The sequence below is a fragment of the Hymenobacter segetis genome, from assembly GCF_038448715.1.
Taxonomy (GTDB): domain Bacteria; phylum Bacteroidota; class Bacteroidia; order Cytophagales; family Hymenobacteraceae; genus Hymenobacter; species Hymenobacter segetis.
Genome location: NZ_JBCEVZ010000003.1, coordinates 1 through 57,671, shown reverse-complemented (window position 1 = coordinate 57,671; position 57,671 = coordinate 1). Strand labels below are relative to the sequence as shown.

Genomic DNA, 57,671 nt, shown 5'->3' with positions numbered 1-57,671 from the left:
GGCAACTTCCGACATGCGGGGCGAGGCAGCGGCAGAGTCTTCTTCCGTCACGGGGCGGCCCAGGTTAAAGCCCGCCAGCCCGGCCGTGACAACCAGAGCACGGTCCGAGCCAGCCAGGGTTTCGCCGAGTGCCTCGATGGCGTGCCGGTCGGTCTGGCCGGCGGCCTCATATTCGATAAAATTGTGATTATAAGCCAGGTGGATAACGCCATCCGAGGCGGCAGCGCCGCGCCGCAGGCTGTCGAGGTCGTCGAGCGAACCCCGATGTACTTCGGCACCTGCGGCAATTAGCTTCTCGGCCGATTCGTTGGAGCGGGCTAGGCCGAGCACATGATGGCCCGCGCCAAGTAATTCCTGAACAATGGCGGTGCCGATGAAGCCCGACGCGCCGGTTATGAAAACACGCATGTGAAGGTCCTTTTTAATTGGTGATTGATGACACCACAAAGGTCCAGTGCGTAGGTAGTGGCGGTATTGCGCGGGTCAAACCGTTTGCTGAATAAATCAAACAATCAGCTTAGCTACGGAAGTCACCCGGCGTCAACCCGGCCTGGCGCTTGAAGAAGTTGCAGAAGTGCGCCACATCGGCGAATCCCAGACTGTCGGCGATTTCGGAAATGTTCCAGTTCGTTTGCTTCAGCAGGATTTTGGCCTCCTGCGCTACGCGGCTTCCAATCAACGCGGTGGTGGTGTGGCCGGTGGTTTCCTTGAGCACCCGGTTGAGGTGGTTGACGTGCACGGCCAGTTGGGCGGCGTAGTCGGTGGCGGTGCGCAGACGCAGGCGCTGTTGCGGCGATTCCAGGGGAAACTGCCGCTCCAGCAAATCGGCAAACTGGGCCATTAAGCGGGCCGAGGCATTGTGGGTGGGGGCCGATAGCTGGGCCGGCTGGAGCTTTTGCACGTAGTGAATCACCTCCATCAGGTAGGCGCGCAGCAGGTCGTATTTGTAGGCATATTCGGAGGATATTTCCTTCTCCATCTTCTGAAAAATGTCCCCAATTGCCGCAAATTCAGTATCTGTTACTTGCACTACCGGGAAAGCACCGGGCTGGTAAAACGGTAGTTCCTCTAGTGCCATCCGGCCCTTGGTGGGCTGCAGAAACTCCTCGGTAAAGATGCAGAAATGGCCGGTCTGGTCCTGGTCGTGCGGCAGCCAGCGGTAGGGCACTCGCGAGGAGGCAAACCACAGGGCACCTGCCTCCACTTCCACCACTTTGTCGGCATACTCGATGCGGCTGCGGCCCCGCATCAGGCTGATTTTGTAGAAGGCGCGGCGGTCGAAGGTCATGGGCGGCCGGTCGCGGTTGGCGAGCATTAGGTCGGCCACGTTGAAGACGTTGAACTGGCCGACTTCGCGGGGAGTCTCCGATAGCAACAGCGTCTCGGCTGCCTCGGGAGCTAGTTTGGAGTACAGTTCGGAAAGCGGGCGGGATGGCATGGCAAAGGGGCTGTAGAAATCAAAGGTAAGCCACCTCTCAAAGAACGTCATGCTGAACTTGTCGAAGCATCTCTACCGCAATGCTAAACCTGTCGATTGGGTTTACTAGTGCGGTAAAGATGCTTCGACAAGCTCAGCATGACGTTTTGATGCTCCTCCTACTTTCTAAAAAGCCGCTGCAAATTCCTAAGCGAATTCCTCTAGCTTCACCTTACCCAAAATGGGCCGGTGCTGCCAGTAATCCTCACCCAATTTGCCGCTGTTAGTGCTGGCGTAAATGTCTACGACTTCGTCGGCCCGGTTAGCGGGCACACCGTTCTTCACCATGTTATTCCGCATCTGCTCATCGGTGAAAGCCACCCATTGCAGGTCGGGCTGGCCAATGGCGGTGCCGAAGGCGTGGGCGACTTCGGCGGCAGTGCGCTCGTCGCTGGCTACGTAGCGCACGTCTGTGCCGGCCGTAGCGGCGGGTTTGATTAGCTCCTCTGCCGCCGCAGCGGCAATATCCCGAGGGTGCACAAAGGCCACTTTGATATCGCCCGCATAATTAGCGCCCATCATCCCCGCGCCTTTTATCATCCCAATTGATGTATAGAAATTGGTGTAAAAAGAAGTCGGCCGCAGGTGCGTAAGCGTGACGCCGGGCACTTCGCGCAAAACAACCTCCACATCGTGCGTACCGAGGATGCCGCCAGTGCCCTCCGCCAGGTGCGCGCCCCAGCTACTGAGCTGCACCACGCGCCGCACGCCCGCTCGCTGAATGGCCTGGGCATAATTGCGGCCGATTTGCTGGTGGTAGGCCCGCGAATCGGCCACGGCAAAATGCGGCGGCACCATCAGGTACAAGGCATCGGCACCTGTGAAAGTGGCCGTCAGGAAATCTACGTCTTCCACTTTGCCAAAGGCGGCGGCAGCTCCTAATGCTTCAATTTCCGCCTGCTTGTCCGGCTTGCTGCTGATAACCGTAACGGCGTGGCCCTGCTGCACCAGCGCGGTGGCCAGGGGTTTGCTGATGTTCCCGAGGGAACCTGTGATGATGATTTTCATAAGGCAAAGCTCCGTCCGGCTTCGGCCTTGCAAAAGGGCGAAACGGCGGGGAAATTGGGCCAAAGTGCGGCAAGCGTCAGGCCCAGCGCTGCCGGTAAGCTGCCGGCGAAACCCCAATGCCTTTCCGGAAAAACCGGCCAAACGTGGATTGGTCGGCAAAGTGGAGGGTATCCGCGATTTGGGCGATGGTCAGGGCGGGGTTTTGCAGTAGCACATTGGCTTCCAGCAGCACGGCCTCGGCCAGCCATTCCACGGCGCGGCGGCCGGTGGCTTCCTTCACGGTTTCGGCCAGGTGCTTGGGGGTGATGCAAAGCTTGTCGGCATAAAAGGACAGGCTTCGCTCGGTGGCATAATGCGTGCTGACCAGCTTTTTAAATGCAGCGGCAATTAACTGGCTTCTGGTCTGGGTGACAGTCGCCGAAACGTGCTGGGCACTGTATATGGGCGCAATTTCGTGCAGCAAAATCTGGATGAGGCTGCGCAGGATTTCCTCGCGGTAGGCGTGCGGTGCGTCGTATTTATGCTCAATAGACTGTAGCAGCGCGGCGATATTATCGGCCTGAGAGGACGTTAATTGAAAAACATGGCGGGCATCTCCCTCAAAAAACGAAAAGGCATCCGGGTTCAGGCTGCAATTAGCCGAAATGAATTCTCGGGTAAAAAAGACACTCAGCCCCTCAAAATCGGCCGACATAAAAGGCCACTGTTTGATAACGTAGGGCGATAATACCATCAGCGAATCAGGCTCGATATCGTAGGTTTCGAGGTTGACTTTCAGGCGAGCATGGCCGCGTAGGCATAGGCCGATTTTGTAGTAATTGCTGCGATATGGCAGGTCGATGGGCAGATGAGACAGCGCTGAGTTCGGCCCTAAAAAGAACACCGCCGCCGGCTTTTCGTCGGCTTCGGTGAGGGTATTTAGTTGATAGAGGAGGATGGCAGCGGTCATAGCACTCAATATAAGCGCCGCTAGCCGGCGGCGGGCCTCCGAACCAAAACCCCACTCCCGCGTCAGGAGTTTACATAACCCCGCCCCGCCACCGGGCGTACTTCCTCCGCAAACTACCGCGCCATGACCGAACTCCAACGCCTGCTCCTCGCCTACGACCGGCACCGCGCCGCGGCCCGCCCCTGCGCCCTGGCCACGGTGGTCGAGGTGCTGGGCTCGGCCTACCGCCGCCCCGGGGCCCGCATGCTGGTGACCGAAGACGGCGAGCTGACCGGGGCCATCAGCGGCGGCTGCCTGGAGGGCGATGCCCGCCAGCGCGCACGCCAAGCCATTTTTCGGGGCCAGCCCGCGCTGGTGACGTACGACACGCGGGATGAGGACGACCCGCGCCACGGCCTCGGTCCCGGCTGCCAGGGCGTGGTCCGCATCCTGCTGGAGCCGCTGGATTTTGCGGCGGCTGATAACCCGGTGGAGCTGCTGCGCGGCTTCGCCCAACACCCCGAGCCGGCGGTGTTGGCGACCATATTTGAAACCGATTCCTCGGGGCTGAAAGCAGCCGTGGGGCAGCGAGTGTTACTCTCGGCCTCCGGGGCGCTGCGGGGCACTCCCCTACTAGCCGCCCCGCTGGCGGAGGCCGCGCAAACTGCGTTAGTAGAAAGCAAATCGCAGATTCTGGAAATCGAAACCGATGCCGGCCCGGTGCGGGCACTGCTGGAGGTGCTCACGCCACCGCTGCGCCTCGTGGTGTATGGCGCGGGCAATGATGCGCAGCCGCTGGTGCATCTGGCTGCCTCGCTCGGTTGGCACATCACGGTGCTGGATGGCCGGCCTAATCTGGCCACTGCTGCTCGTTTTCCGGAGGCGGTGGAAGTACGAATCTTGCCCGTCCGGGAATTGGAAATGCTTGCCCCTGATGCGGATGCGTACCACGTATTGCTCAGTCACAACTACGCCTATGATTTGGCTGCGCTGCAAACGCTGCTGCCCTCGGCGGCCCCATATATTGGCCTGCTGGGGCCCCGGGCCAAAGCCGGGCGGCTGCTGAATGAAGACGAATTGAATTTGTCCGAAGCAGAAATTTTAGATGCGCTGCAAAACCGCCTGCACAGTCCCATTGGCCTGAGCCTGGGCGGCGAAACCCCGGAGGAAATCGCACTGGCCATTGTGGCCGAAATTCAGGCCGTGAAGAACAAACGGCAGCCCCAGCACCTGCGCGACACGACGGTGGCCATTCACACTGATTCGCCCCAAGTGAGCCTCCAGCCAACTGCCGAAGCAGTATAAGCTTCGCTTCGGACATAGTCGGGCTGTTCTGGCAGTGCACAAGTTGAAGCTTATGCTACAAGCCTCATGGGGCCGGCACGCGGTAGCTCAGCGCCAGCCGGAATGCCAAGCCTTTTTCTATCGGCGAACTCAGCGGCGTAGGGGCCTTGCCCAATCCAATATAGTCGATGGTGGCGGGCCATTGGTCGTCCCTGGCATACACTTCCATGCGCCGTGTTACGGCATAGGCAGCAGTGGCTCGTATTGCCAAATGCGCACTCAAATAAGTTTCGGCAAACAAGCCGTAATGCCCCTGCTGATATTGAAAATACTGGTCGTTGTTCAGCAAACGGTAGGCGGTGTTGATGCCATTCAGGTTGAACCCGACATTGACTCGCGGCGTGGCGGCGTAGCTGGCCGTGAAGGTGGTGGGCAGGTCGCCAAACAGCCGCCAGCGCTGCCCCAGCTGCCAGTCGAGGCCCAGCAGCAGCACGTACTGCGGCCCGTAGAACTGCTGCCGGTAGCCCACCGTGAGACGGTAGGCCCGGTGGGGGCTGCTGCGGTAGGCGGCCCGTAGCACGCCGCCCCAGGTCACATCAGCCCCGCGCACCTCGCGCAAATCCGAATTCAGAGCGGGCAGCGCGAGGGCCGTGAGCTCAGTGCGGGGTGACAGGCGCTGGCGGTAGCCCAGCACTGGCGTGATGCCGTACACGTTGTGTACTTCAAAGCCGGGTCGATTGCCGCTGAAACGCAAGGTTTCCAGATTCAGGCCAGCCAATATTGCGTGTGATGTATCCGCCGCCACGGCAAGAGGCACGATGATGTTGGCCCGAAAAACGTCGCCTCGGAATGTGGCTTCGCTGCTGTTTTTCTGCTTTAGAGGCAGCACTTCGTAGTTCAGGCCAATACCCTCGGCGTATCCCTGCGCGCGGCTGAGGGCAGGAACGAATAGGCAAGCGCTGAACAGCAGTGCCGGCAGCAGCCGGGCAGGTAGAGGTAGATGCACGAAATAATTTTGGCAGAATTCAGCGGCAAATAAAAGCGCAATTATCCAATAGCCAGCGCTCTACTTTTGCAGTTCGGCTTTTTGCCAATTCAACCGACTACTCACGCTGTTCCGCATGGCGCATTTGCTGCTCATTCATTGCCCCGACGAGCCGGGCCTGGTTTATATAATCACGGGTGTGCTGTTCAAGCACGGCCTCAACATCATCCGCAACGGCGAATTTGTGGAGCGCGATGGCAACCACTTTTTCATGCGCACCGAAATGGCCGGCGCGTTCGACCCGGAGGCACTCCAAGTCGATTTGCGCACGGGCCTGCCCCCGTCGGCCGTTATCCGCCTCACCACCAACCAGCCCAAAAACATTGTGCTGATGGCCACCAAGGAGCATCACTGCCTCAGCGAGCTACTGGTACGCCACGAGTTCGGCGAGCTCAATGCCCGCGTGCTGGCCGTCATCAGCAACTATGAGGTGCTCGGCGACCTCACCCGCAAGTTCAACCTGCCCTTCCACTATCTGCCCCACGCCGACCGCTCCCGCGAAACCCACGAGGCCGAAGTACTGGCCGTGCTGGCCCAATACCAGCCCGATTTTGTGGTGCTGGCCAAATATATGCGCATCCTAACCTCCGAGTTCGTGGCGCATTATTCCAATCGGCTCATCAACATTCACCACTCCTTCCTACCAGCCTTCGTAGGGGCCAGCCCCTACGCGCAGGCCTACGCCCGGGGCGTAAAAATAATCGGGGCCACCGCGCATTTCGTGAACGAGCAGCTCGACCAGGGCCCCATCATCGCCCAAAACGTTATTCCCATCGACCATACCCAGAGCGCCCACGAAATGGCCCAGGCCGGCCGCGATGTGGAGAAAATCGTGCTCGCCCGCTCACTCAAAATGGTGTTCGACGAGCAGGTGTTCGTGCACGGCAACAAAACCGTGATTTTTGACTGATTTAGCAATTGACCAGACAAGAAAACGGGCTCCCCACTTGCGTGGGGAGCCCGTTTTCTTGTCTAAATTCTACGGTGTTATTCGCCGCGACGGCGGCCGCCACCATGACCGTTGCCGTAGCCCCGACCCCCGCCATAGCCGCCACCGTAGTGGTTGCCTTCGTAGTGCGGGCGGTTATACCCGCCACGCGGCACCACAATTACGGGTCGAGGATTGTAATAATAGGGCCGCGCATAGCCGTAATACGGCCGTGGGGCAGGCGGATAATAGCCGTATTCCGGCCCCACGGAAGCCACGCAACCACTCAACAATAGCAGGCAGAGGCTCAACGAAAAAATCACTGATTTAACTTTCATGATATGGCAGCGCGTCGAAACGCGTCGGGTTACAAGTGAATGCTGTTCTACGTTTCTAAACAAAATGTGGACCAGATTTAGTGCCTGCATACCATAGTAAGAGCCTTATTTAAGCCTCAGTCGGCAATACCGTTTCGCCGGAATACAGCCGGGCTTTGCCGGGCAGGGTTTTGTGGCGCTCCTTGCCCAACGCGGCGCTGGGCTCGGGTACCCAGTGGTGGCGGCCGCCGGCCTTTTCGTCGTTGAATTCGGTGGGCGCGGTGCCGGCTTCGGTGCGCTCTTTCCAGGTGAGGTGCTGGGTGCCGTCGTCGGTGCGGTCCATCGTAATGCAGTCCTCTACGGGGCATACGAGCGAGCACAGGTTGCAGCCTACGCAGTTTTCCTCGATGATTTCGGGCACCCGCGTATCAGCGTTGAGCTTGATGGCTTGATGGGCCCCATCCTCGCAGGCCGTGTAGCACAGCTGGCAGCCAATGCACTTGTCCTTGTGGATGTTGGCCGTCACCTTGTACTTCATGTTCAGGTCTTCCCAGTGCAGCACGTTGGGCAGGGCCTTGCCCACCATGTCGTAAATGGTGTTGAAGCCCTTCTCAACCATGTACTGCTCCAGCCCCGAAGTCATTTCGCGGATGATGCCGAAGCCAAAGTGCATGGCCGCCGTGCACACCTGCACGCTGCTGGCTCCCAGCAGAATGTGCTCCACCGCGTCGCGCCAGTTCTCAATTCCACCAATGCCCGAAATGGGTAGTTTGATGTCGGGATGCTGGGCGCAGTTTTTCACCATGTTCAGGGCAATGGGCTTCACGGCCGGGCCGCAGTAGCCGCCGTTGCTGCCCTTGCCGTCCACAATGGGGTACGGCGCAAACTGGTCCAAATCAACCCCCACGATGCTCTGAATCGTGTTGATGAGCGAAATGGCATCGGCACCGCCGCGCCGGGCGGCCATAGCTGGCTCCGTGATGTCGGAGATATTCGGGGTGAGCTTCACGATGACGGGCTTTTTGGCCACTTCCATCACCCATTCCACAATCATCTGGAGCACCTTGGGCTCCTGCCCTACCGCCGAACCCATGCCGCGCTCGCACATGCCGTGCGGGCAGCCGAAATTGAGCTCGAAGCCGTCCGCACCAGCGTCCTGGCTCTGGCGCACGATGTCGTGCCACTCCTGGCGCGTCTGCACCATGAGCGAGGCGATAACGGCATGGTTGGGGAAACGCTTTTTCACTTCCTCAATCTCGCGCAGGTTGTCGGCCAGCGGGCGGTCCGAAATCAACTCGATATTGTTGAAACCAACGAGGCGCTTGTCGCGGTAGTTCACGCCGCCGTAGCGGCTCGACACGTTGACGACGGGCACGCCCAGTGTTTTCCACACCGCGCCGCCCCAGCCAGCGTCGAAGGCTTTCATTATTTGATAGCCGGAATTGGTGGGCGGGGCCGAAGCCAGCCAAAACGGGTTCGGCGATTTAATGCCGGCGAAATTTATTGAGATGTCAGGCATAATGTAGCGCGGACTTTTAGTCCGCGATTGAATACGAAATGAGGGAAATGGGCTCAACTCGCGGACTGAAAGTCCGCGCTACTTGCTCAAATAGGCATGAATACCGCGTGCCGTCAGCTTTGCTTCAGCTGCCGCGTTCACCACTTCGGCCCCGCCATTCCAGGCATCGCCAGAAGCGAAGTATTTGGGATTGCCGGTCTGCCCGGTGTGAGCATTAGCGATAATTCGGCCTTTGCCATCCAGCTTCAGGCCCGGAATCAAACTCAGGAATTCCGTCTGCTTGGCCTGGCCAGTGGCTTTAATCACCATGTCGCAGTCTTCCACAAACTCAGAGCCGGCAATTTCCCGCACCTTACCATCCTTGGTTTCGGTGCGAATGAATTTCACGCCTGCTACATAGCCGTTGCCGGTAATTTCCACCGGCGCTACGTTGAATAAGCCTTTCACTCCTACCCCTTTGGCCAAGTCGTACTCGAACTCGTAAGCGCCCATTTCATCCTTAGCTCGGCGATAGGCCAGAATTACATTTTCCGCCCCGAGGCGCGAAGATTCGGAAGCCGCATCCATAGCGGTATTGCCGCCGCCCAGCACAATTACCTTGCGGCCCACCGCTACTTTGTGTTGGAATTGACGCAGTTCAGCAATAAATTCAACCGCGCCGGTGCAGTTGATTTTATCCTCGCCGGGCAAGCCCAATTCATTGGTTTTGCCAAGGCCAATTCCGAGGAAAATAGCGTCGTATTTATCTTCTAATTTCTCCAATTCGGCACGCGACGAAATAGCCGAATTGAAATGCACGTTGTAGCCGAATTGCGCCTGCAAGTAGTCCATCTCGGCCAGCGTTTCTTCGTTGGTGATTTTGTACGGCGCTACGCCGTAAACCGTCAGGCCCGAAGGCTGCGCTTTAGCCTCAAAAACATCAACGCCATAGCCCAGCGAACGCAGCTCACAAGCAGCAGATATACCGGCCGGACCAGCCCCAATTACGGCCACTTTTTTGCCGTTATCCGCGCCGGGACCGAACAGTTTTTCGCCGCTCTTAATCACCTTGGTGGTGGCATAACTCTGGAGTCGACCAATCTCAATCGGCTTCACTTCCTGCAAGTTGTACACACATGCCCCTTCGCAGAGTACTTCCGTAGGGCACACTTTGCCGCAGGCATTACCGAAGTAGTTGGCCTCGTAAATAGTGCGTGCCGCGCCGGTGTCGTTACCGGAATTTATCTGGCGGATAAACTGCGGAATATCAATCCCCGATGGGCACGCTTTTATACACGGCGCATCGAAGCAAAAAAGGCAGCGGGAGCTTTCGTAAAGCGCCTCGGTGCGGTTCATCACCGGCTTCAATTGCGCGAAGTTTTCCGCGAATTGCTGCTCGGTGGTAGGTGTAGAAAATTCAGCCATTGGGGCAGGTTAATTCGAATTATTAGTGAATAAAAAAACGGTCATGCTTCGACTAGACTTAGCATGACCGTTTTTATGTCAGCCAAGCGCCTACAGCTCTACCAGTTTCTCGTAGGTTTCGGGGCGGCGGTCGCGGAAGAACTGCCAAGTATTGCGCACTTCCTCAATCATATCGAGGTCGAATTCCGAAATCAGCAATTCGTCTTTGTACTCATCAGCTTGCGCGATAATCTGGCCACGCGGGTCCACGAAATAGGACGTACCGTAGAAGCGGCCCAGGTTCCAGGGCTTCTCCTCACCCACGCGGTTGATGCAGCCCATGAAATAGCCGTTGGCGGCGGCGTGCGCGGGCTGCTCCAGTTTCCAGAGATACTGCGAGAGGCCAGCCACGGTGGCCGAAGGGTTGTAAACGATTTCGGCCCCGTTTAGGCCCAGAATGCGGGCACCGTCGGGGAAGTGGCGGTCGTAGCAGATGTACACGCCCACTTTGGCGTACTTGGTCTGGAACACCGGGTAGCCCATGTTGCCGGGCTTGAAGAAGAATTTCTCCCAGAAGCCGGTGGTATGGGGAATGTGGTTTTTGCGGTATTTGCCGAGGTAGGTGCCGTCGGCATCAATTACGGCGGCGGTATTGTAGAGGAAACCGGCGGCTTCGCGCTCGTACACGGGCACAATCATCACCATGTTGTATTTCTTGGCGTATTCGGCCATGCGGTCCGTCGTCGGGCCGGGCACCGATTCGGCCGAGGCGTACCAGGCTTTGTCCTGGCCGGGGCAGAAATACGGGGTGTTGAAGATTTCCTGCAAACAGAGAATCTGCACGCCCTGGCGACCGGCTTCTTCAATAAGCGGAATGTGCTTTGCTTCCATGGCGGCCATGATTTCCTGAATCGTGCCTTCGCCTTCGGTCATCGGCAGGCTCATCTGGATGAGGCCGGATTTAATAATTCTGGGCATTGTTGGGAGTGAGAGTGAATGAAGTTGAGTTTGGTCGTGGCGAGTGTCCCAAGGCAGTAATTTCTGGCGAGGCACAACGCTTTGAGTTACAGTAAATGTGAATTCAGATTAAACAGCCCAAAGCGGGCTTTAAATTAAGCAAAAAAACGGGCATTTGCACATGCTACACCTTAGGGCACAGCAAGAAAGGAATGCCTGTAAGCATTCGTGATGTCAGATACCCAGTTGGCAATGGAAATCGCCTGTTAAAAATTGGTTTTGCCGCGCTTAATAAACTGTCCGTACCCTTTGGCTACTTTGGCTTCTCCAGCATCTACGGCTACTTTTCCACGCAGTAAAACGGTATCAATCTTACCGGTTATCTCCCATCCTTCGTAGGCCGAATAGTCGCAATTCATGTGGTGCGTGTCGGCCGAAATCGTGTGCTTTTTATTTGGGTCGAATATTACCAAATCCGCATCTGCACCAATACTGATGGTGCCTTTGCGCGGAAACATGCCAAATATTTTCGCAGCATTGGTGGAAGTTATTTCCACGAATTTCTGGAGCGTGATTTTGCCTTTATTTACACCTTCCGAAAACAGCAATTCCATGCGGTGCTCGATGGCGGGGTGGCCGTTGGGAATTTTCGAGAAATCGTCCTTGCCCATCAGCTTCTGCTCCCACATGAATGGGCAATGGTCGGTGCCCAGAACATTCACCAAGCCTTGGTTTATGCCGGCCCAAAGCGTGGCCTGGTCCTTTTTCTCGCGCAGCGGGGGCGACATTACCACTTTCGCGCCGTTGGCTTCGTCCTCGTACAGCGACGCATCCAGCACCAGATACTGAATGCAGGTTTCAACCAGCACGCGCTGGTTGCGCTCGGTGGCGCGACGCACCTGGTTGAGGGCACCCTCGCAAGTGAGGTGCACGATGTAGGCATTCACGCCGGTGTAGTTGGCGATGTCGGCAAAGCGGCCCGAGGCTTCGGCTTCGGTGACTTCGGGCTGTGAGAGGTAGTGGTAGAGCGGCGTGAGTTTGCCCTGCGCCCGGTGTTGGGCGATGAGGGTATCAATCATGTCACCGTTGGTAGCATGGGCGGTTACGAGGCCGCCGTGCTTTTTCACTTCCTGCATCAGGCCCACCATCTGCGCGTCGTCAATCATGAGCGCGCCCTTGTAGGCCATGAATGTTTTGAAGGAGGTAATGCCTTCGGCCACCATGTCCTTAATTTCCTCCTTGGTGCTCGGGTTGAAATCTGTGACGGCCATGTGGAAGCTGTAGTCGCCCACGGCGTTGCCGGTGGCACGGCCCTGCCATTCCTCCAGGGCCGAGCGCAACGAATTCCCCTGTTTTTGAAGGATGAAGTCGATGACGGTAGTGGTGCCGCCATGCAGCGCGGCGCGGGTGCCGGTTTCGTAGGTATCCGACGAAAACGTGCCCATGAAGGGCATTTCGAGGTGCACATGCGGGTCGATACCGCCGGGCACGATGATTTTGCCGGAGCAGTCAATCACCTCCGCACCATCGGCCGACAAGCTGCGGCCAATGGAAAAGATGGTTTCGCCTTCAATCAGAATATCGCAGACGGCGTCCGAATCAGCGGTGACGACGCGGCCGTTTTTGAGGAGAATGGACATGATGGGAACCAGATGGCGCGGGGCTCTGCCCCGTGCTGACTATGAATAGGGCCTCTGGCCCGAATCGTTGAGGTTGATTTGCCGGATTGTTGCGGCGGCACGGGTGCCGCAGGCCGGAGGCCTGTCAGTAGCCGACACGGGGCTGAGCCCCGCGCCATCGTGCCTTAGTTCACATACTTATCGGCAATGCTGATGGCTTCCGAAATAATGGCTAATCCCTCATCAATCTCCTCCTTATTAATCGTGAGCGGGGGGCAGATGAAAATGTAGTTCCAGCGCACGAAGGTGTACATGCCCAACTCGCGGATTTTAGCGGCGACCTGGTTCATGATGGCCATCTGGTCGTTGGTGGCGTTCCAGGGGGCCATAGGCTCTTTGGTATCGCGGTTTTTCACCAGCTCGATGCAGCCGAAGAGGCCTGTGTTGCGCCAGTCGCCGATGCTGGGATGGTGGCGCATGAGCTGAGCGACTTGCTCGTCCATGTACTTGCCCATTTCCACGGTGTTTTCGAGCAGGTTGTCGCTCTCATAAATATCGAGCACAGCCACGGCGGCGGCGCAGGACACCGGATGCGCGGAGTACGTGAGGCCCAGCGGCAGCGGCTTGTCATCGAAGGACTTGGCGATTTTTTCATCCACCATCACCGCGCCCAGGGGCAGGTAGCCGGCGGTGATGCCCTTGGCCATGCACATGATGTCGATTTTGACGTTGTGGTGGTCGGAACCGAACCATTTGCCGGTGCGGCCGAAGCCCGACATCACTTCATCAGCAATGAGTAGGATGCCGTATTTGTCGCAGATTTCGCGGATGCGCGTCCAGTAGCCGGGCGGGTACTTGATGCAGCCCGACGTACCCGACTCGCCTTCGAGCACGATGGCCGCCACGCTGCCGGGGTTTTCGTAGCCGATGATGCGCTCCATGGCATCGGCGGCGCGCTGGGCGCACTGCTCGGGCGTGGAGCTGTGCCAGGGGCAGCGGTAGAAAAACGGGTTTTCAACGTGGATGGTGCTGGGCATGGCCTGGCTGTCCACGGCAAACTTACGGGGGTCGCCGCCCACGCTCATGGCGCCGTAGCTGGCCCCGTGAAACGACTGGTAGAGCGACACAATCTTGTGGCGGCCGGTGTAGACCCGCGCCAGCTTGATGGCGTTTTCGATTGCCTCAGCCCCGCCGAGCGTGAAAAACGCCTTGGTGAGGTTGGGTGCGGTGATTTCGGCCAGGCGTTTGCCGAGGTCGCCGCGGGCCTTGGTAATCATGCCGGGGTACACGTAGCTGAGCTCGCGCATCTGGGCAGTCACGGCTTCGGTCACGCGCTGGTCGCCGTGGCCGATGTTCACGTTCATAAGTTGGGCCGAGAAGTCGATGTAGCGCTTGCCGTCGCGGTCGTACACGTACACGCCTTCGGCGCGCTCGGCGTTGATGGGGTTCAGGCCCGTTTGCTTCGACCACGAGAAGAGTGTGTGGTCGAGGTTGTCGTGCAGGATTTGGTCTTTGTCGGTGGCGAAGGTGGTTTCCATGAGTATCTGTTTGGCAATTACGCCGTCTGTCATCCTGAGCTCAGCGAAGGACCTTATCGCGTCCATGCCATCGGCTCTTAATAATTTAATTTACTGCAAGCTGCTCCGCTGTCCTTAGGTCCTTCGCTGTGCTCAGGATGACAGTTTTACTTTAGCTCATCCAGTTCACCCGCGACTCGGGGTTCCACTTTGTCGTGGTCTTTTTCAGCTGCGTCCAGAACTCAATCGAGCTTTTGCCGGTGATGTCGCAGGCACCGAATTTCGAGTCGTTCCAGCCGCCGAAGGAGAATGGTTCGCGGGGCACGGGCACGCCGATGTTCACGCCAATCATGCCGGCGTTGGCGTGGTCCATGACGTAGCGGGCGCTGCTGCCGCTGCTGGTGAAAACGGCGGCGGCGTTGCCGTAAGGGTTCGCATTTTCGATAGCAATGGCCTCGTCCAGCGTGTTGGTGCGCATGATGGCGAGCACCGGGCCGAAGACTTCTTCCTGGGCGATGCGCATGTCGGGCGTCACGTAATCGATGACGGTAGCACCCACATAATAGCCATCTTCATGGCCGGGCACTACGGCGTTGCGGCCGTCGAGCAGGACTTTGGCACCAGCAGCTTCGGCTTCGGTGATGTGCTTTTCGATACGAGCTTTGGCTTCTTTGCTGATGACGGAGCCGAGGTTCTTACCGACCACAATCTTCTTGGCTTCTTCCACGATTTTGGCCACGATGCCATCAATGGCCCCCACGCCGACCATAGTGGAGCCGGCCATGCAGCGCTGGCCCGCGCAGCCCGACATTGAAGCAGCTACGTTCGAGGCCGTCATTTCGGGGTGGGCGTCGGGCAGCACCATCAGGTGGTTTTTGGCCCCGCCGAGGGCTACACAACGCTTCAGGTTGCTGGTGGCGCGGATGTAAACGACTTTGGCAATGGCGGTAGAGCCCACGAAGCTCACGGCCTGGATTTCAGGGTGGTCGCAGATGGCTTCCACGATTTCCTTGTCGCCGTTCACGATGTTGAGCACGCCGTCGGGCAGGCCGGCTTCTTTCAGCAGCTCGGCGATTTTTACGGCGCTCAGCGGTACCTGCTCCGAGGGCTTCAGAATCATGGTATTGCCCAGCACGATGGCATTCGGGATGGTCCAGTGCGGTACCATGTTGGGGAAGTTGAACGGGGCGATGCTGGCCACCACGCCCAGCGGCTTGCGCTCGGCGCGGGCTTCCACGCCCTTGCTCACTTCGAGGAATTCGCCCTGGATAAGCTGCGGCATGGAGCAGGCGAATTCGGTCAGCTCAATGGCCTTTTCGACTTCGGCGCGGGCTTCGTCGTAGGTCTTGCCGTTTTCCTCGCGCACGAGGTCGGCGAGGGCTTTCATGTCACGCTCCAGCAGCGTTTTATAGCGGTAGAAAATCTGGACCCGCTCCTTAATAGGCGTGGCCGACCACGAGGGGAAGGCGGCTTTGGCGGCTTGCACGGCAGCGTCGAGCGCGGCGGCGTTGCTGAGCGGCAGCGTGGAAATCAACTGCCCGCTGAGGGGGCTAAATACGTCCATGGTGGGCGTAGAGGCACTTTCTACCGACTGGCCAGCCACGTAGTTACGGATGGCCGGATACTTCAATGTTTGAACTTCCATGTTACCTTATTGTTAAGCGGGGTGCAAGCTAAGGGTTTTGCGGGATATGGAATAATTCCGCAATCGTTTCCGAGATAAATATTTTCAAATCATCTCATATTCAGCCAACTATTTCATCCGAAAAATCTGCCTAAAGTAATCAGGCGCAGGCGGGCCACCAATGGGAGCCGGCCTGCGCCTGATTACTTTAGGCAGATTTTTCGGGTGGAATTAGGTCACTTCACTTCTTCGCCGTCCTTATTAATAGTGAAGCTGCGACCGGCCTGTTTCACCTGGGCTTTGCCATCGACAAAATCGGAAGCCTGCTGGTAGCGGCCGAAGGGTTTGGTGCCCTGGCCGGGGTCGGCAAGGTAGTCGGCGGTGATAAAGGTGTAGCCGTCAGGGAGCTTCACGCGGGCCAGGCCGTCGGCGAAGGAGTAGGCTTCTTTGAAGATGACGGGTGGCGTATCGGGCTCGGTGGGGCCGCTGATGTAGTGCCAGCCCCGGTGGTCGAGCACGGCGGCGTGGCCTTCGGCGAAGTCGAGGGCGTTGAAATAATAATGGTCGAACTCCTGGCCGTCCTCGTCGATGAAGGTGTAGGCATCACCTACCCGGGCGCGGGCATAGCCGCCGGCGTAGGGGTTAAGGGCATCGTAGGCGGCAGGTATTATTTCTTTGCCTTTCTCATCCACGAAGCCATACGCGCCGTCTTTCGCCACCACGGCCTGCCCTTTCTCAAACGGGCTGGCGGCCGTGAACTGCGCGGGAATTACGGGCTGGCCGCTGGCATCGGCGTAGCCCCATCGGCCGTTTTCCTGGAACGGGACGGGCGGGGTGTTGCCCACGTGGCTCAGGCCCCAGATGCCCAGGCCGAGCACGGCCACGGCGGCCGCTGCCAGCGCGGCGCGGGGCTGGGCCTGCCCCCACTCCTTCGCCTTTCGTAGCCGGGGCTGCAGCGCGGCAGCAGTTGCCTGCGCCCGGGCGCGGAGACGTTCAAAGTGATTAGAGAGCGCGAAAACCGGCGGAGATACTCCGGCGGCCGGCTTTGCCGCAGCAGTTGTCGATGAACCAAATCCAGCCGAATCAGGCACCCTTCCAACAGGTTCGGAACGAGGCGCGTCAGATGCGATAGCACCAGAAGTAGTGACTACAGGCGATGGAGAGACAGCAGCGACGGGCTTGCTTTCAGCAACTGGTGAGGCATCCGCAAATGGCGGGGCAACGGGAATAGTTGGAGGTGCTGGGGCCGTTACTATCGGGGCGGGGGCCGTTATCGGCGGGGCCGCAGCCGTTATTGGCGGGGCTGGGGCCGCAACCGGCGCAGCAGCAGCCGGACTGGCACTGAGCTGCCCGATAAGCTGGCTGAGCTGCTGAATTTTGGCATCCAGTTCCTGATTACGGGCGGCCAGCTCATCGCGGGAGGCCTGCATTTCGGCTTCGAGGGCGGCTTTTTCGCGGGTTTCGGCCCCGAGGCGGGAGACGAGGGCGGTGGCTTCGGCGGCTACGGGCGGGGCCTGGGCCAACTCGGTGCGGAGCTGGGCAATGCTGCGCTCACGCTCGGCTTCGCGGGCTTCCAAGGCTTGGAGCTGGGTGCTGAGGTCGGCCTGCATTTGCTGGCGCAGCTGTTCGAGCTGCTGTTTTTCCTCGTTGCGGGCACTCAGGGTGTTGGCGTAGCCGTAGGGCAGGTCGTCATCGGGCACGTCGTTGGCCCCGAGCCAGCCCCAGAGGGCGCGGGCTTTCTGGCCCAGGAAGGTGCTGGCGGCATTGGTAGTGTCTGCAGTGGCGCTGGGCTGGGCGCCAGTGGGCACGGCGGCAGTAGTCTCGCTTGCGGGTGGCACGGCTACGAAATCCGCCCATTCGGCAGCCCACTCGGCAATATCATCAGCGGTTAAGTTGATGTCAGGCGTAGCCAAGTCCCGTAGGCTGCTTGGCAAGTTGGCTAGGCTGCTGGCGATTTGGAAGCCGGCCGGGGCTTCATTCAGAGCGGCTTCGACATCGGCACCAAATTCAACCGGTGTTTCAAACAGCACCAAGCCGGAAACGCTGTTCAAATCAGCCTGCCCGGGAGTGAAACGCGGCTGGAGCCAGTCGGCCAGTGTGGCTTTCTGCTCCCGAAACTGTTCGAAAGGATTGTCAAAATCTTCCGAGCTGGGCACGGGCGCGCCATCGAGCAGCCAGCGGCCGTAGCCCAGTGCGGGAATGCTGAGCCGGCCGCCGCGGGGCGCGAATACCAGCAGGGTGATGCTGTGCGGGCGCACTACTACGGCATCAAGCGGGGCGGTGCCATCGGCCAGCACCAGATTGCCTAACAGGAGCGTATCGGGGGCGGCTTCGGCTTGCAGCGCGGCCTGCACGGCAGCAAACTGACCGGCGCGGGCAGCATCGATAAAAGGTGAAGCGAGAAAACAATGAACCATATAATCCTGAAATGCGCGGCCGGCCGCTAGTCGTCGCCCTTCCAGCGGCCGTGGCCTTTGCCGTGGTGCTTTTTGCGCTTTTTGAATTTGAATTTTCCTTCGTCTTCGTCATCCCCCGAGCCAAATACCTGCTCCAGGAGCGAAGGCGCGGGCACAGAACGGATGCTGCGAACGGGAACCGGAGCGGAGGACGCGCCCAAGGCCAACGCGCCATTGGCTGCGACCTGCACGGCCACGGGGCGGCCGCGCAGGTCGCAACCCTGGCCTTCGCGCAGCTCGGTGCGCTGGCCGGTGGGGCTCACCACGAAGCCGTCTTTGGTGACGGTGGCCCCGGTGGGCAGGTGGGCATCGCGGGTCATGGGACGGGCCTGACCGTTACGGACTACCTGCATCTGGCCATTGCGGCGCTGGAAGCCGTCGTTGTTCGGCGTTTGGCGGGCGTGCGCCGGCCCATGTAGTGCCAGCAGACTGGCCAAGGCTCCGCAGAGCCAAAAGGTGCGCAAAAACATAATCGAAGTACCCTGAATAGACGAAGCCGCACGGCCCGGGAGCCGGCGGCAGGCCGTATACGTCAAATACGAAGCCAGGCTGCTTCGGGCACAATTATTCCGCACGGGAGCAACCCCCAGCTGGAAACATTCAGAATTGTTCCGGGCTGTTACTGAGGGCGCAGCAGTACGCGGGCGGGGGCGCCGTCGCTGTCCACAATTTTCAGCGGGAGGCACAGCATTTCATATTCGCCGGGCGCGATGTGCTGCAAGGCCAAGCCCTCAATCACGCAAATGCCAGCGTCGAGCAGGGCGTGATGGGCATCAGCTTTGCCCACGGAGAGGTAATCAACTCCGACGCAGACCACGCCCGCATCGCGCAGGAAAACGGCCGCGTCGCCGTCCAGCGCCACAAAATCGGGCTGGAATGGCATGGTGCTCCATTCTGAATCTGACATGCGAGTGCGGAAGAGCAGCCGGGCACCGGGCTCAATTTTGAGGCGCTGCACCTCGGCCAAGCTGATGCTTTTGGGGTCGGTGATGGCTACGACGCGGGCCGGGCCCATGAGTTGGCCGAGGTCTAGCGTGGTGGTGTCGCCCGCATTAGCGGTGAAGTGCAGCGGGGCATCGACGTGCGTGCCGGTGTGGGCACTCATCGACACTTCGGTGACATTAGCAGCCGCGCCGGTGGCGATGCTGAGCGTTTTTTTGACGTGGACGGGGGCGTTGTCGGGCCAGTGCACCATGCCGTCGCGGATGGGCGTGGTGGCGTCGAGCCAGGGGGCGGGGGTGGGCATGGGATGTAGCACATGCTTTGGCTTGTGCCGTTAAATGGTTGATTTATTGTTTTTTTGGCCTGGCGGACACAAGCTAAAGCATGTGCTACTGGCCCTTACCGCGTGGTTGCAGCAGCTTCGCAATCAGCCCTGTCCAACCGGTTTGGTGGCTGGCTCCGAGGCCGTGGCCGTTGTCGCCGTGGAAGTATTCGTGAAACCAGAGGTAATCGCGGAAATTGGGGTCGTTTTGCAGCTGTTTATCATCACCGAAGCAGGCGCGGCGGCCGGTTTCGGGGTCGCGCAGGAAGAGCTGGGTGAGGCGGGCGGTGAGGGCATCGGCTACTTCGAGCAGCGTTACCGTTTTGCCGGAATTGGTGGGGTATTCCACCTTGAAATCGTCGCCGTAGTAGTGGTGGAAGCGTTGGAGCGACTCGATAAGCAGGAAGTTCATGGGCATCCACACGGGGCCGCGCCAGTTGCTGTTGCCGCCGAATAGGCTGGTCTGCGACTCGGCCGGCTCGTAGTTGACGGTGAACTGGGTTTCGGTGCCCCGGAAAACGAACGGGTGGTCCAGGTGGTAGCGCGAGAGGCTGCGCACGCCGTAGGGGGAGAGGAATTCGGCTTCATCTAACATTCTGGCCAGCAAGCGCTTTACTCGGTGGCCGCGCAGCAGCGAGAGCAGGTGGCGGGCTCCTTTCCCGGGTTCCTGCCAGCGCGACACCAGCGCGGCCAGCGCGGGCCGGTTGTCCAGAAACCAGTTCATGCGGGCCAGAAACAGCGGCGCGCCAGCCAGCAAATCCTCGTCAATAACCTCTACCGCAAAGAGCGGAATCAGGCCCACCAAGCTGCGCACTTTCAGCAGTTCGTGGCCGCGGTCGGGCGTGTTCAGGGCGTCATAGTAGAACTCGTCCTCGTCGTCCCAGAGGTCCATGTGCTCGTTGGCCACGTTGGTCATGGCCTCGGCGATGTAGAGGAAATGCTCGAAAAACTTGCTGGCCAGGTCCTGGTACACGGGGTTGGTCTGGCTGAGCTGCAGGGCGATGCGCATCATGTTGAGCGCGTACATGGCTACCCAGGCGGTGCCGTCGGCCTGCTCCAGGAAGCCGCCGAAGGGCAGCGGGGCCGAGCGGTCGAACACGCCGATGTTATCCAGCCCCAGGAAGCCGCCCTCGAAGATGTTGCGCCCGTCACGGTCCTTGCGGTTCACCCACCAGGTGAAATTGATGAGCAGGCGGTGGAAAATGGTTTCCAGAAACTTCACGTCGCCGTGGCCGCCGTGGGCTTTCTGGTCCATTTTAAAAACGCGCCAAGTGGCGTAGGCATGCACCGGCGGGTTCACGTCGCTCAGCTTCCACTCGTAGGCGGGCAGCTGGCCGTTGGGGTGCATGTACCAGTCGCGGCACAATAGCAGGAGCTGGTCCTTAGCAAATTGCGCATCGAGCTGGGCCAGCGGCAGGCAGTGAAACGCCAGGTCCCAGGCCGCGTACCAAGGGTATTCCCAGGTATCGGGCATGGAGATGATGTGCTGGTTATTGAGGTGCACCCAGCCGGTGCTGTTGCGGCCTTCGAGGCGCTCGGGCGGCGGGGGTGGGAAGGCGGGGTCGCCGGCCAGCCAGCGGGGCACGTCGTAGTAATAGTATTGCTTGCTCCAGAGCATGCCGGCGAAAGCCTGGCGCTGCACGAGGCGGGCGTCGGCATTGGGCAGGTCGGCTTGCAGGGTTTGGTAGAACTGGTCGGCTTCAGTTAGGCGCAGCTTCAGGGTCTGGTCGAAATCGGCAAAGGGCGTGGCCAGGTCCGGCGCGGCCAGGCGCAGGCGCACCACGCGGGTGGCGCCCGGCGCGATGGCCAGCTCGTAATGCGCGGCGGCTTTGGTGCCGGTGCGGGCGGGGTTCACGGCCCCGGCCTGGCCGTGCAGGAGGTAGTCGTTGATGCCGTCTTTGAAGAACTGCTCCGTGGAGGGCGCGTTGTGGAGGCGGCCGTTGTTGGTGGCGTTTTCGCAGAAGAGCAGGCTGGGCGCTTCGTCGCAATAGAGCGTAAACTTGCCCAAATCCCGGTGCTCGGCGTGGATGTGGTTGTCGGAAATGGCAGCCAGGCGGGGCCGGTAGGCATCTTCGCCCCAAGCCCAGGTGTTGCGAAACCAGAGCTGCGGCAACAGGTGCAGCGTGGCCTCGGCCGGGCCGCGATTGATGATGGTGAGCTGGATGAGCACGTCTTCAGCATCGGCCTTGGCGTACTCCACGAATACGTCGAAGTACTTATTTTCCAGAAAAATAGCCGTGTCCATCAGCTCAAATTCCGGCCTGTTACGGTCGCGGCGGGCATTTTCCTTCACCAGCCACTCGTAGGGGAAAGCGTGCTGCGGGTACTTGTACAGCATGCGCTGGTAGGAGTGCGTGGGCGTGCCGTCGAGGTAATAATAGACCTCCTTCACATCCTCGCCGTGGTTGCCCTCCGGCCCGCTCAACCCGAATAGGCGCTCCTTGAGAATGGCGTCCTGCCCGTTCCAGAGGCCCAGGCCGAAGCAGAGGCGCTGCTCGTTGTCGCAAAAGCCGGCTATGGCCTCCTCGCCCCAGCGGTAGGCGCGGCTGCGGGCCTGGTCGTGGGTGGTGAAGTTCCAGGCGTCGCCGTTGGCCGAGTAGTCTTCGCGCACGGTGCCCCATTGCCGGTCGGCCACGTAGGGGCCGAACTTGCGCCAGGGCTTGGTGCCGGCGTTGGCTTCGGCGAGGCGGGTTTGTTCGGGGTTCATGGAGATTAGTACGAAAAACTCCCCTCCTTACCAAGGAGGGGATGTTTCAGCAAAGCTGAAACGGGGGTGGTGCCACCGGAGGGTGGCGTTGAAAGATGGTTGTGAACGATGCAGTGAATCGTTCACTTATTGTTCAACGAATTCAACCACCCCAGCCGGCGCTACGCGCCAGCATTCCCTCCTCATCTGAGGAGGGGAGTTGACGTTCTTAGCTCCTCTCCTGCTCAGCCGTTGTCGGCGAAGCCCGGGTAGAGCGTCATGCCACCGTCCATGAAAATGGTTTGACCGGTGATATAGTCGGCTTCGTCCGAGGCGAGCCAGGCGGCGAGGTTGCCGATATCGGCGGGGTCGCCCACGCGGTTGTAGGGAATGAGGGTGAGCAGGGCTTTTTCCTCCTCGGGCGTGTCGCGGGCCGAGAGGTTGATGGGCGTAGCAATGGCCCCGGGGGCAATGCTGTTGACCCGAATTTTGTGGGGTGCCAGCTCCTGGGCCGTGCTTTTCATAAGCTGCATGATGCCGCCCTTGCTGGCCGCGTAGTTCACATGGCCGGCCCATGGAATGACTTCGTGCACCGAGCTCATGCAAATGAGCTTGCCGGTGGCGCGGGAAATATCGGGCTGCTCGCCACGCCGGATAAACTCGCGGGCTCCCTCGCGCAGGCACAGGAACTGGCCGGTCAGGTTCACGTCAATCACCTTCTGCCATTGCGCCAGCGTCATGTCGACAAACTTCGCGTCGACCTGCAGGCCGGCGTTGGCTACCACGATGTGCACCGTGCCAAACCGCTCAATGGTTTGCTTGAACATGGCCTGCACCTCGTCTTCCTTACTCACATCGGCCTTGATGGCCAGAGCCGTGCCGCCGGCCGCCTCAATGGTGGCGACGGTGGCGTTGGCACCTTCCTCGTCGTGGCCATAGTTCACCACCACGGTGGCACCGTGGGCGGCTAGGGCCACGGCCACGGCCACGCCGATGCCGGAGCTGGCCCCCGTGACGAGGGCAATTTGATTGGCGAGACGCCGGGGGTCGGGAGTGGCCATGCGGGGAGAAATCGGGGGTTGGTGGAAGAATGATACCGGCCCAATGGTACGGAGCCGGCCCTGAGCATCTGATGAAGCAGCGGGGCCGGCTTGTCCAGCAGGCACTCTCAGGCTTACGCGGCGGGCGGGGCTAGGTTCAGGAATCAAAAAAGCCGGGCTGCCAATGTTGGCAGTCCGGCTTCTGACGTCTCATTAGAAAGCAGGGTGAGGCTAGCCCTGCGCCACATGGTTTGCGCTGCTTTTTTTCGCGGGCACCCCGGCCGGGGGTTTCAGCACCACGCGCAGGGTGTGGCGGGTGCCCTCCTTCCCCACCGAATAATCGACTCCGAAGCCGTAGTAGCCGCAGATTTGCTGCACGATGCTCAGGCCCAGGCCCGGCGACTCGGAGGCAGCGTTGTGCTTGCGGAAACGCTCGAAGAAGCGGGCCGGGTCGCCCTCCACGGCCGGGCCGGTGTTGGTCACTTTCAGCTCGGTTTGGGATAGCGAAACGGCCAGCTCGCCGCCGCGCACGTTGTGCTTCACAGCGTTTTGGAGCAGGTTCTGGAGCAGCGAGTCGGCCAGGCCGGGGTGCATCTGCACCACCACGGGGCCGTTGCTGATATCGAGGCCGTAGCGCAGCTCGCGGGCTTCGAAGAGGGGTTCGAGCTGGGCCACTCGTTCTTCCAATAGCTGGTCGAGGCGCACGGGCTGGGCCTCGGCAAACTGCCGGTTTTCGATTTTGCTGAGCAGGCTCAGGGCCTGGTGCAGGCGCGAGAGGCGCAGCGTGGCCCCGTAGAGGTCGGCCACGAGCGGGGCGGCCGCCGGGTCTTCGGCCAGAGCAGGCACTTGCAGCAGCTGCTCCAGCTGGGCCTGCATGATGGCCAGCGGCGTCTGGGTTTCGTGGGCGGCGTTGGCGGTGAACTCGCGCAGGCTCTGATAATCAGCCACCAGGCGCTGACTGAAACCGTTAAGGGCCTGGTTCAGTTCGGCGAATTCGGCCACGGGCGGCGCGGGCAGCGCCAGGGGCTGGTGCTGCTGCAAATCGTACTGCCTCAGGGCTGCCAGCGTGTGCCGGAACGGGGCCCACAGCCGGGCCGATAGCCAGCGGTTCAGCACCACCATGCCGCCGAGCAACAGGGCCAATATGCTCAGCATTACGGCCAGCACCACGCCCAGCAGGTCTTCGGCCTCGACCAATGACTTGCGGAGCGTGACCCACACCGGGCCTTCGCCGCGCACCGTCAGCGGAAACGTGAGCTGCCGGTGGGGCACCATCTCGTTTTCGGTGCGGTCGAGCAGCATGGTATCGCGGAAGCCCAGCGGGCGGGGCCGGCGGCTGATGTCGAGCAGGATAGCGAGCTGGCTCACGGGCGGCAGCTCGTTGGCCTGTGCTTTGGCCAGCAGCTCCCGGCGGCGGTCGGCCAGCTGCTCCTCAATCTCCGTGCGCAGCGCCCAATTGATGCCATAGTACAGCCCCAGACTGCCGCCCACAAACAACAGTAAGGCCAGCATTAGATAGTAGCGGGTGGTAGCGTTGAGCAGGTTCATGCGGAAACGGAGGAGAAGCGCGGGGCGGGTGCAATAATACGAGTGTGCCTGGGCCACTTTTGTTTCTGCCGCCGCCGGCTACTCGTGGCTCAGCTTGTAGCCCACGCCGTACATGGTGCGGATGTAATTATCTGCCCCCTTCTCCTGGAGCTTCTTGCGCAGGTTTTTGAGGTGGGTGTAGATGAAATCGAACGAGTCGGCGGCGTCCACGGCATCGCCGCAGAGGTGCTCAGCAATGGCTTCCTTAGTGAGCACGCGGCCAGGGTTGGCGAGCAGGTACAGGAGCAGGTCGTACTCCTTGCGGGTGAGGGTGAGGAGCTCGCCCCGGACGTGTACTTCGGCCAGCTCGGGCAGTACCAGCAGGTCGCGGAAGGTGATTTGCTGCTGGCCGTGGAACTGGCGGCGGCGGATGATGGCCCGCAGCCGGGCATTCAACTCGGAGAGGTGGAAGGGCTTGATGAGGTAGTCGTCGGCCCCGAGGTCGAGGCCCGCGATTTTGTCGTCGAGGGCATCGCGGGCCGTGATGATGAGCACGCCGGCCGGCGAGCCGTCGGCCTTGAGGGCGCGGAGCAGGTCGAGGCCGGAGCCATCGGGCAGGGTCAGGTCGAGCAGCACGCAGTCGTACTGGTAGAGCTTGATTTTTTCGTGGGCCTGGGCAAAGTCGGCGGCGGCTTCCACCAGGTAGCCGGCCTGCTTCAGGGAGCCCATGAGGGCGGTGCGCAGAGCGGCTTCGTCTTCAACGAGGAGAATTTTCATGAGCAGGTAGCCAAAAGGGAGGGCGGCACAGCCGCGAAGGAAGGCCCAAAGTTTGTATATATTCTGTGCCATTGTGCGTAAGAGGGACTTCAACTTGCTAAGGGGCCGATTTTCTTCAGAATTGGCCCGCAGCTTTGTGGCGCTTACCATCTCCCCCATCTGTTGTTCGCTCGCTCCTCCTGCCTGATTTGGTGCCTTGCCCTGAGTGGGCTGCCGGCGCTGTTTGCCGGTGCCGCCCGCGCCCAGACCGGCGCGGCCCCGGCCGTGCTCGCCCCTTTGCCGGCCGTAGCCGCCGCGCCCGTCAGCCCGCGCCGGCTCGATGATTTCCTGCTGGTAGCCCGCCAAAACAGCCCCCTACTGCGCGAAACCGCCAACCAGGTGCGCCAGAACCGCATCGACAGCCTCGTGCGGGCCCGCCAGAACGGCGTGCAGGTGGGCGGCATCGGCTCGGCGCTGTACTACCCGTCCATCACCAACAGCAAGGGCGAAAGCGTGCTGGGCTACGACAACGCCGTGACCAACGGCGGCAACTACGCCGCCCTCGCGCAAGCCACCAAGCCGATTCTGAACCGCTTCCAGCTCCAGAACGACTACCAGATTATCGCCAGCCAGGGCCAGGTGCTGCGCAATACCGGGCGCTTGTCAGCGCTGGACCTGCGCCGCAACATCACCGACCAGTTCCTGACCGCCTACGCGGCCGAAACCCAGCTCAATTTCAGCCGCACGCTGCTCAACCAGCTCCGGGAGCAGGATAAAATGCTGCGCCAGCTGGTGAACGGCGGCATTTTCAAGCAAACCCAGTACCTCAGCTTCTACCTTTCCGTGCGTACCCAGGAGGTGACCGTGGAGCAAAACCGCCTGGCCTACCGCCGCGAGCTGGGCACCCTCCGCGCCCTGGCCGGCGTGGCCGATACGGCCCTCATTGCCCTCGAAGCCCCTACCCCGCCCACCCACCGCCCGCTGGCCGGCCTGCTGGCCCCCGCCCAGCGCCAATACACCCTCGACAGCCTCCGCTTTCTGCTCGACCGCCGCGCCGTGGATGCCTCCTACCGCCCCAAGGTGAGTGCCGTGGTGGATGGCGGCCTGCAATCCTCGTCCTACCTGCCCGTGGCGCTGGCCCACAGCGTGGGCATCGGGGGCGGCCTGCAGCTGAACATTCCGATTTTCGACGGCCACCAGCGCCAGCTCCAGTACCAGCGCATCGAACTGAGCGAGCAGAGCCGCCGCGGCTACCGGCAGTTTCTTACGGTGCAGCGGCGGCAGCAGTACGAGCAGTTGGAGGGCATCATCCGGGCGTCGGATGCGCTGCTGGGCCGCATCCGGGAGCAGCTGCGGGTGGCCGATGCGCTGGTGGGTGCCGCCCGGCAGCAGCTGGCGACAGGCGATGTGGCCATTCTCGACTACCTGAACTTGGTGACCAGCTACCGGACCTTGCAATTCAGTTTGACGCAGGCGCAGACGGACCAGCTCAGGAGCCGCTTCGCGTTGGACTATCTGGCCGAGCAGTAGAAGCGGTGTAGGGGCGGGGCCTGCCCCCGCCCGCCGTTCGCGCCGTTTGCTTTACGTTCCAATAATTACCGCCCGCCGTTCACGTTGGCCGGTATAAGTCTTAACAATTACCGTTCAACGACGGGCGGGGGCAGGCCCCGCCCCTACCTCAAGATGACTCTTCCCCGTTTCCTCTTTCTCCTTGCCTTCGCCAGCCTCAGCGCCTGCGGCTCGAAAGACCCCGCCGCCGCCGGCGATGCCGCCCCGCCTGCCGACGGCGAGGAAGAGCCCGCCGTGAAGCCCCGCGCCCTGGTCACCATCGGCACCGTCCGGACCGATACCCTGACCGATGTGCTGCGGCTGAGTGCCGTGTCGGCCTTCCCGGCCAAGGATGCGCTGCGGGCCACCACCACGGGCTACGTGCTGCCCCCCTCGCCGGTGGTGGGCCAGCAGGTGCGCGCCGGCCAGACGGTGTTCACCATCCAGACCAAGGAATCGCGCACCCTGCACCTGGATAAGCTCACCGGCGACCCGCGCCTGCGGTTCAGCGGCATCATCCAGATAAAATCGGCCCGCAACGGTGTGCTGGCTACCGTGGACAAGCTGGCCGGCGACTACGTGCAGGACGGCGAGCAGCTCGGCCTCACCTACGACCGCAGCCGCTTCGGCTTCATCCTCGATGTGCCCGTGACCCAGCTGCGCTACGTGCGCACGGGGCAGGCCTGCCGCATCATCCTCCCCGATGGCCGGGTGCTGACCGGCCGCGTGGCCGAGGTGCTGGCCACCGCCGATGTCAGCATTCAGACCCAGCGCTACACAATCCGGCCCACCGGCCCGGTGCCGGACCTCCCCGAAAACCTGGCCGTGCAGGTCGAACTGGACCGCACGGCCCCGCGCCAGGCCAGCATCCTGCCGCGCGGCGCGGTGCTCACCGATGAAACGCAAACCGAATTCTGGGTGATGAAGCTGCTCAATGATTCCACGGCCGTGAAAGTCCCGGTGACGGTGGGCGCCCAGGAAAAGGACCAAATCGAAATCAAAGCCCCCCGCTTCAGCCCCCTCGATAAAATCCTGCTCAGCGGCAATTACGGGCTGGACGACACCGCCGCCGTGAAGGTGACCCGCGCGGTGGGCGCGGCGACTCCCGATGGCAAGTAGCTTCTCTGCGCTTGAGACGGGGCCTTCCCCGTCGTCGGGGAGAGGCTCTCCGTCGCCACGGAGAAGCTCTCCGCCGCTGGCGATGCGCTCCCCGTTGACGGCGGGGAGTTCCCCGCTGCCGGCGGGGGACTCCCCGCCGTCAACGGGGAAGCCCCCGCGCTCACCGGGGGAGTCCCCGCTCCCACCGGGGGAGTCCCCGCGCTCACCGGGGGAGTCCCCGCGCTCACCGGGGGAGTCCCCGCGCCCGGCGGGGGAGTCCCCGCGCTCACCGGGGGAGCCCCCGCGCCCGGCGGGGAAGCCCCCGCGACTGGCGAGAGCCCCAGCGGGGCGGCATATCGGTAGCAACTCCCGCCGCCGATGCTGCCCAAGCCCCGTAGGGGCGACATTCGGCTGACGAGTGCCGCCCCTACGGGGCTTAACAACCGCAATTGACGCTATTTAACTACCGACATGCCGCCCCGCCGGGGCTTCCTTCCGCTCGTTGCGCATTTCACTCACTTAGCTGCCTCCCCCATGCGTCCTTCCATCTTTCAAGCCTACAAAGCGCCCATTGCGGTGCTGCTTGCGCTGGCCCTGGCGCTGGGCACGGTGGCCTACCGGCGCATCAACGTGGCCCTATTTCCGGAGGTGACCTTCCCAAAGGTGAAGGTGATTGCCGAGAACGGCTTGCAGCCCGTCGACCGCATGATGGTGACCGTGACCAAGCCCATGGAAGACGCCATCAAGCGGGTGCCGGGGCTGAAGCTGCTGCGCAGCACCACCAGCCGGGGCAGCTGCGAAATCTCGGCCTTTCTGGACTGGAACGTGGACGTGGCCAAAAGCCAGACGCTCATCGAGTCGCGCCTCAACCAGATTCGGGGCGACCTCCCCCCCACCGTCAACATCTCGGTGGAGCGCATGAACCCCGCCATTCTGCCGGTGATGGGCTACACGCTGGAAGCGCCGGGCCGCTCGGCGCTGGAGCTGCGCAAGCTCGCGCTCTACACCATCAAGCCCTTCCTCTCGCAGGTCGATGGCGTGTCGTCGGTGCAGGTGCAGGGCGGGCGCACCAAGGAGTACCAGATACAATTGCTGCCCGACCAGCTGGCCGCCCTGGCCCTCGGGCCGGATGACGTGACCAAAGCGCTGACGGCAACCAATTTCGTGCAGAGCAACGGCTACCTCAGCGACTACCGCCGCCTCTACCTGACCGTGACGGACGCCACCATCGTGGAGAAGGAAGACCTCGAAAATCTGGTGCTGCGCAACGACGGCCGCCGCATCGTGCGCCTCGCCGACGTGGCCACCGTGACCTTGGGCGAGCAGCCCGAGTACACCCGCATCAACGCCAACGGCTCCGATGCCGTGCTTGTCTCCATCCTCCGCCAGCCCGATGCCAACGTGGTGCAGGTATCTGACGGCGTGCGGGCCAAGGTAGCGGCCCTGAAAGCCGGCCTGCCGCGCGGCGTACGCATGGCTCCTTATTATGACCAGGCCGATTTCGTGGCCGAAGTAGTGAAGTCGGTACAGGATGCGCTCTGGATTGGCCTAGCGCTGGCCCTCGTAGTGACGGCGCTGTTTCTGCGCTCCTTCCGCGCCACCATGACGATACTCGGGGCCATTCCGGTGGCACTGGCGCTCACCATCGCGGTGCTGTATTTCGGCCTCGGCTACTCCTTTAATATCATGACGCTGGGGGCCATCGCCGCCGCCATCGGCCTCATGATTGACGACGCCGTGGTGATGGTGGAGCAGCTGCACCGCGTGGGCGAGGAGCACCCCGACGCCTCGCCCGGCGAGGTGGTGCGCCGCTCGGTGGGCCACCTGCTGCCCGCGCTGGTGGGGTCCAGCCTCTCCACCATTGTGATTTTCCTCCCATTCGCGCTGCTGGGCGGCGTGGCGGGGGCCTACTTCAAGGTATTGGCCACGACGATGGTGGTGGCGCTGGTGTGCTCCTTCCTGGTGGCCTGGCTGGGGCTACCGGTGATTTATCTGCTGCTCTCGCGGAAGGGCAAAGCCGCCCCGGCCGAAGCTAAAGAAGCTGATGCTATCGACGCGCCTTCAAAAGTGGCAGTCGATGGCAGCGGTGTTGAAGGGCCTAAAGCCGACGCCGCCCACCACGAAATCCCCTGGGTCCGCGCTGTCATCCGCCACCCGGCCTACAGCATCATCGGCATCCTCCTATTAATAGGCAGCATGGTGCTCATCATCCCGCGCCTGGCCACCGGCTTCCTGCCCGATATGGACGAAGGGGCCATCGTGCTCGACTACAACTCCCCCCCCGGCACCAGCATCGAGGAAACCGACCGCATGCTGCGTCAGGCCGAAAAGCTCATTGTGAAGGTGCCGGAAGTGGCCAGCTACTCCCGCCGCACCGGCACCCAGATGGGTTTCTTCATCACCGAGCCCAACCGGGGCGACTACCTCATCCGCCTCAAAACCGACCGCAAGCGCACCACCGAGGAAGTCATCTCCGACATCCGCACACGCATCGAAGCCACCCAGCCGGCCCTCACCATCGACTTCGGCCAGGTTATCGGCGACATGCTGGGCGACCTCATGAGCACCGTGCAGCCCATCGAAATCAAGGTTTTCGGCCCCGATGCCACCAAACGCTACGCCCTAGCCGAGCAGGTGACCAAAGTAGTAGAAGACGTGGCCGGCACCGCCGACGTATTCGACGGCATTGTGCGCATGGGCCCCAGCGTGGACGTGCGCCCCGACCCGCGCCGCCTCGCCCAGTACGGCCTCACCGCCACTGATTTCCAGACCCAGCTGCAAACCCAGCTGGCCGGCACCACGGCCGGCAACGTGCTCGAAGGCGAGCAGCTCCTCAACATCCGGATGCGATACCCCAACGCCGCCCAGGCCAACCTGGCCCAGATGCGCGGCGAGCCGGTCTTCCTGCCCAACGGCCAGCGCCGCCGCCTCGACGAGCTGGCCACCGTCAACGTCTCAGTCGGCGACGCTGAGCTGGAGCGCGAAAACCTGCAAGCCATGACGGCCGTCACCGCCCGCCTCGACGGCCGCGACCTGGGCGGCGCGATGAGCGAAATCCGCCAGAAGCTCGACAAGGAAGTGCCGCTGCCGCCCGGCTACTTCATTCAGTACGGCGGCTCGTATGCCGAGCAGCAGCAGTCGTTTCAGGAACTGCTCACCATTCTGGGCACGGCGTGTTTGCTGGTGTTTGCGGTGGCGCTGTTTCTGTTTCGGGACTTGAAAGCGGCCGGGCTCATTCTTTTGATTTCCGTGCTGGGGCCGGCCGGCGGCTCGCTAGCCCTCTTCCTCACCAACACCCCGCTGAACGTGGGCTCCTACACTGGCCTCATCATGGTGGTAGGCATCATCGGCGAGAATGCCATCTTCACCTTCCAGCAGTTTTTCGAGATTCTGGAGGAAGGCCGGCCCGTGGAGCAGGCCGTGGGCTACGCCATCGCCGCCCGCCTGCGGCCCAAGCTGATGACGGCGCTGTCGGCCATCGCGGCGCTGTCTCCGCTGGCGCTGGGCATTGGGGCGGGCGCACAGCTGCACCAGCCGCTGGCCATTGCCGTGATTGGCGGGCTGCTGCTGGCCCTGCCGCTGCTGTTGATGGTGTTGCCCAGCCTGTTGCGGCTCGCCTACCAGCAGCAAACGTTGCCGGAAAAGCCCGTTTTGGCGGCCCCGGCGGCGTAGCAGCGCCCGGTCTGGAAAATGCGGGAGCCCCGTCGATAAAATACCCCCTCCCTGTCGATGAAAACGGCTTCAGCGGTGCGAGGGGGTTAATTTTGCACTATCATCTTAACAAAAACTCGCGCTGAGGAGTTAAGAGCCCTTGCAGCCGATGCGCTGCACCGGCGAACGCAGAAAACGACGATATGTGGATAGTTAGACTAGCGCTGGCGCGCCCCTACACCTTCGTGGTGATGGCGCTGCTCATTCTGGTGGGAGGCGGCCTCACCATTCAGCGGATGGCGGTGGATATTTTCCCCGACATTCCGATTCCGGTGGTGGGCGTGGTGTGGGGCTACTCCGGCATCTCGCCCGAGGAGATGAACCAGCGCATCATCATCCCGGTGGAGCGCGCCATCACGACCACCGTGAACAACGTGGAGCACCAGGAAAGCCAGAGCCTGAAGGGCGTGGGCCTGATTAAGGTGTTCTTCCAGCCCGGCTCGAACCCCGATGCCGGCGTGGCCCAGCTCACGGCCATCACCCAGACGCTGCTGCGGGTGCTGCCCCAGGGCATCACGCCGCCGCTCATCATCCGCTACTCGGCCTCCAACGTGCCCATTGCCCAGACTTCGCTCAGCTCCGAAACGCTGGGTGAGTCGGACCTTTTCGATGCGGCTAACGCCTTCATCCGGCCCGGCCTGGCGGTAGTGCAGGGCGCGTCGGTGCTGCTGCCCAATGGCGGCAAGCCCAAGCAAATCATGGTCGACCTCGACCCCGACAAGCTGGCTGGCAAAAACCTGAGCGGCAACGACGTAGTGACGGCCCTGCTGGCCCAAAACCTCATCATCCCGGCCGGCTCAGCCAAAATCGGCGACCGGGAATACGACGTGAAGCTGAACTCCAGCCCCGAGGCCATTGCCACGCTCAACGACCTGCCCATCAAGACGGTAAATGGCACGACGACGTACATCCGCGACGTGGCCTTCGTGCATGAGGGCGCGGCCGTGCAAACGAACATCGTGCGCCAGAACGGCCGCCGCACCGCCATTATCCCCATCCTGAAAAGCGGCGCGGCCAGCACGCTCGACATCATCGATAAAATCAAGAAGGCGCTGCCCAACATCCAGGCCAACGCCCCCCCGGCTCTGAACATCAAGCTCTTGTTCGATCAGTCGTTTTTCGTGCGGGCCAGCATCAAGGGCGTTATCATCGAAGCCTGCATCGCGGCGGCCCTTACGGCCCTCATGATTCTGCTGTTTCTGGGCTCCTGGCGCTCCACGCTCATCATCGCCACGAGTATTCCGCTGAGTATTCTGGTCAGCATTATCATGATGAATATCCTGGGGCAAACCCTGAACATCATGACGCTGGGCGGCCTCTCGCTCGCCGTAGGTATTCTGGTGGATGACGCGACGGTGGAAATCGAGAACATCCACCGCAACATGGGCATGAAGAAGCTGCTCAAGCGCAGCATTCTCGATGGGGCTCAGCAGATTGCGACGCCCGCGCTGGTGGCTACGCTGGCTATCTGCATTGTGTTTGTGCCGGTGTTTTTCCTGGGCGGGGTGGCTTCGGCCATCTTCGCGCCGCTGGCTACGGCAGTGATTTTCGCCATGCTGGCCTCCTACATCCTCAGCCGGACGCTGGTGCCTACGCTGGTAATGTACCTGCTCCGTAAAGAGTTGCCCATCTACCACGCCCAGGAGGAACCCGACCTGCCCAGCCTGCATCAGCGCGATGGCAAGCCGGTGAGTAAGATTGAGCGCGACCTGGAAATCATCCGGCGCGAGCAGTACGAGAAGGCCCACCCCAGCGGCACTCCCGAGGAAGAAGCCGAAGACGAAATCACCGATGCGGAGCGGGAAGCCGGCCAAGCCATCACCCAAACCTGGGTCTGGAAGCTGCATAAGGGCTTTGAGCACCAGTTTGAGAAGTTTCGCGCCGTGTACGGCGGGGCACTGGACTGGGCGCTGAGCAACCGCCCGAAGGTCATTCTGGCGTTCATGGTGCTGTTTATCGGCTCGCTGGGGCTATTCCCGCTCATCGGCCAGAACTTCTTTCCGACGGTGGATGCCGGCCAGCTGCGCCTGCACGTACGGGTACCCACCGGCACGCGGGTGGAGGAAACGGAAGTGCGTTTCCGGCAGGTGGAAAATGTGATTCGGCAGGTGATTCCGGCCGATGAGCTGGACCTCGTGCTCGATAACATCGGCCTGCCCGTTATTCCCATCAACCTGCTGCTGAGCGACAACCCGACCATCGGGGCCGGCGACGGCGAAATCCTGGTGAGCATGAAGGAGGAGCACGGCCCCACCGGCGAGTACATCAACGAAATCCGCCGCCAGCTGCACAAGCAATACCCGGACCTGACCATCTTCTTCCAGCCGGCTGACATTGTGAATCAGACGCTGAACTTCGGCCTGCCCGCCCCGATTGACATTCAGGTGATTGGCCGCGACAAAATGGCAAACCAGCGCATCGCCGGCGAAATCAAGGAGAAAATCGTGAAGATTCCCGGCCTCGTCGATGCCTTCGTGTACCAGGCCTTCGACCAGCCCCAGCTGCGCCTCGACATCGACCGGGTGCGCGCCCAGGAGGCCGGTCTCTCGCAGCGCGACATCGCCAACAACGTCCTTGTGAACCTGAGCAGCAGCACCCAAACCAGCCCCAACCAGTGGCTGAACCCCACCACCGGCGTGAGCTACACCGTGGCCGTGCAAACGCCGCCCCGCGCCCTCTCCACCCTCGATGAAGTCGGCAACATCGGCGTGACCGGAGCCGGCCAGTCCCAGGCCCAGCTGCTGAGCAACTTCGCCACGGTGCGCCGCTCCCAGGCGCTGGCCGTGGTATCAGATTACAATATCCAGCGCACCGTGGACGTGTACGCCAGCGTATCGGGACGCGACCTCGGCGGCGTGAGCAAAGACATCCGTAAAATCCTGGCCGACACGGAGAAGACATTGCCCAAAGGCACCACCCTGGCTCTGCGCGGACAGGCCGATTCCATGCGCACGTCCTTCGCAGGGCTGGGCCTGGGGCTGGCCGGGGCTATCATATTAGTGTATCTGCTGATGGTGGTAAACTTCCAGAGCTGGATGGACCCGCTCATCATTATTACCGCTTTGCCAGGCGCATTGGCGGGCATTCTGTGGATGCTGTTCGTGACGCAAACCACGCTCAGCGTGCCGGCTTTGATGGGCGCTATTATGTGCATTGGTGTGGCTACGGCCAACTCCATTCTGCTTGTCACCTTCGCCAATGAGCGGCGGGAGGAAGAGCCGGATTTGAGTCCGCGTGATGCTGCCCTGGATGCCGGTTTCACCCGCCTGCGCCCGGTGCTGATGACGGCCCTGGCCATGATTATCGGCCTGCTGCCCATGTCGTTGGGGATGGGCGAGGGTGGCGAACAGAACGCCCCGCTGGGCCGCGCCGTGATTGGCGGCCTCATGCTGGCTACGGTGACGACACTGTTTTTTGTGCCGATTATGTTCTCTTATCTGAAGAAGATGAAGCCGGTAACTACGGCCCAGGCCTAGCCCTCCCTGCTTCCATTTTCAACACCGCTTTCCGCCCCGATTCTTTTGCCTAATGTCCGACTCTAATTCTTCCGGCTCCGGCCGGTTCTGGCTGCTGATTCTTGTTGTCCTCGTGGTGTTTGCCGGCTTGTTTGTGCTCGGCTATATGCCGCGCCACAAGCAGGAAAAAGCCCGCGACGCCGAAGCCAAACAGGTTATCGACGCTAATCCGACCGTGACCGTGGCCCCCGCCAAAGCCGCGCCCGACACCACCACCGTCACGCTACCGGCCGATACCAAGTCGCTGCGCGAAACCTTCGTGTTTGCCCGCGCCAACGGCTACGTGAAGTCGTGGAGCGCCGACATCGGCCAGCGCGTGAAGGCCGGACAGGTGCTGGCCGAAGTGACTACGCCCGAGCTCGACCAGCAGGTGGCCGAAGCCCGCGCCAACCTCGGGCTCGCCAAAACCAGCTACAACCGCCTGGCCGGAGTGGGGCTGCCCGGTGCCATCTCCAAGCAGGAGCTGGACGCGGCCAAAGCCCAGTACGCGGCCCAGCAGGCCGGCGTACAGCAACTGTTGGCGCAGCAGAGTTTCCGCCGGGTCACGGCCCCGTTCAGCGGCATCGTCACGCAGCGTAACGTGGAAGTGGGCAGCCTCGTGAGCAGCAGCAACGCACCGGGCTCGCAACTATTTAAAATTGAACAGACCGAGAAGCTGCGCGCCTACGTGCAGGTGCCGCAGAACTTCGCCCCAGCCATCAAGAGCGGGATGACGGCTGACTATCTGGTACCGGAGTTTGTGGGCAAGCCCTTCAAAGGCAAGGTAGTGCGCGATGCCGGTGCCCTCGACCCGAACACCCGCACGCTGCTCACCGAAGTGCAGATTCCGAACCCCCGCGGCGAACTGCGCCCCGGCTCCTACGCCCAGGTAAAATTCTACCTGCCGCGCACCGCGCCCAGCGTCATCATCCCGGCCAACGCACTGGTTCCGGGCGGTACCGACAGCCGCGTAGCCACCGTGCAGGATGGCAAAATCCACTACCAGCCCATCACCACGGGCCGCGATTTTGGCAATCAACTCGAAGTCTCCCAAGGCCTGAAGGGAGGCGAGCTGCTGGTGCTGAACCCCGCGGAAACCTTGGTCGAAGGCCAGGCCGTGCAAACCAAAGCCTTCACCCCGCCAGCCAAGCCCGCCGGCCCGCCGCCCGCCAAGCCCCGTGCCAACGACCCGGACGCCCCGCGGGTGTCGTCGCCAGTGAAGTAATGCCGTTGCTCCGGTCCGACCGCCCTAGGCGGTCTGACCGGTTGAAGTAAGAACAATGCCGCCCCAACGGCAACCGGTCGGACTGCCTAGGGCGGTCGGACCGGGCGAAATGCCCCTCCGCAATGACCCTCCGCCTCTCCCCTTTTCTTCTCCTTGCGCTGCTGGCCGGCTGCGTGCGGCCGCCCAGCTACGCGCCGCCCAGCCTGCCCACGCCCGCCGCCTGGAAAAACACGGCCGACAGCCTCACCGCCGCCACCCCACCGGCCACCGTAGCCAGCAGCACGCCGCCCACGGTGGACAACCCGCCCGCGCCCGCTAGCTGGTGGACGCTGTTCAACGACGCTGGCCTGAACACGCTGGAACAGCAGGCCACCGCCCAGAATTTCAGCCTGCAAGCCGCCCTGGCCCGCGTGGAAAGCGCCCGCGCCAACGTGCGCGTGGCCAATTCCTATCGCTCGCCGCTGGTGACCGTGGACCCACAAGTATACCGCTCGCGGCTTTCGGCGTTGCGGCCACTGCCGTTTCCAGTGGCCGCCAACAACGCGGGCGTGGTCCAGACCCAGTATTACATCCCCATCAATGCCAGCTACGAGTTTGATGTGTGGGGCCGCATTCGCAGCAGCATCCGGGCTGCCGAGGCCGATGCGCAGGTGCAGGAAGCCAACCGCCGCACCGTACTCCTTTCCCTCACCGCCGATGCCGCGACCTACTATTTCGGCATTCGGGGGCTCGATGCGCAGCTGCTGGTGCTTGATACCGCCCGCACCGACCGTGAGCACAGCCTGGCACTGACCCGCGCCCGCTACCAAGCCGGTGTCGACAATGAGATTGCCGTACACCGCGCCGAAACTGAGTTGGCCAACGTGGACGCCAGCGTCATCGAAACCCGCCGCCAGCGCCTGGGCCTCGAAGCCTCGCTGGCCACGGTGCTGGGCCAGCCGGCCAGCGGGTTCGCGGTGCCGGCCCAGGCTGGGCCGCTCACCGCGCCGGTGGTGCCGGCTTCGCTGCCTGCTTCCCTCCTGGCCCGCCGGCCCGATTTGCAGCAGGCCGAGCGCCGCCTCGCCGCCGCCAGCGCCCGGGTGGACGTGGCCAAGCTCACGCGCCTGCCCACTGTGCGGCTAAACGGTTACCTCGGTCCGCAAAGCGCCCAAATCGGCGACCTGGCCCGCATCAGCGACAACTACACCTACTACGTGGGCGGCGGCGTGAGCATCCCCGTCTTCAACGGTGGCCGCAACCGCGCCAACGAACAGGTGGCCCGCTCCGAATCGGAAGCCTTAGTGGCTGACTATCGGCAGGCTGCTCTCGGGGCGTTTCAGGAAGTGGAAACCAGCCAGGCCGACGTGCGCCAGTACCAGGCCCAGGTGGCAGCCCGCCAGCGTGCCTACCGCGCCGCCCGCCTGGCCAGCGCCCTCACCAAGGAGCGGTACCGCGCCGGCCTCACTACCTACTTCGAAGTGGTGGACGCCGACCGCCAGACCCTCGACGCGGCCACGCTGCTCACCCAGGCTCAGAGCAATTTGCTGGGTGCCAGCGTGGCGCTGGTGCGGGCGCTGGGCGGCGGCTGGGAATAGCCCCTTAATCAACAGATTTCGCACAGATTCCAAAGTCCCCGCCAATTCAGCGGGGACTTTTTTATTGCAATAATAAACGCATAGCCAATCAGTTAAGATTTCAATTAGAATCTGCCGTTACGTTTATGTTAACAAGCCCGTAATAACGAATTCGGAATCACTCTGACTACAATTTTCACATTATGCGCTCATTTCTAATTACCCGTTTCGCTGCCGCTATGCTGCTGTTCGGGGCAATCCATCCGGCCCAGGCCCAGGTAAAACCCACGCCTTCTGACACCACCAAAAAATATGCGAACCCCGGCGGTATCCCGGCAGCTGTTCATAAGCCATTTCTGAAAAGCAAGCTGTTCAAAGCCGTGGCCATCCCGGCGGTGCTGATAACCTACGGGGCCATCACGGCGCAGGGCGATGCGGGCGTGAACCACGATGCCCGCACGTTTGTGCAGAAGCAATTCCGGCCCGTCAATACGATGATTGACAACACCGTGATTTTCCTGCCCTACCTGGAGCTGGGCGCCGTGGCGCTGGCGGGCGTGGAGTCGCGCAACGACCGCATCAACACGCTGCTCATCATTGCCAAGGGCGAGGCCATTATGCTGGCCAGCACCTTCGCGGTGAAGTACATTGCCAACGAAACCCGGCCCAACGGCCAGGATAACCTCTCGTTTCCCTCGGGGCACACGGCGCAGGCGTTTCTGGCGGCCAGCATCGTGCACACCGAGTTTCGGGACAAAAGCCAGTGGTACGGCATTGGGGCCTACACCATTGCCACCAGCGTGGCGGCCCTGCGCATGATTAACGACAAGCACTGGCAGTCCGATGTGGTGGCCGGCGCGGGCTTCGGCATCCTCTCCGCTCACTTAGCCTATTTGAGCCACCGCAACCGCTGGGGCCGCAAGTCCATTGGCCGCGATGTGGGCATGGCCCCGGCCTACTTCGGCAACGGCGCGTCGGGCGTGACGCTCTCGTGGCGGCCGTCTAAGTAAGCAAAGGCCCGGCTTGAAATGCAAAAAGCCCCGACACTACTTGGTGTCGGGGCTTTTTGCATTTCAAGCCGGGCCTTTGCTTATGCACGCAACGTTTCGTTCGCATCCCTGTCTTTCTCATTAAGATTTCGTCCCATCTTTACGAATCTGCTTTCCCTATCACCCGAATCCCTACTCTCTTTTGAAAAGACGCGATTTTGTGGGACTGTCCGGCCTGGCGGCCGGGGCCCTCTTCCTGCCCAGCTTCCCCAGCCTGGGCGGCACGCCCGTGGATGCCGCCCGCCTGCTGGAGCCTGGCCTCGACCCGGCCCAGAAAAAACGCCTCGCCGACGCGGCCCTGAACGCCGCCAAAGCCGCCGGGGCCAGCTACGCCGATGTCCGCATCGGCCGCTACCTCAACCAAAGCATCTTCACCCGCGAAAAGCAGGTGCAGAACATCGCCAGCGGCGAGAGCTTCGGCTGTGGCGTGCGGGTGCTGGCCAACGGCACCTGGGGCTTCGCCGCCACCAACACCGTGACCGAAGCCGGCCTGGCCAAAGCCGCCCAGCTGGCCGTAGCCATCGCCAAGGCCAACTCGAAAGTGCAGAAGGAAAAGGTGCAGCTGGCCCCGCAAAAAGGCTACGGCGAAGTGACCTGGCGCACGCCCATCAAGCAGAATTCCTTCGAAGTGCCCGTGGCCCAGAAGGTGGAATTGCTGCTGGCCGCCAACGCGAAAGCCACCGACAACGGCGCGAGCTTCGTGAACTCCTCGCTCTTCCAAATCAACGAACAGAAGTATTTCGCCAGCACCGACGGCTCCTACATCGACCAGGACGTGCACCGCATCTGGCCCACGTTTTCGGTCACGGGCATCGACCGGGCCAGCGGCAAGTTCCGCTCGCGCGATGCGTTGAGCGCACCCATGGGCCTTGGCTACGAGTACCTCACGCCCCAGGCCGCCGACAAGATTCCGGGGGCCGCAGGAACAGGACTCATCGGCTACCGCAACTCCTACGACATGCTGGAAGACGCCGCCCTGGCCGCCAAACAAGTCAAGGAAAAACTCATCGCGAAATCGGTAACCGCCGGCAAGTACGACCTCGTGCTCGACCCCAACCACCTCGGCCTCACCATCCACGAAAGCATCGGCCACCCGCTGGAGCTCGACCGCGTGCTGGGCTACGAGGCCAACTACGCGGGCACTTCGTTTGCGACTTTGGAGTGGAAAGCCAAGCAGATTCCCTACGGCTCGAAGCTGGTCAACATCGTGGCCGATAAGCTGCAGCCCGGCTCGCTGGGCGCGGTGGGCTACGACGACGAAGGCGTGCAAACCAAGCGCTGGGACCTCATCAAGGACGGCACGCTGGTCAATTATGAGAAAATCCGCGACCAGGCCCACATCGTCGGCCAGACCGAATCGGACGGCTGCTGCTACGCCGATTCCTGGGATTCGGTGCAGTTCCAGCGCATGCCCAATGTGAGTTTGCAGCCCGGCAAAGCCAAAATGAGCGTCGATGACATGATTAAAAACGTCGACAAAGGCATATACATCGCCGGGCGCGGCTCCTACTCCATCGACCAGCAGCGCTACAACTTCCAGTTTGGCGGCCAGGTGTTTTACGCCATCGAGAAAGGCCAGATTGCGGGCATGATTGAGGACGTGGCCTACCAGGCCAACACCCAGGAATTCTGGAACTCCTGCGCCGCGATTTGCGACGAATCCGACTACCGCCTCTTCGGGTCGTTTTTCGATGGCAAGGGCCAGCCCAGCCAGGTTTCGGCCGTGAGCCACGGCAGTAGCACCACGCGGTTTAATGGCGTGAACGTGATTAATACGGCCCGCAAAATCGGATAACTGAACGTCACTCCCCTCCTTACCAAGGAGGGGATGTTCGAGCCGCAGGCTCGGACGGGGGTGGTTGAATTCGTTGAACGACTTGCGCACGAAGCAGCAATGAGTCGTTCGGGCATAGTTCAACGAGGTCCCTGCGGTGCCACCACCCCAGCTGCCGCTTCGCGCCAGCATCCCCTCCTCAACTGAGGAGGGGAGTTTGTTCTCCCAACTCAACGACTCAACCTCATGGCCATTCTCTCCAAAGACGAAGCCCAAACGATACTCAAAAAGGTCCTCAGCTTCAGCACCGCCGATGAGTGCGAGGCCACCCTCAACGGCAACACCGGCGGCAATGTGCGCTCGGCCCGCAACTCCATCAGCACCGCCGGCGCGAGTGAGAATGTGGCGCTGGCCGTGCAATCTCGCTTCGGTAAGCGCAGTGGCACTGCGACTTGCAATGAGTTTGATGAAGCTAGCCTACGGCGATGCGTGCAGCGGGCCGAGGAAATTGCGCGGCTCGCGCCGGAGTCGCCGGAATACGTGCCGCTGCTGGGGCCGCAGACGTATCTGGCGTCGCCGGGCTCGTTTGCAGCGCGCACAGCGGGTATTACGCCCGATTATAGGGCCGAGCAGATTGGGAGCAGCATGGCGCTGTGCGAGCAGAAAAAGCTCAGCTCCGCCGGTTTCTTTAATGACTCGGCCGGCTTTGTGGCCAAGCGCAACTCCAAGGGGTTGGAGGCTTACCAGCAGGTGAGCAGCATCGATTTTTCTATCACCGTGCGCACCGCCGATGGTACCGGCTCGGGGTACGCCATTGCCAACTACACCGACTTGGCGAAGTTCGACGCGGCGCGCCTGACGCGGGTGGCGGCCGACAAGGCAGCCTCCTCAGTGGGTGCGAAGGCCATTGAGCCGGGCAAATACACCGTGATTCTGGAGCCGGCCGCCGCCATTGATTTGCTCAACAACATGATGGGCGCGATGGACGCCCGCAACGCCGACGAGGGCCGCAGCTTCCTCAGCAAAAAAGGCGGCGGCAACAAGAAAGGCGAAAAGGTCTTCGACGAGCGTGTCACCATTTACTCCGACCCGACCAACCCCGACGTGCCCGACCTGACCTTCTCCAACGACGGCCGCCCGCAGCAGAAGGTGACATGGGTGGAAAAGGGCATCGTGAAAAACCTCTACACCTCCCGCTTCTGGGCCCAGAAGTCGGGCGTGCCCGACATCCCACCCCCCGGCGGCTGGATTATGGCCGGCGGCACCCAAAGCACGGCCGAGCTCATCAAGGGCACGGCCAAGGGAATTTTGGTGACGCGCCTCTACTACATTCGGGCCGTCGACCCGCAAACGCTGCTCTACACCGGCCTGACCCGGGACGGGACGTTCTACATCGAAAATGGCGTCATCAAATTCCCGGTGAAAAACTTCCGCTTCAACGAAAGCCCTGTGATTATGCTGAACAACCTGGAGGCGCTGGGCAAGCCCGTGCGCCTGAACGGCAGCCTCGTGCCACCGCTCAAAATCCGGGATTTCACCTTCACCAGCCTGTCGGACGCGGTGTAGGATTGTAGCGCGGACTTTTAGTCCGCGAATTGAACGTGATTTTTTTCCATGCAAACCACTCGCGGATAAAAGGCCGCGCTACATCTCACCTTATGAAAAGACGCGACTTTGTGGGACTCTCCGGCCTGGCGGCTGGGGCCCTCTTCCTCCCCAGCCTGCCTAGTTTCGGCGGAACACTTGTGGACCCCGCCCGCCTGCTGGAGCCCGGGGCCGACGCGGCCCAGAAAAAACGCCTCGCCGATGCCGGCCTGAACGCCGCCAAAGCCGCCGGGGCCAGCTACGCCGACGTGCGCATTGGCCGCTACCTCAATCAAGGCATTTTCACCCGGGAAAAGCAGGTGCAGAACATTGCCAGCACCGAGAGCTACGGCGTGGGCATTCGCGTGATTGCCAACGGCACCTGGGGCTTTGCCTCGACCAACAACGTGACCGAGGCAGGCATTGCCAAAGCCGCCCAGCTGGCCGTGCAGATTGCCAAGGCCAACTCGAAAGTGCAGAAGGAAAAGGTGCAGCTGGCCCCACAAAGCGGCTACGGCGAAGTAACCTGGAAAGCCCCCATTCAGCAGAATGCGTTTGAGGTGCCCATCAAGGACAAGGTGGATTTGCTGCTGGGCGTGAATGCCAAGGCGCTGGATTTGGGCGTGTCGTTCATCAACTCGGTGCTATTTCAGGTGAACGAGCAGAAGTATTTCGCCAGCACCGACGGCTCTTATATTGACCAGGATATTCATCGCATCTGGCCCACGTTTGGCGTCACGGCCATCGACCGGGCCAGCGGCAAGTTCCGTTCGCGGCAGGCCATGAGCTCGCCCGTGGGTATGGGCTACGAGTACCTCACGCCCAAAGCCGCCGACAAAGTGGCCGGCCCCACCGGCTCCGACATCATCGGCTACAAATACAGCTACGACATGCTGGAAGACGTGGCCTCGGCCGCCAAGCAGGTGAAGCAGAAGCTGACTGCCAAATCAGTAGTGCCCGGCAAGTACGACCTCGTGCTCGACCCCGGCCACCTGGGCCTGACCATTCACGAATCCGTCGGCCACCCGCTGGAATTGGACCGCGTGCTGGGCTACGAGGCCAACTACGCCGGTACCAGCTTTGCCACGCTCGAGTGGAAGGCCAAGGGCCTGCCCTACGGCTCGAAGGCAGTGAACATCGTGGCCGATAAGGTGACGCCCGGCACGCTGGGCGCGGTGGGCTACGACGACGAGGGCGTGAAAACCAAGCGCTGGGACCTTATTAAGGAAGGCCGCCTGGTGGACTACGAGAAAATCCGCGACCAGGCGCACATGGTGGGCCAGAAGGAGTCGGACGGCTGCTGCTACTCGCAGAGCTGGCAGGACGTGCAGTTCCAGCGCATGCCCAACGTGAGCCTGCAGCCCGGCAAGGACAAGCTGAGCGTGGACGAGCTGGTGAGCAAGGTCGATAAGGGCATTTACATCGCCGGCAATGGCTCATTCTCCATCGACCAGCAGCGCTACAACTTCCAGTTTGGCGGCCAGGTGTTCTACGCCATCGAGAAAGGCAAAATCACCGAAATGCTGGAAGACGTGGCCTACCAGGCCAATACCCAGGAATTCTGGAACAGCTGCGTAGCCTCGTGCGACGAAAGTGACTTCCGTTTCTTCGGCGCTTTCAACGACGGTAAGGGCCAGCCCAGCCAGAGCTCAGCGGTGAGCCACGGCAGCAGCACCACGCGGTTCAATGGCGTGAATGTGATAAACACGGCCCGCAAACTCGGGTAGCACATCACTCCCCTCCTTACCAAGGAGGGGATGTTTTCGCGCCAGCGAAAACGGGGGTGGTAGTGGCGTTGAACGAGTGCGGAAATATTTCACCCTAACGATTTGGACGCCCACAACCACCCCAGCTGACGCTTCGCGCCAGTGTCCCCTCCTTGGTAAGGAGGGGAGTTTGTTCCCCCAACTCAACGACTCAACATCATGGCCATTCTCTCCAAAGACGAAGCCCAAACGATACTTAAGAAAGTCCTCAGCTTCAGCACTGCCGACGAGTGCGACGCCACGCTCAGCGGCAACATCGGCGGCAATGTGCGCTCGGCCCGCAACTCCATCAGCACCGCCGGGGCGAGCGATAATACCTCTCTGGCCGTGGAAAGCCGCTTCGGCAAGCGCGCCGGCGTGGCTACCTGCAACGAATTCGACGAGGCTACCCTGCGCCGCTGCGTGCAGCGGGCCGAAGAAATTGCCCGCCTCGCGCCCGAGTCGCCGGAGTATATGCCGCTGCTCGGGCCCCAGCAGTATCTCGATGGCAGCCACTCGTACGTGGCGGCCACGGCAGGCATCACGCCCGACTACCGGGCCGCGCAAATCGGGGCCAGCATGGCGCTGTGCGACCAGCGCAAGCTCAGCTCGGCCGCTTTTCTGGATGATTCGCACGGCTTCGTGGCCAAACGTAACTCCAAGGGGCTGGAGGCTTATCAGCAAGTGAGCAACGTCACGTTTTCGGTGACGGTGCGCACGCCCGACGGCACCGGCTCGGGCTATGCCTCGGGTGATTATGTGGACGCCGCCAAGATGGACGCGGCCCGCTTCACCAAAATCGCGGCCGATAAAGCGGCTTCTTCAATGAAGGCGCGGGCCATCGAGCCCGGCAAGTACACCGTAATTCTGGAGCCGAACGCGCTGCTTTCCAATGTGGATACTTCGCTCATCGGCGCGCTCATGCAGAGCCTCGATGCTCGTAATGCCGACGAAGGGCGCAGCTTTCTGAGCAAGAAGGGCGGTGGCAACCGCAAGGGCGAAAAGCTGTTCGATGAGCGGGTAACCATTTATTCCGACCCGCTGAACCCGGAAATCAGCGACCTCACCTTCAGCAACGACGGCCGGCCGCAGCAGCGCACCACCTGGATTGAGAAGGGCGTGGTGAAGAACCTCTACTCCTCGCGCTACTGGGCCCAGAAGGCCGGCATCCCCGACCTGCCCCGCCCCAACGGCTGGATTATGGAAGGCGGCACCCAAAGCACCGCCGACCTCATCAAGGGCACTGCGAAAGGTATTTTGGTGACGCGCCTGTGGTACATCCGCCCCGTCGACCCACAGACACTGCTCTTCACTGGCCTCACGCGGGACGGGACTTTTTACATTGAAAACGGCCAAATCAAGTTCCCGGTGAAGAACTTCCGCTTCAATGAAAGCCCGGTGATTATGCTGAATAACCTGGAGGCCATCGGCAAGCCGGTGCGGTTGAATGGCAATTTGGTGCCGCCGCTCAAGATTCGGGACTTCACGTTCACGAGCTTGTCGGACGCGGTGTAGGCAACAATTCATAATCCCCCGGCCCATTCAGGCCGGGGGATTTTTTTGGTTCGAAAATCAGTCGCGGACAACCGCGTGGCGGCCCATCGCATCTGCCCGCTTGGACGCAAATTCTCTGCGCCTATCTTGCGGCCTCCTCTCCTACTTTCTGCGATGAAATTTTCTCTACTCGCTGGCTTGGTGCTGGCTACGGTTATCCGGCCCGTAGCCGCGCAACAGCGCCTTACTGGTAAAATTCTGGATGCTGCCACCGGCCAGCCGGTGCCCTACGCCAGCATTTCGGTGCTCAATTCCACGGCCGGCACCACCAGCAATGCCGAGGGCGAATTTGAGCTAAAAATGCCGCTGCCGGGCCGCCTGGCGGTTTCGGAGCTGGGCCACCGGCGCGATACGGTGGCCGTGACCGCCGCCACGGCCCCGCTGCTGGTGCGCCTGCAACCGGCGGCGGTAGAGCTGCCCGAAGTGACCACGGGCACTTATACCGAGGAGCTCATCAAGCAGGCCTACCGCGAGCTGCGCCGCACCAACGGCCAGAAGAATTACAGTCAGGCTTTCTACCGCCAGATAACCAGGCTCGACGGTGACCCCACCGAGGTGCAGGAAATGGTGTGGCACGCCCAAACCAGCAACGCCCGGGTCGAAGGCTCGGCGCTGGCGCAGGGGCGTTTTGCTAAGAAGAAAGCGCTGCTGTCCTTCAATGATTTTTCGTTCTATACCAAGGCCATCACCTTCTTCGATGCTGCCGATGACAGCACCAGCTTCAAGGGCGTTATCGGCCTGCATACGGCCGCCAATTACCAGTTGAAGCTGGTGGGCCTGACGCAGAACGGCGCGCAGCAGCTCGCGGAAATCAGCTTCGTGAACAAGGATGCCGCCGCTCGCACCCGACAGGGCAGCGTGGTGATTGACGAAGCTACGCACCAGATTCTGCGGCTGCGGCTCGAAACCACCGCCTTCAATACCCGGTCGAACAACCCGATGTTCAAATTTCACGACGAGCTGACGCGGGTGGAATGGGTGTTCCGGCCGGTGGCGGGCGGCGCGGCAGCCCTGGAGTACCTGAAAGTCAACTATCAGGCCTCCCTGAGCCGGCCGCTGAAAAGCAACCTACCCATTGAGGCTTCGTCATTTACCTATTTCTACAGCAGCCGTTCCACGCCCGAAATGGGCGTGGCCTACGCCCCGGCCAAAGGCGGCGTGACCGATTTGGCGGCCATCAAGCAAAGCACCTACGACCCCGCTTTCTGGCAGAACAACCCGGTGGTGAAACGCACCCCGCTGGAAGAACAGGTCATGAAATCCTTCGAGCAGAAAGGCGCTTTCGGCACCATGCTCACGCCGTAGTTTGTAGCGCGGACTTTTAGTCCGCGAGTACGCAACAGCCTGCATTTACTCTATTCACTCGCGGACTAAAAGTCCACGCTACATTTTCACCTTTTTCTCTGCACCATATGAAAAGACGCGACTTTGTGGGCCTTACCAGCCTTGCCACCGGAGCCCTGTTTCTGCCGAGCCTGCCGGGCTTTGGCCACACGCCCGTGGACCCCGCCCGCCTGCTGGAGCCGGGCACTGATGTCATCGTGAAAAAGCGCCTAGCCGACGCGGCCCTGAACGCCGCCAAAGCCGCCGGGGCCGACTACGCCGACGTCCGTATCGGCCGCTCGCTGAACCAGTATGTGTTCACCCGCGAGAAGCAGGTGCAGAACATCGTGAGTACCGAGAGCTACGGTGTGGGCATCCGCGTGCTGGTGGGCGGCTGCTGGGGCTTCGCCTCCACGAGCGTGGTAACGGAGGCCAACCTAGCCGCCACCGCCCGCGAGGCCGTGAGCATCGCCAAGGCCAACAAGCTGGTGATGAAGGAGCCCGTGCAGTTGGCGCCGCAAACTGGCTACGGCGAAGTGAGCTGGAAAACGCCCATTCAGCAAAGCGCCTTCGAGGTACCGATTAAGCAAAAAGTGGACTTGCTGCTGGCCGCCAACGCCGCTGCGCTCGATGCGGGAGCCAACTACATCAACTCGGCGCTGTTTCAGGTGAACGAGCAGAAGTATTTCGCCAGCACCGACGGCTCCTACATCGACCAGGATATTCACCGCCTCTGGCCCACATTCTCGGCCACAGCGGTGGATACTAAGTCGGGCAAATTCCGCTCGCGGGAGTCGCTGAGCGCGCCGGTGGGCCTGGGCTTTGAGTACCTCACGCCCAACGTGGCCGAGCAGGTGCGCGGCCCGCAGGGCACCGATACCATCGGCTATAAGCTGCGCTACGATATGCTGGCCGATGCGGCGCTGGCCGGCAAGCAGGCTAAGGCCAAGCTGACGATGAAATCAGTGACGCCCGGCAAGTATGATTTAGTGCTCGACCCCGGGCATCTGGGCTTGACGATTCACGAATCCGTCGGCCACCCCACGGAGCTGGACCGCGTGCTGGGTTACGAGGCCAACTTCGCCGGCACCAGCTTCGCCACGCTGGAATGGAAGGCCAAAAACCTGCCCTACGGCTCGAAGGAAGTCAACATCGTGGCCGACAAGCTGCAGCCCGGCTCGGTGGGCAACGTGGGCTACGACGACGAGGGCGTGAAAACCCGCGAGTGGGACCTCATCAAGGAAGGCAAGCTGGTGAACTACCAGAAAATCAGGGACCAGGCGCACATCGTGGGCCAGAAGGAATCGGATGGCTGTGCCTACGCCCAGAGCTGGGAAGACGTTCAGTTCCAGCGGATGCCCAACGTGAGCCTGCGCCCCGGCACCGCCAAAATGAGCCCTGACGAAATGGTGAAAGGCGTGGACAAGGGCATTTACATCGCTGGCGCCGGCTCATTCTCCATCGACCAGCAGCGCTTCAACTTCCAGTTTGGCGGGCAGCTGTTTTTCGCCATCGAGAAGGGCAAAATCACCGAGCAACTGGAGGACGTGGCCTACCAGTCGAACACCCAGGAATTCTGGGGAGCCTGCGCCGGCTCGTGCGACCAGTCGGACTACCGCCTGTTCGGCACATTCTTCGACGGCAAAGGCCAGCCCGCCCAAGTGTCGTCGGTGAGCCACGGCTCGGCCACCACGCGCTTTAATGGCGTGAACGTCATCAACACGGCCCGCAAAGTTTAGCCCTTCCCTTCCCCACATTTCTGCAAATCATCATGGCCATTCTCTCCAAAGACGAAGCCCAGGCATTACTCAAAAAAGTCCTCAGCTACAGCACCGCCGACGAGTGCGCGGTGTCGCTGAACGGGCGCACCACCGGTAACATCCGCTACGCCCGCAACAGCGTGAGCACGGCCGGTGCCCAGAATTCCATCTCGCTGGTGGTCGAAAGCCGCTTCGGCAAGCGCAGTGGCATTGCTACCTGCAACGAGTTCGACGACGCCACCCTGAAACGCTGCGTGCAGCGGGCCGAGGAAATTGCGAAGCTCGCCCCCGAAAGCCCCGAGTACGTGCCCCTGCTCGGCCCGCAAACCTACGTGAGCCCGCCCTCCACGGCCACCACACTGCTCACGGCCGCCACCCGCGCCCAGGCCGCCGCCGACAGCATGGCCCTGTGCGCCGCCAAAAACCTGACCGCCGCCGGCTTCCTCGACGGCGGCACCCGGTTCCAGGCCATCCGAAATTCCAAGGGCCTCGAAGCCTATCAGCAGTCGACCAACACCGACTTTTCGGTGACGGTGCGCACCGCCGATGGGCGCGGCTCGGGCTACGCCATTGCCGACGTGACGGACCCCGCCAAGCTCAATGCCAAAGCCCTGACGCAACGCGCCGCCGACAAGGCCCTGGGCTCGGTGAATGCCAAAGCCATCGAGCCCGGCAAGTACACCGTGATTCTGGAGCCGGCTGCGCTAATGGACGGCGGCGATTTGTCGTTGCTCGGCGGGCTGATGTATGGGCTGGATGCCCGCTCAGCTGATGAAGGCCGCAGCTTCATGACCAAAAAAGGCGGCGGCAACCGCAAGGGTGAGAAACTGTTCGATGAGCGCATCAACATCTACTCCGACCCCATGAACGCCGAGGTGCCCGGCAGCGCCTTCGACGGCGACGGCCTGCCCACCAAGCGCCTGAGCTGGATTGAAAAAGGCGTGGTGAAGCAGCTGTACTACTCGCGCTTCTGGGCCGAGAAAAACAAGGTAGCGGCCACGGCTTTCCCCAGCGGCTTCATCATGGCGGGCGGCACCCAGAGCACCGCCGAGCTCATCAAAAGCACCGCCAAAGGCATCCTGGTCACGCGCTTATGGTATATCCGCGAAGTCGACCCGCAGACGCTGCTCTACACCGGCCTCACCCGCGACGGAACTTTTTACATCGAAAATGGGGCCATCAAATTCCCCATCAAGAACCTGCGCTTCAACGAAAGCCCGATTATCATGCTGAATAATATCGAGGCCATCGGCCGGCCCCAGCGCCTGGCAGGCTGCCTGATTCCACCGCTAAAAATCCGGGACTTCACGTTCACGAGCCTGTCGGACGCGATTTAGAACTGTAGCGTGGACTCTGCGAGTCCGCGAGTGAGCGTAGCGAACATCTGGGACCGTGCCATACGCCTAATGCTCGCTACGCTCACTCGCGGACTCGCAGAGTCCACGCTACTTCCGCCCGCCAAACCGGAGCGCGGCGTACACCTGAAACACGCGATTTTGCAGGCGCGGGTCATTGATGCCGGACAGGTTTTTGGCATCGTTGATGTCATTCAGGCCCGCCACGAGGCGGCCGCCCAGCGAGAAGCCACTGGCCAGTTTCAAGCCCACGCCGCCTACCACGCTAAAATCACTGCTTTTGAATTCGCTGCTGGCCGCCCGCGACTGGTTGCCGTAGGCCGGCGTGCCTTTGTCGGTGAAGCCCACCTGCATAGTGCCCGACTGGTTGGCACTGAGCAGGATACCGTATTGCGGCCCGGCTTCCACGAACACCGGCCCCACGGTGAGCTTGGCCAGGATGGGCACGGTGAGGTAGTGCAATTCGCTGTCATAATTGGTGAAGGCTGATTTCAGGTTGCCGCCGGCCACTGAATACTGCACCTCAGGCTGGATGGATAGCGGCCCGAGGATGTTAGCCTGATAGAAAATCCCGACGTGGTAAAACGGTTTGTAAGAGGCGCTTTCACCGTCGCGGCCGGTCATTTCCGCCACGTTCAGCCCGCCCTTGATGCCAAATTGCGCGTGCGCCAGCGGCATCAGTCCAAAGCTCAGCAATGCGATTATCAGCAGCTTTTTCATAGAAAATAATGGATATAGAATGAGGGCAATGGGCAGGAGCCATCTCGGATTTCAGGCGTAGCTTCGGCAACGGTCGTGCCGGAAGTATCCGGTTTAATACAGTTGGAGGCCGGCAAAAGGTTGCGGTTCAGTTTACGCGCATGTTTTATTGCGCCTGATTTCAACGCTTCGCGCAACCGATTTATTTCCAGCCCGACTATCGCGCTAGCGCCCGTTGGCTTTTCTTCGTTTTTCCTTCGCTGCTACCATTCTGCCGTGCCCGCTGCTCCTTTCACTTTTGTGCGCCTGAAATATCACTCCGGCGACTGGGACGCGGTGGACGAGCGCATGCCCGCCAACCTACTGCACTCGCTGGTGCAGTACACCAAAGTGCCCGTCGACCCCAAGGAAAAAGTGGTGGCCCTGGATAGTCCGGAGCTGTTCAACTACCCATTTTGCTACCTCTCGGGGCACCGGCTGGTGCAATTTTCAAGCACTGAGAAACAGAACTTTATCCAGTACGTGCGCAACGGCGGCTTCGTATTCGTGGACGACTGCAACCACGATATCGACGGCCTGTTCGCCCGCTCTTTTGAGGAGCAGATGCGCCAGTGCTTTGGCAGCGGCGCCCTGAAGAAAATCCCCAAAACCCACCCGATTTACTCCCAATTTTTCACCTTCAAAGATGGCCCACCCAACACGGGTTTTGAGTTGAATGGCTGGGGTGACGACCTCGTGCACGACTACCTGAAAGCCATCGAAGTCAAGGGCCGCATCGGCGTACTGTATTCCAACAAAGACTACGGCTGCGAGTGGGACTACGACTTCCGCAACAAGCGCTTTCTGGCGGAGGACAACACGAAGTTTGGGGTGAATATCTTGCTGTATGCACTCACTTGAACGACAGGGAAACGTCATGCTGAGCGCAGCCGAAGCATCTCGCGTGCCACCACTAATTTAATCTTCGAACAAAAGAATTACTACCCCACGCGAGATGCTTCGGCTGCGCTCAGCATGACGCATTTTTCTCCCTTCTGATACACCGCCGAATGACCGAACAAGAAGTAAACACGCTCCTCGCCAAACTGCCGGTGCTCAAGGCCGAAATCGCCAAGGTCATCGTGGGCCAGGAAACGGTGCTCGATGAAGTGCTGGTGGCGCTGCTGGCCGGCGGCCACGCGCTGCTCGAAGGCGTGCCCGGCCTGGCTAAAACGCTGCTGGTGCGCACGCTGGCCGCCGCCACGGATTTGCCCTTCCGCCGCATCCAGTTCACGCCCGATTTGATGCCGACGGATATTCTCGGCACCGAAGTTTTGGAGGAAGACCACGGCACGGGCCGCCGCTCGTTCAAGTTCAATCCCGGGCCGATTTTCGCCAGCCTGGTGCTGGCTGATGAAATCAACCGGACGCCGCCCAAAACCCAGGCCGCCCTGCTGGAGGCCATGCAGGAAGGCCACGTCACCTATGCCGGGCAGGAGCACGCGCTGCCCAAGCCGTTCTTCCTGCTGGCCACCCAAAACCCCATCGAGCAAAGCGGCACCTACCCCCTGCCCGAGGCCCAGCTTGACCGGTTTTTGCTGTACGTGCGCATCGGCTACCCCACGGCCGAGGAGGAGCTGGCGGTATTGCGCGGCACCACCGGCGCAGCCGGTCAGGCGGTGCAGCCGGTGCTGGGCGGGGCCGATATTCGGGCATTGCAGGCATTGGTGCGGCAGGTGAGCCTCAGCCCCGAGCTCATGGATTTTGTGAACCGGCTGGTGCGCGCCACCCGCCCGGCTACTTCGGAGGTGAAGTTTATCAAGGAATACGGGCGCTGGGGCGCGGGGCCGCGCGCCGGGCAGGCGCTCATTCTCTGCGCTAAGGCGCGGGCGTTGCTGCACGGCCGCTTCGCTGCTACTTTGGAAGATATCCGCACGCTGGCCCCGCCGGTGCTGCGGCACCGGGTACTGCTGAATTTCAACGCCGAAGCCGAGAACCTGACACCGGATGATGCGGTGGCGGAGCTACTGAAAGCGGTGCTGGTGTAGCGTAGCGCGGGCTTTTAGTCCGCGAGTGGATATTACTTTCTAAATCGTTCGATTCGCGGACTAAAAGTCCGCGCTACTTCATGCTCACTCCCGAACTCCTGCACGGCCTGCGCAACCTGTCCCTCGCCGCCCGGCAAGCGGCTGAGGGCTTCCTCAACGGCGCGCACGCCAGCCGGCGGCACGGCGCGGGCATGGAGTTCAGCCAGTACCGCCCCTACCAGCCCGGCGACGACCTGCGCCGCCTCGACTGGCGACTGGCCGCCCGCTCGGATAGATACTACCTGAGAGAGTCGGAAATCGACACCAGCCTGACCGTGCACCTGCTGCTTGATGCCAGCGCCAGCATGAATCACCGCGACGACAATGGCCTCACCAAGCTCGACTATGCCCGGCTGCTGCTCGGCGCGCTGGCCTACCTCGCCACCCAGCAGGGCGATGCTGTGGGCCTCACCATCCTCCATCCCGCCGGCTTGCAGCACCTGCCGCCCCGCGCCGATGCCCGCCAGCTCCCGCGCCTCTACCACGCGCTGGAAACGACTGAAGCCACCGGCCACTTTCCCGGCACCGGCACGCTGGCCCAGCTCACGGCGCGGCGGCAACGCGCCCTGACGGTGTGCGTGACTGATTTGTATGAGGAAGGCACCGAAATCAACACCCTGCTCACGCGCCTGCGCGCCACCAGCGGCGATGTATTGCTGCTGCACCTAATGGCGCATAACGAGCTAAAATTCAGTTATCAAGCCTCGGTCACCTTTCGGGATTTGGAGACCGGCCATACCCTGCAAATCGATGCCAGCCAGCAGCGCGCCGCCTACCAAAAGCAGTTGGAGGCGTGGCTGCAGGAGACGGCCCGGCAGGCCCGCCGCCAGGGCTTCGATTATCACCTTTTGGACACCTCGCAGCCGCTGGATGCCGCGATGCGGGAGTTTATCAGGCGGCGCAACCTTGGCAGTTAACCTGCAAGCCACCTTCGCCGCTGTTTTACCGTCTGTTGTCGCGATTCTGATTCCATTACCCATTGTTCACCCTGCTCAACCCTATCGCGCTGCTGGCCCTCCTGGGCTTGCTGGTGCCGGTAGCCATTCATCTCTGGAACCGCCGGCCGGGCCGCGAAGTAGCCGTGGGCAGCCTGCGCTGGCTGGTCGCGGGCGCTAATCGCCGCCTGCGCAACCTGAAGCTGGAGCAATTCTGGCTGCTGCTGCTGCGTGCCGCACTGTTGGCCGTGCTGGCCATGGCGGTGGCCGGCCCGGTATGGCGCACAGCGCTGCCCACCAGCCGGGGTGTGGTACTGCTCAGTGCCGAGGCAGTTGGCTTGCCGGCACTGGCGGGCCTGAGACCGACTATCGATTCACTTCGCCGCAGAGGCTATGCGCTGCGCTGGCTGGAGGCCGGTTTTCCCCGAGTGCCGGGCGGAATGTGGCAGCGCATAAAGGCCAGTCAATCCTGGGCGACTGCTGATTCCATGGCTGCTTTGGCTACTACTCAGCCTCGCAGCCAGGAGTTTGCCTGGGCGCGGGTGCAACAGGCGGCCGACGCTTTCCCGGGCCAGCCGCTTTTTGTGGTGACGGGTGCCGCGCTACGCAACTTCCAGGGTAGCCATGCGCCGCTGCCGGGGGCCGTGACCTGGCAGGCCCTGCCCGATACCACAACTGCTGCCTGGCTGGGGGCGGCCGGGCAGGAGGGCGACAGCCTGCAACTGCTGGTGGGCCGGAGCAGCGAAACACAAACAACCTACCAGCGAAAAAAGGTACTAGCGCGGCACGACGGGCAACCGTTTCGGGTAGCCGGGCTGGCCCCGGTGCGCTTTAAACCGAACAAAAACGGCGGCCAATATCTGGTAATCATTCCGGCTGATAGAACGCCACAGCTCATTGATGAAATCGGCCTTGAAGTAGCGCCCCAAGTCATCGAAATTTATGACTCGCCGGAATATGCGGCTGATGCCCGCTACCTGGAAGCGGGCCTGCGGGCGGCCGCGCCCGGGCTTCTTTTGCAGCCCCTGCTACGCCGCGCCAAAACGCGCCCAGCGCACCTGACTGCGCATTGGACGTTCTGGCTTTCGGATGAACCCTTGCCGGCCAGCTGGCGGGAAGACGTGGCCGGCCACGCCCGCCAGCTTTGGCAGGAGGCCGCTGCGCCGGGTGTGGCCGACACCGCACGCCTGGCTGCGGCTGATGCGGCAGCCACTGACATAAGCGTATTTCGCCGGAGAAACAGCCCCGCCCTGCAAGGCAGCGAAACGGTTTGGGCCGATGGCCAGGGCTGGCCCGTCCTCTCCCGCCAGCGGCTGGGCCGGGGCTCCGTGTATCAGCTTCATACCCGCCTGAACCCAACCTGGAGCGGGCTGGCCGACGACCCGCAGCTCCCCGCCCGCCTGCTGGAACTGCTGCAACCAGAACCAACCGCCAACATTGACCGAAACCGAACACGGCTGGCCGAGGCCGAAGCCGCACACGACCGCCGGGCACTGGCCTCAGCGCAGTTGCCCACGGCTTCGGCCATCCCGGCCAAACCGATTACCGCCAATGCCCAACCATCGTTCCGCACCACCGACCTGCGCCCCTGGCTGGTGCTACTGGCGGGACTGCTGCTGCTGCTCGAACGCCTGCTGGCCCGGCGGCAGGCAGAAATTATATTACCTGCTGCGGGATGATGCAAACCGTCGATAACTCAACCGAAACCAGCCTGTTCAGCGCGCAAGGCCAGGCCGCCGCCCAACTGCAGGCGGTGCGGCGGAGCTACGCCATTCGCTATGGCGCGGCCGGACTGGTGCCATTACTGGCGGCTGGCGGCTTGTTGGCGGCGTTGGTTCACCACTGGCCTGGCATATCCCTAATCTGGCCAGGGTTAGCCTTAATGGGCCTGCTGATAGCAGCGGTGTGGCGGCTGCTGCCGTTGCAGCGGCTGGACCGCGCTACCGTCGCCCGGCAGCTCGACCGGCAGTTTCCCGAGTTGCAGGACAGCACCGGCCTGCTGATGCAAAGCCCGGCCAGCTTGTCGTTTTTGGGGCAGTTGCAGTTCCGGCGGGTGGCCCGGCAGCTGGCGCAGCAAATGGCCGACGGCCCGGCTCTGCTGCCGGTTTCTCTTAAGAGGCCTTTGCTGCTAAGCGCCACGCTGCTTCTGGGAGCGGCGATACTCTTTTTACTACCACAAACCCGACCAACGACAAAGTCATCGGCGGTGGCGATGCACTTCACTCCCGATGCCCGGCAGCCAGCAAATGTAGCATCAGCACCGCCCCGCATTACCGAAACCACGCTGCTGGTAACACCGCCGGCCTACACTCATCTGGCGGAATTCGCGCCCGCCCAAGCCTCGTTCCAATGTCCGCAGGGGGCGCGGGTGCGCTGGCGGGTGCGCGTGAGCGGCCGCCAGCCCGCGCCCGAATTGGAATTGGGAACGCAGCGGCGGCGGATGCAACCCGTGGCCGGGCAGCCGGGCATATTTGCCATCGAATTGGTTTTGAATTCCTCCACGCTGTACCGGCTGCGCTACGCGGGCACAGTTTCGGATGATTACGCCATCGACGTGCGGCCCGACCTGGCGCCAGTGCTGCGCATCGTCACGCCAAAGCCTTACACGCTGGTGGCAGCGCTGGGCCAGCGGCCGGAGGTACCCATCCGCGCCACGGCGCACGATGACTATGGGCTAAGCCGGGCCGAGCTAGTCATCACCGTGGCCCAAGGGCAGGGCGAGGCGGTGAAGTTCCGCGAAGTGCGGCGCGATTTGAGCGCGGGGCTGGGCGGGTCTCAGGCCAGCATCGGCAGCGTGCTGAATCTTCCCAAGCTGGGCCTCACCTATGGCGACGAGCTCTACTTCTACCTCACGGCCCGCGACAGCAACGGCCACACCGCCCGCACCGATTCCTACCTCGTGCAGTGGCAGGACACCGCCGTGGCCGACGGGGCCATTGACATGGGCATGGGCGTGAAAGTGGCCCCCGCCTACTTCCGCAGCGAGCGCCAGATTATCATCGATACCGAAAAGCTCATCGCCGAAAAACCCAAGCTCGACGCGGCCACCGTGGCCAGCCGGGCCAATGCCCTGGGCTTCGACCAGCAAAGCCTGCGCCTGCGCTACGGCAAGTTTATGGGCGAAGAAGCCGAAGCCGGCATCGGCGCGGAGGCGCAGCATTCGCCCATCGCCGAGGACGAGGACGCGCCCGCCGTCCCCACCGCCGAAGCGCCCGAGCCCGACGACCACCACGACCACACCGCCCCGCCCACATCGCCGGCCAAGGCATCACCCACCGCCGAAACCGATGCCCTGATGGACCCATACATCCACAAGCACGACGACGCCGAAACGGCCGATTTCCTGGAGCCCGCCGTGAAAGCCAAGCTCCGCGCCGTGCTCGACCAGATGTGGGCCGCCGAGCTGCGCCTGCGCACCGGCCAGCTCCGCGAGGCCCTCCCCTACGAGTACCGCGCCCTGCGCCTGCTTAAGCAGGTGCAGCAGCAAACCCGTGCCTTCGTCAAGAAAGCCGGTTTCAGCCCGCCGCCCATGCCCGAGGCCACCCTGCGCCTCACCGGTGAGCTGGCCGGGGCTGCCGTGCCCCAACGCCAGCAAAACCTGCCCGCCCCCAACCCCCAGCCCGCCATCCGCGCCGCCCTGCGCTGGCTGGCGGCGGCCGATAACGGCCAGCCCACCCGCCCCGCCGATGCCGCTGTGCTCGACCAGGCCGGCACTGTGCTGGCCGGTGCGGCCCTCACCCGGCCGGGCTTCTACCTGCCCGCCCTCCGCGCCCTGCGCGAGCTGGGGGCCGACGTGCGCGCCGGCCGCCGCCCCACCCGCGCCGCCAGTCGCGCCCCCGTAGCCCGCGCCCTCACCGACCTGC

General features: G+C 61.9%; 41 protein-coding genes (1 of these 41 running past the window's edge). 21 read left to right on the top strand and 20 right to left on the bottom strand.

Annotated elements, in window-relative coordinates; genetic code table 11:
* From AAFH49_RS02295 to AAFH49_RS02280, 4 genes are all read right to left on the bottom strand, one after another.
* Positions 1–408, bottom strand: the 5' end (the start) of a protein-coding gene (locus tag AAFH49_RS02295) for an SDR family oxidoreductase (RefSeq protein ID WP_342295693.1). Its footprint begins 474 nt before the window's first position; only the first 408 of its 882 coding nucleotides appear in the window; the start codon lies at positions 406–408; its stop codon lies beyond the left edge, outside the window.
* A gap of 109 nt (positions 409–517) precedes the next feature.
* Entirely contained in the window at positions 518–1,438 is a 921-nt protein-coding gene (locus AAFH49_RS02290; protein WP_342295692.1) for a helix-turn-helix domain-containing protein, read from the bottom strand.
* Positions 1,439–1,624: 186 nt separating this feature from the next.
* Positions 1,625–2,485, bottom strand: coding sequence for an NmrA family NAD(P)-binding protein (locus AAFH49_RS02285; protein WP_342295691.1), 861 nt, complete (start codon positions 2,483–2,485; stop codon positions 1,625–1,627).
* 76 nt (positions 2,486–2,561) lie between these two features.
* The gene (locus tag AAFH49_RS02280) at positions 2,562–3,434 is read right to left on the bottom strand and encodes an AraC family transcriptional regulator (RefSeq protein ID WP_342295689.1); all 873 of its coding nucleotides are present in this window, start codon (positions 3,432–3,434) and stop codon (positions 2,562–2,564) included.
* A 123-nt stretch (positions 3,435–3,557) separates the two neighbouring features.
* Here AAFH49_RS02280 and AAFH49_RS02275 point away from each other — a divergent pair, with 123 nt between their 5' ends.
* Complete coding sequence (locus AAFH49_RS02275; RefSeq protein ID WP_342295687.1) at positions 3,558–4,718, top strand: XdhC family protein; 1,161 nt, start codon at positions 3,558–3,560, stop codon at positions 4,716–4,718.
* Positions 4,719–4,782: 64 nt separating this feature from the next.
* Here the strand turns inward: AAFH49_RS02275 and AAFH49_RS02270 are convergent, their stop codons facing one another.
* Positions 4,783–5,703, bottom strand: a complete 921-nt coding sequence (locus tag AAFH49_RS02270) for a DUF6268 family outer membrane beta-barrel protein (protein WP_342295685.1) — start codon at positions 5,701–5,703, stop codon at positions 4,783–4,785.
* A gap of 115 nt (positions 5,704–5,818) precedes the next feature.
* Here AAFH49_RS02270 and purU point away from each other — a divergent pair, with 115 nt between their 5' ends.
* Complete coding sequence (gene purU / locus AAFH49_RS02265; protein ID WP_342295683.1) at positions 5,819–6,652, top strand: formyltetrahydrofolate deformylase; 834 nt, start codon at positions 5,819–5,821, stop codon at positions 6,650–6,652.
* A 77-nt stretch (positions 6,653–6,729) separates the two neighbouring features.
* Here purU and AAFH49_RS02260 read toward each other — a convergent pair whose 3' ends face one another.
* The 14 genes from AAFH49_RS02260 to AAFH49_RS02195 form a co-directional block, all read right to left on the bottom strand.
* Positions 6,730–7,008: a hypothetical protein gene (locus AAFH49_RS02260; protein WP_342295680.1), complete on the bottom strand. Its 279-nt coding sequence runs from the start codon at positions 7,006–7,008 to the stop codon at positions 6,730–6,732.
* Positions 7,009–7,117: 109 nt separating this feature from the next.
* The gene (preA, locus tag AAFH49_RS02255) at positions 7,118–8,506 is read right to left on the bottom strand and encodes an NAD-dependent dihydropyrimidine dehydrogenase subunit PreA (RefSeq protein WP_342295678.1); all 1,389 of its coding nucleotides are present in this window, start codon (positions 8,504–8,506) and stop codon (positions 7,118–7,120) included.
* Between the two features lie 78 nt (positions 8,507–8,584).
* Positions 8,585–9,910, bottom strand: coding sequence for an FAD-dependent oxidoreductase (locus tag AAFH49_RS02250; RefSeq protein WP_342295677.1), 1,326 nt, complete (start codon positions 9,908–9,910; stop codon positions 8,585–8,587).
* A 90-nt stretch (positions 9,911–10,000) separates the two neighbouring features.
* Positions 10,001–10,867 (bottom strand): nitrilase-related carbon-nitrogen hydrolase, encoded by an 867-nt coding sequence (locus AAFH49_RS02245; RefSeq protein ID WP_342295676.1) that lies wholly within the window; start codon positions 10,865–10,867, stop codon positions 10,001–10,003.
* A gap of 245 nt (positions 10,868–11,112) precedes the next feature.
* Positions 11,113–12,486, bottom strand: a complete 1,374-nt coding sequence (hydA, locus tag AAFH49_RS02240; RefSeq protein ID WP_342295675.1) for a dihydropyrimidinase — start codon at positions 12,484–12,486, stop codon at positions 11,113–11,115.
* Positions 12,487–12,650: 164 nt separating this feature from the next.
* A complete protein-coding gene (locus AAFH49_RS02235) occupies positions 12,651–14,003 on the bottom strand; it encodes an aminotransferase class III-fold pyridoxal phosphate-dependent enzyme (RefSeq protein WP_342295673.1) in 1,353 nt (450 codons plus the stop codon).
* 151 nt (positions 14,004–14,154) lie between these two features.
* On the bottom strand, positions 14,155–15,627 hold the full coding sequence (locus AAFH49_RS02230; RefSeq protein ID WP_342295671.1) for a CoA-acylating methylmalonate-semialdehyde dehydrogenase: 1,473 nt from the start codon (positions 15,625–15,627) through the stop codon (positions 14,155–14,157).
* 215 nt (positions 15,628–15,842) lie between these two features.
* A complete protein-coding gene (locus AAFH49_RS02225; protein WP_342295669.1) occupies positions 15,843–18,023 on the bottom strand; it encodes a WG repeat-containing protein in 2,181 nt (726 codons plus the stop codon).
* Positions 18,024–18,049: 26 nt separating this feature from the next.
* Complete coding sequence (locus AAFH49_RS02220; RefSeq protein ID WP_342295667.1) at positions 18,050–18,532, bottom strand: DUF6799 domain-containing protein; 483 nt, start codon at positions 18,530–18,532, stop codon at positions 18,050–18,052.
* A gap of 149 nt (positions 18,533–18,681) precedes the next feature.
* A complete protein-coding gene (locus AAFH49_RS02215; RefSeq protein WP_342295666.1) occupies positions 18,682–19,308 on the bottom strand; it encodes a cyclase family protein in 627 nt (208 codons plus the stop codon).
* 85 nt (positions 19,309–19,393) lie between these two features.
* Positions 19,394–22,033, bottom strand: coding sequence for an MGH1-like glycoside hydrolase domain-containing protein (locus tag AAFH49_RS02210; RefSeq protein ID WP_342295664.1), 2,640 nt, complete (start codon positions 22,031–22,033; stop codon positions 19,394–19,396).
* Between the two features lie 224 nt (positions 22,034–22,257).
* Positions 22,258–23,073, bottom strand: a complete 816-nt coding sequence (locus AAFH49_RS02205) for an SDR family oxidoreductase (RefSeq protein ID WP_342295662.1) — start codon at positions 23,071–23,073, stop codon at positions 22,258–22,260.
* Between the two features lie 210 nt (positions 23,074–23,283).
* The gene (locus AAFH49_RS02200) at positions 23,284–24,600 is read right to left on the bottom strand and encodes a sensor histidine kinase (protein ID WP_342295661.1); all 1,317 of its coding nucleotides are present in this window, start codon (positions 24,598–24,600) and stop codon (positions 23,284–23,286) included.
* 78 nt (positions 24,601–24,678) lie between these two features.
* Positions 24,679–25,356, bottom strand: coding sequence for a response regulator transcription factor (locus tag AAFH49_RS02195; protein WP_342295660.1), 678 nt, complete (start codon positions 25,354–25,356; stop codon positions 24,679–24,681).
* A gap of 162 nt (positions 25,357–25,518) precedes the next feature.
* Here AAFH49_RS02195 and AAFH49_RS02190 point away from each other — a divergent pair, with 162 nt between their 5' ends.
* From AAFH49_RS02190 to AAFH49_RS02125, 14 genes are all read left to right on the top strand, one after another.
* On the top strand, positions 25,519–26,865 hold the full coding sequence (locus tag AAFH49_RS02190; RefSeq protein ID WP_342295658.1) for a TolC family protein: 1,347 nt from the start codon (positions 25,519–25,521) through the stop codon (positions 26,863–26,865).
* Positions 26,866–27,018: 153 nt separating this feature from the next.
* Positions 27,019–28,002, top strand: a complete 984-nt coding sequence (locus AAFH49_RS02185; protein WP_342295657.1) for an efflux RND transporter periplasmic adaptor subunit — start codon at positions 27,019–27,021, stop codon at positions 28,000–28,002.
* Between the two features lie 513 nt (positions 28,003–28,515).
* Positions 28,516–31,653, top strand: a complete 3,138-nt coding sequence (locus AAFH49_RS02180) for an efflux RND transporter permease subunit (RefSeq protein ID WP_342295655.1) — start codon at positions 28,516–28,518, stop codon at positions 31,651–31,653.
* 182 nt (positions 31,654–31,835) lie between these two features.
* The gene (locus tag AAFH49_RS02175) at positions 31,836–35,168 is read left to right on the top strand and encodes an efflux RND transporter permease subunit (protein ID WP_342295653.1); all 3,333 of its coding nucleotides are present in this window, start codon (positions 31,836–31,838) and stop codon (positions 35,166–35,168) included.
* Positions 35,169–35,220: 52 nt separating this feature from the next.
* Complete coding sequence (locus AAFH49_RS02170; RefSeq protein WP_342295652.1) at positions 35,221–36,411, top strand: efflux RND transporter periplasmic adaptor subunit; 1,191 nt, start codon at positions 35,221–35,223, stop codon at positions 36,409–36,411.
* Between the two features lie 122 nt (positions 36,412–36,533).
* The gene (locus AAFH49_RS02165; RefSeq protein WP_342295651.1) at positions 36,534–37,985 is read left to right on the top strand and encodes an efflux transporter outer membrane subunit; all 1,452 of its coding nucleotides are present in this window, start codon (positions 36,534–36,536) and stop codon (positions 37,983–37,985) included.
* 182 nt (positions 37,986–38,167) lie between these two features.
* Positions 38,168–38,974: a phosphatase PAP2 family protein gene (locus AAFH49_RS02160; RefSeq protein ID WP_342295649.1), complete on the top strand. Its 807-nt coding sequence runs from the start codon at positions 38,168–38,170 to the stop codon at positions 38,972–38,974.
* Between the two features lie 181 nt (positions 38,975–39,155).
* On the top strand, positions 39,156–40,808 hold the full coding sequence (locus AAFH49_RS02155) for a TldD/PmbA family protein (RefSeq protein ID WP_342295647.1): 1,653 nt from the start codon (positions 39,156–39,158) through the stop codon (positions 40,806–40,808).
* 225 nt (positions 40,809–41,033) lie between these two features.
* On the top strand, positions 41,034–42,353 hold the full coding sequence (locus AAFH49_RS02150; RefSeq protein ID WP_342295645.1) for a TldD/PmbA family protein: 1,320 nt from the start codon (positions 41,034–41,036) through the stop codon (positions 42,351–42,353).
* Positions 42,354–42,445: 92 nt separating this feature from the next.
* Positions 42,446–44,098: a TldD/PmbA family protein gene (locus AAFH49_RS02145; RefSeq protein WP_342295643.1), complete on the top strand. Its 1,653-nt coding sequence runs from the start codon at positions 42,446–42,448 to the stop codon at positions 44,096–44,098.
* A 198-nt stretch (positions 44,099–44,296) separates the two neighbouring features.
* Positions 44,297–45,631 carry a TldD/PmbA family protein gene (locus tag AAFH49_RS02140; protein ID WP_342295642.1) on the top strand — a complete coding sequence of 445 codons (1,335 nt, stop codon included), beginning with the start codon at positions 44,297–44,299 and terminating at the stop codon, positions 45,629–45,631.
* 153 nt (positions 45,632–45,784) lie between these two features.
* Complete coding sequence (locus AAFH49_RS02135; RefSeq protein ID WP_342295641.1) at positions 45,785–46,975, top strand: carboxypeptidase-like regulatory domain-containing protein; 1,191 nt, start codon at positions 45,785–45,787, stop codon at positions 46,973–46,975.
* Between the two features lie 107 nt (positions 46,976–47,082).
* Positions 47,083–48,732 carry a TldD/PmbA family protein gene (locus tag AAFH49_RS02130; protein WP_342295640.1) on the top strand — a complete coding sequence of 550 codons (1,650 nt, stop codon included), beginning with the start codon at positions 47,083–47,085 and terminating at the stop codon, positions 48,730–48,732.
* A gap of 32 nt (positions 48,733–48,764) precedes the next feature.
* On the top strand, positions 48,765–50,090 hold the full coding sequence (locus tag AAFH49_RS02125; RefSeq protein ID WP_342295638.1) for a TldD/PmbA family protein: 1,326 nt from the start codon (positions 48,765–48,767) through the stop codon (positions 50,088–50,090).
* A 108-nt stretch (positions 50,091–50,198) separates the two neighbouring features.
* Here AAFH49_RS02125 and AAFH49_RS02120 read toward each other — a convergent pair whose 3' ends face one another.
* Positions 50,199–50,828, bottom strand: a complete 630-nt coding sequence (locus AAFH49_RS02120; protein ID WP_342295636.1) for a porin family protein — start codon at positions 50,826–50,828, stop codon at positions 50,199–50,201.
* Positions 50,829–51,083: 255 nt separating this feature from the next.
* Here AAFH49_RS02120 and AAFH49_RS02115 point away from each other — a divergent pair, with 255 nt between their 5' ends.
* From AAFH49_RS02115 to AAFH49_RS02095, 5 genes are all read left to right on the top strand, one after another.
* Positions 51,084–51,707 (top strand): DUF4159 domain-containing protein, encoded by a 624-nt coding sequence (locus AAFH49_RS02115; RefSeq protein ID WP_342295634.1) that lies wholly within the window; start codon positions 51,084–51,086, stop codon positions 51,705–51,707.
* 149 nt (positions 51,708–51,856) lie between these two features.
* The gene (locus AAFH49_RS02110) at positions 51,857–52,834 is read left to right on the top strand and encodes an AAA family ATPase (protein ID WP_342295633.1); all 978 of its coding nucleotides are present in this window, start codon (positions 51,857–51,859) and stop codon (positions 52,832–52,834) included.
* A gap of 80 nt (positions 52,835–52,914) precedes the next feature.
* The gene (locus AAFH49_RS02105; RefSeq protein WP_342295631.1) at positions 52,915–53,790 is read left to right on the top strand and encodes a DUF58 domain-containing protein; all 876 of its coding nucleotides are present in this window, start codon (positions 52,915–52,917) and stop codon (positions 53,788–53,790) included.
* A gap of 62 nt (positions 53,791–53,852) precedes the next feature.
* On the top strand, positions 53,853–55,487 hold the full coding sequence (locus AAFH49_RS02100; protein ID WP_342295629.1) for a BatA domain-containing protein: 1,635 nt from the start codon (positions 53,853–53,855) through the stop codon (positions 55,485–55,487).
* Positions 55,484–57,671, top strand: a 2,188-nt coding sequence (locus tag AAFH49_RS02095; RefSeq protein WP_342295628.1) for a hypothetical protein, incomplete at its 3' end; no start/stop codon positions are given. The genes AAFH49_RS02100 and AAFH49_RS02095, both read left to right, overlap by 4 nt.

Coding starts and splice junctions, on each gene's coding strand:
- AAFH49_RS02290 (WP_342295692.1), bottom strand. CDS start 1,438: ATGCCATCCCGCCCGCTTTCCGAACTGTACTCCAAACTAGCTCCCGAG.
- AAFH49_RS02285 (WP_342295691.1), bottom strand. CDS start 2,485: ATGAAAATCATCATCACAGGTTCCCTCGGGAACATCAGCAAACCCCTG.
- AAFH49_RS02280 (WP_342295689.1), bottom strand. CDS start 3,434: ATGACCGCTGCCATCCTCCTCTATCAACTAAATACCCTCACCGAAGCC.
- AAFH49_RS02275 (WP_342295687.1), top strand. CDS start 3,558: ATGACCGAACTCCAACGCCTGCTCCTCGCCTACGACCGGCACCGCGCC.
- purU (WP_342295683.1), top strand. CDS start 5,819: ATGGCGCATTTGCTGCTCATTCATTGCCCCGACGAGCCGGGCCTGGTT.
- AAFH49_RS02260 (WP_342295680.1), bottom strand. CDS start 7,008: ATGAAAGTTAAATCAGTGATTTTTTCGTTGAGCCTCTGCCTGCTATTG.
- preA (WP_342295678.1), bottom strand. CDS start 8,506: ATGCCTGACATCTCAATAAATTTCGCCGGCATTAAATCGCCGAACCCG.
- AAFH49_RS02250 (WP_342295677.1), bottom strand. CDS start 9,910: ATGGCTGAATTTTCTACACCTACCACCGAGCAGCAATTCGCGGAAAAC.
- AAFH49_RS02245 (WP_342295676.1), bottom strand. CDS start 10,867: ATGCCCAGAATTATTAAATCCGGCCTCATCCAGATGAGCCTGCCGATG.
- hydA (WP_342295675.1), bottom strand. CDS start 12,486: ATGTCCATTCTCCTCAAAAACGGCCGCGTCGTCACCGCTGATTCGGAC.
- AAFH49_RS02235 (WP_342295673.1), bottom strand. CDS start 14,003: ATGGAAACCACCTTCGCCACCGACAAAGACCAAATCCTGCACGACAAC.
- AAFH49_RS02230 (WP_342295671.1), bottom strand. CDS start 15,627: ATGGAAGTTCAAACATTGAAGTATCCGGCCATCCGTAACTACGTGGCT.
- AAFH49_RS02225 (WP_342295669.1), bottom strand. CDS start 18,023: ATGGTTCATTGTTTTCTCGCTTCACCTTTTATCGATGCTGCCCGCGCC.
- AAFH49_RS02220 (WP_342295667.1), bottom strand. CDS start 18,532: ATGTTTTTGCGCACCTTTTGGCTCTGCGGAGCCTTGGCCAGTCTGCTG.
- AAFH49_RS02215 (WP_342295666.1), bottom strand. CDS start 19,308: ATGCCCACCCCCGCCCCCTGGCTCGACGCCACCACGCCCATCCGCGAC.
- AAFH49_RS02210 (WP_342295664.1), bottom strand. CDS start 22,033: ATGAACCCCGAACAAACCCGCCTCGCCGAAGCCAACGCCGGCACCAAG.
- AAFH49_RS02205 (WP_342295662.1), bottom strand. CDS start 23,073: ATGGCCACTCCCGACCCCCGGCGTCTCGCCAATCAAATTGCCCTCGTC.
- AAFH49_RS02200 (WP_342295661.1), bottom strand. CDS start 24,600: ATGAACCTGCTCAACGCTACCACCCGCTACTATCTAATGCTGGCCTTA.
- AAFH49_RS02195 (WP_342295660.1), bottom strand. CDS start 25,356: ATGAAAATTCTCCTCGTTGAAGACGAAGCCGCTCTGCGCACCGCCCTC.
- AAFH49_RS02185 (WP_342295657.1), top strand. CDS start 27,019: ATGACTCTTCCCCGTTTCCTCTTTCTCCTTGCCTTCGCCAGCCTCAGC.
- AAFH49_RS02180 (WP_342295655.1), top strand. CDS start 28,516: ATGCGTCCTTCCATCTTTCAAGCCTACAAAGCGCCCATTGCGGTGCTG.
- AAFH49_RS02175 (WP_342295653.1), top strand. CDS start 31,836: ATGTGGATAGTTAGACTAGCGCTGGCGCGCCCCTACACCTTCGTGGTG.
- AAFH49_RS02170 (WP_342295652.1), top strand. CDS start 35,221: ATGTCCGACTCTAATTCTTCCGGCTCCGGCCGGTTCTGGCTGCTGATT.
- AAFH49_RS02165 (WP_342295651.1), top strand. CDS start 36,534: ATGACCCTCCGCCTCTCCCCTTTTCTTCTCCTTGCGCTGCTGGCCGGC.
- AAFH49_RS02160 (WP_342295649.1), top strand. CDS start 38,168: ATGCGCTCATTTCTAATTACCCGTTTCGCTGCCGCTATGCTGCTGTTC.
- AAFH49_RS02150 (WP_342295645.1), top strand. CDS start 41,034: ATGGCCATTCTCTCCAAAGACGAAGCCCAAACGATACTCAAAAAGGTC.
- AAFH49_RS02145 (WP_342295643.1), top strand. CDS start 42,446: ATGAAAAGACGCGACTTTGTGGGACTCTCCGGCCTGGCGGCTGGGGCC.
- AAFH49_RS02140 (WP_342295642.1), top strand. CDS start 44,297: ATGGCCATTCTCTCCAAAGACGAAGCCCAAACGATACTTAAGAAAGTC.
- AAFH49_RS02135 (WP_342295641.1), top strand. CDS start 45,785: ATGAAATTTTCTCTACTCGCTGGCTTGGTGCTGGCTACGGTTATCCGG.
- AAFH49_RS02130 (WP_342295640.1), top strand. CDS start 47,083: ATGAAAAGACGCGACTTTGTGGGCCTTACCAGCCTTGCCACCGGAGCC.
- AAFH49_RS02125 (WP_342295638.1), top strand. CDS start 48,765: ATGGCCATTCTCTCCAAAGACGAAGCCCAGGCATTACTCAAAAAAGTC.
- AAFH49_RS02120 (WP_342295636.1), bottom strand. CDS start 50,828: ATGAAAAAGCTGCTGATAATCGCATTGCTGAGCTTTGGACTGATGCCG.
- AAFH49_RS02110 (WP_342295633.1), top strand. CDS start 51,857: ATGACCGAACAAGAAGTAAACACGCTCCTCGCCAAACTGCCGGTGCTC.
- AAFH49_RS02105 (WP_342295631.1), top strand. CDS start 52,915: ATGCTCACTCCCGAACTCCTGCACGGCCTGCGCAACCTGTCCCTCGCC.